The sequence below is a fragment of the Paraburkholderia hiiakae genome (assembly GCF_904848665.1).
GTDB lineage: Bacteria > Pseudomonadota > Gammaproteobacteria > Burkholderiales > Burkholderiaceae > Paraburkholderia > Paraburkholderia hiiakae.
The window spans coordinates 229,993-287,663 of sequence record NZ_CAJHCQ010000008.1; the positions used below are offsets into that span (position 1 = coordinate 229,993).

The 57,671-nt window shown below is 64.7% G+C and carries 51 protein-coding genes (2 of these 51 only partly in view); 12 read left to right on the plus strand and 39 right to left on the minus strand.

The genetic code is table 11. The features are described from left to right. A protein-coding gene (locus JMY28_RS17690; RefSeq protein ID WP_201697204.1) for a UDP-2,3-diacylglucosamine diphosphatase crosses the window boundary here: on the plus strand, positions 1-18 show its 3' end. The gene continues 780 nt to the left of window position 1, outside the view; only the last 18 of its 798 coding nucleotides appear in the window; its start codon lies off the left edge, out of view; the stop codon is at positions 16-18. Positions 19-54: 36 nt separating this feature from the next. Here the strand turns inward: JMY28_RS17690 and cysE are convergent, their stop codons facing one another. Continuing rightward, positions 55-879 (minus strand): serine O-acetyltransferase, encoded by an 825-nt coding sequence (cysE, locus tag JMY28_RS17695; RefSeq protein WP_201697205.1) that lies wholly within the window; start codon positions 877-879, stop codon positions 55-57. 220 nt (positions 880-1,099) lie between these two features. Continuing rightward, positions 1,100-1,921 carry an RNA methyltransferase gene (locus JMY28_RS17700; protein ID WP_236596915.1) on the minus strand — a complete coding sequence of 274 codons (822 nt, stop codon included), beginning with the start codon at positions 1,919-1,921 and terminating at the stop codon, positions 1,100-1,102. A gap of 512 nt (positions 1,922-2,433) precedes the next feature. Here JMY28_RS17700 and JMY28_RS17705 point away from each other — a divergent pair. The 4 genes from JMY28_RS17705 (at position 2,434) to JMY28_RS17720 (ending at position 8,898) form a co-directional block, all read left to right on the plus strand. Then, complete coding sequence (locus JMY28_RS17705) at positions 2,434-3,234, plus strand: inositol monophosphatase family protein (protein ID WP_201697207.1); 801 nt, start codon at positions 2,434-2,436, stop codon at positions 3,232-3,234. A 155-nt stretch (positions 3,235-3,389) separates the two neighbouring features. Then, positions 3,390-4,688: a lysophospholipid transporter LplT gene (gene lplT, locus JMY28_RS17710; protein ID WP_201697208.1), complete on the plus strand. Its 1,299-nt coding sequence runs from the start codon at positions 3,390-3,392 to the stop codon at positions 4,686-4,688. Positions 4,689-4,796: 108 nt separating this feature from the next. After that, entirely contained in the window at positions 4,797-7,484 is a 2,688-nt protein-coding gene (gene mutS / locus JMY28_RS17715) for a DNA mismatch repair protein MutS (protein ID WP_201697209.1), read from the plus strand. Positions 7,485-7,584: 100 nt separating this feature from the next. Beyond that, a complete protein-coding gene (locus JMY28_RS17720) occupies positions 7,585-8,898 on the plus strand; it encodes a hypothetical protein (protein ID WP_201697210.1) in 1,314 nt (437 codons plus the stop codon). A 7-nt stretch (positions 8,899-8,905) separates the two neighbouring features. On the opposite strand, the gene JMY28_RS17725 is transcribed toward JMY28_RS17720, so the two are convergent. Next, positions 8,906-9,451: an FKBP-type peptidyl-prolyl cis-trans isomerase gene (locus JMY28_RS17725; RefSeq protein ID WP_201697211.1), complete on the minus strand. Its 546-nt coding sequence runs from the start codon at positions 9,449-9,451 to the stop codon at positions 8,906-8,908. Between the two features lie 32 nt (positions 9,452-9,483). On the opposite strand from JMY28_RS17725, the gene JMY28_RS17730 reads away from it, so the two are divergent. After that, positions 9,484-10,716: a ribosomal protein uL16 3-hydroxylase gene (locus tag JMY28_RS17730; RefSeq protein ID WP_201697212.1), complete on the plus strand. Its 1,233-nt coding sequence runs from the start codon at positions 9,484-9,486 to the stop codon at positions 10,714-10,716. A gap of 232 nt (positions 10,717-10,948) precedes the next feature. Continuing rightward, on the plus strand, positions 10,949-11,224 hold the full coding sequence (locus JMY28_RS17735; protein WP_081771656.1) for a hypothetical protein: 276 nt from the start codon (positions 10,949-10,951) through the stop codon (positions 11,222-11,224). Positions 11,225-11,391: 167 nt separating this feature from the next. Here JMY28_RS17735 and JMY28_RS17740 read toward each other — a convergent pair whose 3' ends face one another. The 3 genes from JMY28_RS17740 to JMY28_RS38945 form a co-directional block, all read right to left on the minus strand. Then, positions 11,392-13,662, minus strand: a complete 2,271-nt coding sequence (locus JMY28_RS17740; RefSeq protein WP_236596907.1) for an ATP-dependent DNA helicase — start codon at positions 13,660-13,662, stop codon at positions 11,392-11,394. A 76-nt stretch (positions 13,663-13,738) separates the two neighbouring features. Next, positions 13,739-13,972: a DUF465 domain-containing protein gene (locus tag JMY28_RS17745; protein WP_028204122.1), complete on the minus strand. Its 234-nt coding sequence runs from the start codon at positions 13,970-13,972 to the stop codon at positions 13,739-13,741. A gap of 78 nt (positions 13,973-14,050) precedes the next feature. Continuing rightward, positions 14,051-15,058 carry a colicin transporter gene (locus tag JMY28_RS38945; RefSeq protein ID WP_407945513.1) on the minus strand — a complete coding sequence of 336 codons (1,008 nt, stop codon included), beginning with the start codon at positions 15,056-15,058 and terminating at the stop codon, positions 14,051-14,053. A gap of 179 nt (positions 15,059-15,237) precedes the next feature. Here JMY28_RS38945 and JMY28_RS17755 point away from each other — a divergent pair, with 179 nt between their 5' ends. Next, entirely contained in the window at positions 15,238-17,589 is a 2,352-nt protein-coding gene (locus JMY28_RS17755) for a Tex family protein (RefSeq protein WP_201697214.1), read from the plus strand. Between the two features lie 101 nt (positions 17,590-17,690). Here JMY28_RS17755 and JMY28_RS17760 read toward each other — a convergent pair whose 3' ends face one another. The 17 genes from JMY28_RS17760 to ndk form a co-directional block, all read right to left on the minus strand. Further along, a complete protein-coding gene (locus JMY28_RS17760) occupies positions 17,691-19,577 on the minus strand; it encodes a potassium transporter Kup (RefSeq protein WP_201697215.1) in 1,887 nt (628 codons plus the stop codon). Positions 19,578-19,836: 259 nt separating this feature from the next. Continuing rightward, positions 19,837-20,406 carry a phosphoribosyltransferase gene (locus JMY28_RS17765; RefSeq protein ID WP_201697216.1) on the minus strand — a complete coding sequence of 190 codons (570 nt, stop codon included), beginning with the start codon at positions 20,404-20,406 and terminating at the stop codon, positions 19,837-19,839. A gap of 23 nt (positions 20,407-20,429) precedes the next feature. Further along, entirely contained in the window at positions 20,430-21,776 is a 1,347-nt protein-coding gene (locus tag JMY28_RS17770) for an adenylosuccinate synthase (protein ID WP_201697217.1), read from the minus strand. A gap of 179 nt (positions 21,777-21,955) precedes the next feature. Beyond that, complete coding sequence (locus JMY28_RS17775; protein WP_201697218.1) at positions 21,956-23,107, minus strand: ATP phosphoribosyltransferase regulatory subunit; 1,152 nt, start codon at positions 23,105-23,107, stop codon at positions 21,956-21,958. Positions 23,108-23,228: 121 nt separating this feature from the next. Further along, on the minus strand, positions 23,229-23,420 hold the full coding sequence (locus tag JMY28_RS17780; protein WP_028210024.1) for a DUF2065 domain-containing protein: 192 nt from the start codon (positions 23,418-23,420) through the stop codon (positions 23,229-23,231). Positions 23,421-23,467: 47 nt separating this feature from the next. Next, entirely contained in the window at positions 23,468-24,382 is a 915-nt protein-coding gene (gene hflC, locus JMY28_RS17785; RefSeq protein WP_201697219.1) for a protease modulator HflC, read from the minus strand. Positions 24,383-24,395: 13 nt separating this feature from the next. Next, positions 24,396-25,877: an FtsH protease activity modulator HflK gene (hflK, locus tag JMY28_RS17790; RefSeq protein WP_201697220.1), complete on the minus strand. Its 1,482-nt coding sequence runs from the start codon at positions 25,875-25,877 to the stop codon at positions 24,396-24,398. A 98-nt stretch (positions 25,878-25,975) separates the two neighbouring features. Further along, positions 25,976-27,160, minus strand: a complete 1,185-nt coding sequence (gene hflX, locus JMY28_RS17795) for a GTPase HflX (RefSeq protein WP_236596908.1) — start codon at positions 27,158-27,160, stop codon at positions 25,976-25,978. A gap of 59 nt (positions 27,161-27,219) precedes the next feature. Beyond that, positions 27,220-27,456 carry an RNA chaperone Hfq gene (gene hfq / locus JMY28_RS17800; protein ID WP_027793540.1) on the minus strand — a complete coding sequence of 79 codons (237 nt, stop codon included), beginning with the start codon at positions 27,454-27,456 and terminating at the stop codon, positions 27,220-27,222. Between the two features lie 162 nt (positions 27,457-27,618). Continuing rightward, positions 27,619-28,956 carry a ribosome biogenesis GTPase Der gene (der, locus tag JMY28_RS17805; RefSeq protein ID WP_201697221.1) on the minus strand — a complete coding sequence of 446 codons (1,338 nt, stop codon included), beginning with the start codon at positions 28,954-28,956 and terminating at the stop codon, positions 27,619-27,621. Between the two features lie 433 nt (positions 28,957-29,389). Beyond that, the gene (gene bamB / locus JMY28_RS17810; RefSeq protein WP_201697222.1) at positions 29,390-30,535 is read right to left on the minus strand and encodes an outer membrane protein assembly factor BamB; all 1,146 of its coding nucleotides are present in this window, start codon (positions 30,533-30,535) and stop codon (positions 29,390-29,392) included. Between the two features lie 87 nt (positions 30,536-30,622). Continuing rightward, positions 30,623-31,252, minus strand: coding sequence for a YfgM family protein (locus tag JMY28_RS17815; protein ID WP_201697223.1), 630 nt, complete (start codon positions 31,250-31,252; stop codon positions 30,623-30,625). Positions 31,253-31,331: 79 nt separating this feature from the next. Further along, positions 31,332-32,669 carry a histidine--tRNA ligase gene (hisS, locus tag JMY28_RS17820; protein WP_201697224.1) on the minus strand — a complete coding sequence of 446 codons (1,338 nt, stop codon included), beginning with the start codon at positions 32,667-32,669 and terminating at the stop codon, positions 31,332-31,334. A gap of 75 nt (positions 32,670-32,744) precedes the next feature. Further along, positions 32,745-34,052: a flavodoxin-dependent (E)-4-hydroxy-3-methylbut-2-enyl-diphosphate synthase gene (gene ispG / locus JMY28_RS17825; RefSeq protein ID WP_201697287.1), complete on the minus strand. Its 1,308-nt coding sequence runs from the start codon at positions 34,050-34,052 to the stop codon at positions 32,745-32,747. Positions 34,053-34,177: 125 nt separating this feature from the next. Beyond that, positions 34,178-35,383, minus strand: coding sequence for a helix-turn-helix domain-containing protein (locus JMY28_RS17830; protein ID WP_201697225.1), 1,206 nt, complete (start codon positions 35,381-35,383; stop codon positions 34,178-34,180). Between the two features lie 201 nt (positions 35,384-35,584). Further along, entirely contained in the window at positions 35,585-36,748 is a 1,164-nt protein-coding gene (rlmN, locus tag JMY28_RS17835; RefSeq protein WP_201697226.1) for a 23S rRNA (adenine(2503)-C(2))-methyltransferase RlmN, read from the minus strand. Between the two features lie 147 nt (positions 36,749-36,895). After that, the gene (gene ndk / locus JMY28_RS17840) at positions 36,896-37,321 is read right to left on the minus strand and encodes a nucleoside-diphosphate kinase (protein WP_201697227.1); all 426 of its coding nucleotides are present in this window, start codon (positions 37,319-37,321) and stop codon (positions 36,896-36,898) included. A gap of 314 nt (positions 37,322-37,635) precedes the next feature. On the opposite strand from ndk, the gene JMY28_RS17845 reads away from it, so the two are divergent. Continuing rightward, positions 37,636-38,334, plus strand: coding sequence for a Bax inhibitor-1/YccA family protein (locus JMY28_RS17845; RefSeq protein WP_133181408.1), 699 nt, complete (start codon positions 37,636-37,638; stop codon positions 38,332-38,334). A 122-nt stretch (positions 38,335-38,456) separates the two neighbouring features. On the opposite strand, the gene JMY28_RS17850 is transcribed toward JMY28_RS17845, so the two are convergent. From JMY28_RS17850 to JMY28_RS17895, 10 genes are all read right to left on the minus strand, one after another. Beyond that, positions 38,457-39,233 carry an MBL fold metallo-hydrolase gene (locus tag JMY28_RS17850; protein WP_201697228.1) on the minus strand — a complete coding sequence of 259 codons (777 nt, stop codon included), beginning with the start codon at positions 39,231-39,233 and terminating at the stop codon, positions 38,457-38,459. Positions 39,234-39,244: 11 nt separating this feature from the next. Beyond that, complete coding sequence (gene bamC, locus JMY28_RS17855) at positions 39,245-40,384, minus strand: outer membrane protein assembly factor BamC (protein WP_201697229.1); 1,140 nt, start codon at positions 40,382-40,384, stop codon at positions 39,245-39,247. A 136-nt stretch (positions 40,385-40,520) separates the two neighbouring features. Next, the gene (gene dapA, locus JMY28_RS17860; protein ID WP_201697230.1) at positions 40,521-41,426 is read right to left on the minus strand and encodes a 4-hydroxy-tetrahydrodipicolinate synthase; all 906 of its coding nucleotides are present in this window, start codon (positions 41,424-41,426) and stop codon (positions 40,521-40,523) included. A gap of 44 nt (positions 41,427-41,470) precedes the next feature. Next, positions 41,471-42,103 (minus strand): class I SAM-dependent methyltransferase, encoded by a 633-nt coding sequence (locus JMY28_RS17865; RefSeq protein ID WP_201697231.1) that lies wholly within the window; start codon positions 42,101-42,103, stop codon positions 41,471-41,473. An 8-nt stretch (positions 42,104-42,111) separates the two neighbouring features. Then, positions 42,112-43,314, minus strand: coding sequence for a tryptophan--tRNA ligase (locus JMY28_RS17870; protein WP_201697232.1), 1,203 nt, complete (start codon positions 43,312-43,314; stop codon positions 42,112-42,114). Between the two features lie 4 nt (positions 43,315-43,318). Next, positions 43,319-43,984, minus strand: coding sequence for a site-2 protease family protein (locus tag JMY28_RS17875; protein WP_201697233.1), 666 nt, complete (start codon positions 43,982-43,984; stop codon positions 43,319-43,321). 61 nt (positions 43,985-44,045) lie between these two features. Continuing rightward, a complete protein-coding gene (locus tag JMY28_RS17880; protein ID WP_201697234.1) occupies positions 44,046-44,684 on the minus strand; it encodes an L-threonylcarbamoyladenylate synthase in 639 nt (212 codons plus the stop codon). Positions 44,685-44,861: 177 nt separating this feature from the next. Next, positions 44,862-45,692: a 3',5'-nucleoside bisphosphate phosphatase gene (locus JMY28_RS17885; RefSeq protein WP_201697235.1), complete on the minus strand. Its 831-nt coding sequence runs from the start codon at positions 45,690-45,692 to the stop codon at positions 44,862-44,864. Between the two features lie 108 nt (positions 45,693-45,800). Further along, the gene (locus JMY28_RS17890; RefSeq protein WP_201697236.1) at positions 45,801-46,694 is read right to left on the minus strand and encodes an alpha/beta fold hydrolase; all 894 of its coding nucleotides are present in this window, start codon (positions 46,692-46,694) and stop codon (positions 45,801-45,803) included. Between the two features lie 63 nt (positions 46,695-46,757). Beyond that, entirely contained in the window at positions 46,758-47,684 is a 927-nt protein-coding gene (locus tag JMY28_RS17895; protein WP_201697237.1) for a ferritin-like domain-containing protein, read from the minus strand. 188 nt (positions 47,685-47,872) lie between these two features. On the opposite strand from JMY28_RS17895, the gene JMY28_RS17900 reads away from it, so the two are divergent. The 3 genes from JMY28_RS17900 to JMY28_RS17910 all read left to right on the plus strand — a co-directional run bounded on the left by JMY28_RS17900 (position 47,873) and on the right by JMY28_RS17910 (position 49,997). Next, entirely contained in the window at positions 47,873-48,397 is a 525-nt protein-coding gene (locus JMY28_RS17900; protein WP_201697238.1) for a gamma carbonic anhydrase family protein, read from the plus strand. Between the two features lie 66 nt (positions 48,398-48,463). After that, entirely contained in the window at positions 48,464-49,426 is a 963-nt protein-coding gene (gene hslO, locus JMY28_RS17905; RefSeq protein ID WP_201697239.1) for an Hsp33 family molecular chaperone HslO, read from the plus strand. 169 nt (positions 49,427-49,595) lie between these two features. Then, entirely contained in the window at positions 49,596-49,997 is a 402-nt protein-coding gene (locus tag JMY28_RS17910) for a hypothetical protein (RefSeq protein WP_236596909.1), read from the plus strand. A 96-nt stretch (positions 49,998-50,093) separates the two neighbouring features. Here JMY28_RS17910 and ftsB read toward each other — a convergent pair whose 3' ends face one another. The 6 genes from ftsB to JMY28_RS17940 all read right to left on the minus strand — a co-directional run. Then, the gene (gene ftsB / locus JMY28_RS17915; protein ID WP_201697240.1) at positions 50,094-50,516 is read right to left on the minus strand and encodes a cell division protein FtsB; all 423 of its coding nucleotides are present in this window, start codon (positions 50,514-50,516) and stop codon (positions 50,094-50,096) included. 101 nt (positions 50,517-50,617) lie between these two features. Next, the gene (eno, locus tag JMY28_RS17920) at positions 50,618-51,901 is read right to left on the minus strand and encodes a phosphopyruvate hydratase (RefSeq protein ID WP_103703989.1); all 1,284 of its coding nucleotides are present in this window, start codon (positions 51,899-51,901) and stop codon (positions 50,618-50,620) included. 333 nt (positions 51,902-52,234) lie between these two features. Then, entirely contained in the window at positions 52,235-53,089 is an 855-nt protein-coding gene (gene kdsA, locus JMY28_RS17925; protein WP_201697241.1) for a 3-deoxy-8-phosphooctulonate synthase, read from the minus strand. Beyond that, positions 53,086-54,747: a CTP synthase gene (locus JMY28_RS17930; RefSeq protein WP_201697242.1), complete on the minus strand. Its 1,662-nt coding sequence runs from the start codon at positions 54,745-54,747 to the stop codon at positions 53,086-53,088. The genes kdsA and JMY28_RS17930 overlap by 4 nt, the downstream gene beginning before the upstream one ends. A 139-nt stretch (positions 54,748-54,886) precedes the next feature. Further along, positions 54,887-55,690 carry an alpha/beta fold hydrolase gene (locus JMY28_RS17935; RefSeq protein ID WP_201697243.1) on the minus strand — a complete coding sequence of 268 codons (804 nt, stop codon included), beginning with the start codon at positions 55,688-55,690 and terminating at the stop codon, positions 54,887-54,889. Between the two features lie 75 nt (positions 55,691-55,765). Beyond that, positions 55,766-57,671, minus strand: partial view of a ComEC/Rec2 family competence protein gene (locus JMY28_RS17940; RefSeq protein WP_201697244.1) — the 3' portion only. The gene runs 728 nt beyond the window's last position; only the last 1,906 of its 2,634 coding nucleotides appear in the window; the start codon falls outside the window, past its right edge; it ends in the stop codon at positions 55,766-55,768.

The following is a 57,671-nucleotide window of genomic DNA, read 5'->3' on the forward strand; positions in this document are numbered from 1 at the left end:
GTCTTGCCGCTGGACTGAGGCACGCCCCTTTTAGCACCTTGGTCGCGCCGCGCGTCAAACGCGCGCAGGCGCCTTCTCTTCTTCGCGGCTCGCCGCCTCGGCTTGCGGACCGCCGCATTCCAGCCCCGCCGACAGACGCCGCAATTCGGCGAGTGCCGCATCGGCGCCATGCAGCGCCTCGAGACGCGCGCCGAGCCGCTCGAGCGCAACGACGACGGCATCGACGCGCTGCGTCTGCGTGGCCGCGTGGTCGATCAGGCCGTGAATCGCGAGCGAAACCGGGTCGTCCGCATTAGGCGTGATGCCATATGCGCAGAAGCCCTCGCGCGCCGAAGCCGGCATGACCTGCACCGTCACGGTCTTCGCGGGCGCGACAACGCGCGCGGGATTGCCAACCGCCGTCGCACCTTCCGGCACCGGCTTCACGACGACGGCGTTCGAGCCGATCTTCGCCCCAGCGCCCACCGTGAAACCGCCGAGCACCTTCGCGCCCGCACCAACGATCACGCCCGGACCCAGCGTCGGATGGCGCTTGGCGCCACGCGTGAGCGAAGTGCCGCCGAGCGTCACGCCCTGGTAGATGGTGCAGTCGTCGCCGACCTCGGCCGTCTCGCCGATCACGACGCCCATGCCATGATCGATGAACACACGTCTGCCGATGGTCGCGCCCGGATGGATCTCGATGCCCGTAAGAAAACGCGCGATCTGCGAAACGTAACGCGCGAGCCAGCGGCGCTTCGCGCGCCAGCACGCGTGCGCCAAGCGATGCAGCACGAGCGCATGCAGACCCGGATAACAGGTCAGGACCTCCCACGCACTGCGGGCGGCGGGATCGCGCTCGCGGATCGTGGCAATGTCTTCGCGAAGTCTCTTGAACATGGCAGTCACGCAAAAAAACGTGTGAAACATGGGGAATGGCGGCCGCACGCCGCCGCAGCGTGCGCGCAAGTGGCGCAGCGGCTATTCCAGCCGCGCGCATTTGCTTATGAATTTTTAGCCGGTTTCCAGCCGATTGTAGGCGCAAAGCCGATTTGAGGTCGGAAGTCCCCGTCGGCGGCAAGGTCGGACGCCGGCGCGCACGCGGCGTCCGCACAGCGGATCAACGGCTCTCGCCTTTGCCCTTGAGCATAAGAATGTGCTTGGCGATGCCGCGCACGATGTTGACCTCCTCGCGCTCGAGCCCTGAGCGGGCAAAGAGCCGCCGCAGGCGCGACATCAGCTTCTTCGGATTGGCGGGGTCGAGAAACTCGAGCGCGATGAGCGCGTTCTCGAGGTGCACATACATGCGCTCGATGTCGTCGCTTGTCGCAAGCGGCGATCCAGTCGAAGGCTGGGACGCCCCGCCCGCACCGCCTGCCACCGGCAACGCCGCGGCAGGCGCGCTCTCGCCGAGGTACGCGAGGCGCAGTTCGTAGGAGAGCACCTGAACCGCCTGGGCGAGATTGAGCGAGCTATAGGCGGGGTTGGCCGGAATGTGCGCAAGCGCGCTGCAGCGCTCGACGTCGTCGTTCGAGAGGCCCGTGCGCTCGTTGCCGAACACAAGCGCGATGTCGCCGCCGTGCGCCACCTGACGGCAGGCATCCTGCACGGCCTGACGTGGCGCCGCGGGCGGCGGCCCATACTCGCGCGTGCGCGCCGTGAGCGCGAGCGACCATTGCACGCCCGCCAGCGCGTCGGCGAGCGTTGGCACGATGTGGGCGGCCGCGAGCACGTCGTCGGCCCCGCTCGCCATCGCGACGGCTTCCGGGTCGCAGTGAACCTGCGGCACGCGCGGCGCCACCAGCACGAGGCGGGAGAATCCCATGGTCTTGAGCGCGCGCGCCGCCGCGCCGACATTGCCGGGGTGGCTCGGCTCGACGAGCACGAAGCGGGTGGACGTGAAGCCGCCGCGAAGCGGTTCGTGAGCGTCGCCGGAAGCCAGCGCCGTTGAGTGGGAATCAGGTGAATCGGGGTGCGCCAAGATGGTTCTCTAACCGCGAAAAGGAGATTGAAATGTCTATGTTAGCGCGCCTCGCGCCGCGGCGATGGCCGCTTACGCGGTTCGTGCCGCGCAAGGCCGCCCGACGTCACGTTTGCGCAGGCACGCAGACTGGCCGAACGTCATATCCAGAGAAATCCCGATATCCTGCCCGAGAGAAACCATAGAAATGCCGATACTCGGGTAAAATGGCGGTTTCGCGCGCGTCGGGCACATCGCGCAGCCGTGTGGCTGCCCGCCAGGCGCTCGGCAAACTGCTGGCAAACTGCTGGCAAATTGCCGGCAAGCAGCGCCGCCGCGCACCGCTCTTATCCAATTCGTCTCCGTTGACGGGACAGGTTCCGCAGGTCCGATCGTGGCCCGCGCCCTGTCCAATCGTTAGACGCTTTTATCTTTTGCACCACCGGCGCGCATCAAGCTTTCGCGCGAGCGCCGGACAACAAGGATCCTGGCTCATGCATCCCATGCTCAACATCGCTGTCAAGGCCGCGCGCCGCGCCGGACAGATCATCAACCGCGCGTCGCTCGACCTCGATCTCGTGCAGGTCGCGAAGAAGCAGCACAACGATTTCGTCACGGAAGTCGACAAGGCGGCCGAAGCCGCCATCATCGAAACGCTCAAGATGGCCTACCCCGACCACGCCATCCTCGCTGAGGAATCGGGCCAGTCGGAGAACGAATCCGAGTACCAGTGGATCATCGATCCGCTCGACGGCACCACCAACTTCATCCACGGCTTCCAGTACTACTGCGTCTCGATCGCGCTCGCGCATAAGGGCATTGTCACGCAGGCCGTCATCTATGATCCGACGCGCAACGATCTCTTCACCGCCTCGCGCGGCCGTGGCGCGTTCCTGAACGACCGCCGCATCCGCGTGGGCCGCCGCGACCGTCTCGCCGACGGCCTGATCGGCACCGGCTTCCCGTTCCGCGAAAAGAACGGCCTCGACAGCTATTGCGAACTGTTCGCCGAAATGACCAACGCGTGCGCCGGCCTGCGCCGCCCGGGCGCGGCCGCGCTCGATCTGGCCAACGTCGCCGCCGGCCGTATGGACGGCTTCTTCGAGCAGGGTCTCAATCCCTGGGACGTCGCCGCGGGTGGCCTGCTCGTAACGGAAGCCGGCGGTCTGATCGGCAACTACACGGGCGACTCGGACTTCCTGCACGTGGGCGAAGTCGTCGCGGGCAACCCGAAGATCTACGCGCAAATGGTGCCGATCCTCTCGAAATACACGCGCGTCAACAAGGCAGCGTAAGCGCCCATGCGCGTCGCGGTGCACGCCTTGTTCCACCGCGACGCGTGCAGAGCGCGCGCCAGGTCAGGTCTCGCCCACGCATGCGCATCGAGCGGCTTCGGCCGCTTTTTTGTTTCGCCGGTCGCCCTGCTGCAAGAGGACCACGCACGCATCCGATGAAAAAAGGCTTCTACACGATCATCGCCGCGCAGTTCGTGTCGTCGCTCGCCGACAACGCGCTCCTCATCGCGGCGATCGCGCTGCTCACCGTGATTGCTTCGCCCGCCTGGGTGACGCCGCTCCTGCAGATCTTCTTCACGATCTCCTACGTACTGCTCGCGCCTTTCGTCGGCGCATTCGCCGATGCCCTGCAAAAGCGCCACGTGATGTTCGTCTCGAACGCGCTCAAGGCGTGCGGCTGCCTGCTGATGATCGCGGGCGCGCATCCGATGATCGCGTATGGCGTGGTCGGCTTCGGCGCGGCCGCGTACTCGCCTGCAAAGTATGGAATCCTGACGGAATTGCTGCCGGCCGAAAAGCTCATCGCCGCCAATGCATGGCTCGAATCGGCCACGGTGCTTTCCACCATCGTCGGCACGATGATGGGCGGCGCGCTCGTTTCGACCTATGCGGAGCGTTTCGTCACGCGCCATCCGATGCCGCTCATCCATTCGGCCGCCGACCTCGCGATGCTCGCCGTGATGATCACGTATGTGTTCGCCGCGATGATCAACATCGGCATTCCCGACACGCTCGCGCGCTATGAAAACCGGCTCAGGGAGCCGGCGCGGCTCATGGGCGATTTCGCGCATAGTTTCAACGTGCTCTGGACCGACAAGCTCGCGCAGATCGCGCTCTGGGTCACGACCCTGATGTGGGGCGCGGCGGTCACGCTGCAACTGCTCGTGCTCAAGTGGGCCGACACGAATCTCGGACTCACGCTCTCGAAAGCCGCCGTGATGCAGGGCGTGACGGGACTCGGCATCGCGCTCGGCGCGGGCGCGGCAGCCGCGTGGGTGTCGTTGCGCGCCTCGCTGCGCGTGCTGCCCGTGGGCGTGCTGTGCGGCGCGGTGGCGATCGGCATGGCGTTTTACAGCAAGGGCCTTTTTCCACAAGGCGTTGGCGTGCGCTTCGGTGCGTTCATCGTGCCCTTCTATCTGCTTTTCGCGTATCCGCTGATGGTGCTGCTCGGCGTGCTCGCCGGTTTTTTCATCGTGCCGATGAACGCCCTGCTCCAGCATCGCGGCGCGACGCTGCTTTCGGCGGGCCACTCGATCGCGGTGCAGAATTTCAACCAGAATCTCGCGGTACTGCTCATGCTCGGCGCGTATGCGGTGCTGCTCACCGCGAAGGTGCCCGTGCAGTGGATCATCGTCGTGTTCGGCGTGTTCGTTTCCACGATGATCTGGCTCGCCATGCGGCACAGTGCGGCAAACACGCGCACGGTGGACCTGCAGGCGCTAGTCGACGAATGATGGGAGCGACTGCGGGAGCACCTGTGATGGCGCTAGCCGAAAGGCTGGCTTTACATGCAATCGGCGCGCGTTAAACTCACGCCCTGAACCCCTAGCAAGACACCGAGGATGGCTACACACACCGCCGGCGCAGCCGATATCGCGCAACACACACCCATGATGCAGCAGTACCTGCGCATCAAGGCCGACCATCCGGGCACGCTCGTGTTCTACCGCATGGGCGACTTCTACGAGCTCTTCTTCGAAGACGCCGAGAAGGCCGCGCGCCTGCTCGACCTCACGCTCACGCAGCGCGGCGCGTCGGCGGGCAATCCGATCAAGATGGCGGGCGTGCCGCATCACGCGGTCGAGCAATATCTCGCCAAGCTCGTGAAGCTGGGCGAGTCGGTGGCGATCTGCGAGCAGATCGGCGACCCGGCCACGTCGAAGGGCCCGGTCGAGCGCAAGGTCGTGCGCGTGGTGACGCCTGGCACGCTGACAGACGCCGCCCTGCTCTCCGACAAGAACGACGTCTACCTGATGGCAGTTTGCCCCGGCCACAACCGCCGCGGCGTGACCGTCAACGTCGGGCTCGCGTGGCTCAATCTCGCCAGCGGCGCGCTGCGCCTCGCGGAAGTCGCGCCGGAACAGGTCGCCACGGCGTTCGAGCGCATTCGGCCCGCGGAAATTCTCGTCGCGGAAATGCCTGCGGAAACCGCCGCCTGGGCACCGCCCGCCGGAACGGGCGCGCTCACGCGGGTGCCCGCCTGGCACTTCGACGTCAGCTCGGGCAAGCAGCGGCTGTGCGATCAACTCGACGTGGCGAGCCTCGACGGCTTTGGCGCGCAAACGCTCACGAGCGCGTGCGGCGCGGCGGGCGCACTGCTGCTCTATGCGGCGGCCACCCAGGGCCAGCAACTGCACCACGTGCGCAGCCTGAAGGTCGAAGCCGAATCGGAATACATCGGGCTCGATCCGGCCACGCGCCGCAACCTCGAACTCACGGAAACGCTTCGCGGCACCGAATCGCCCACGCTCTGCTCGCTGCTCGACACGTGCAGTACCGCCATGGGCAGCCGCTTGCTGCGTCACTGGCTCCATCACCCGCCGCGCGATGCCGCGATCGCACAAATGCGCCAGCAGGCCATCGGCGCGCTGCTCGAGGCGCCGCCGCAAGCAAGCGTCGATACGCTGCGCAGCGGCTTGCGCCAGATCGCTGACGTCGAGCGCATCACCGGGCGGCTCGCGCTGCTTTCCGCGCGCCCCCGCGATCTGTCGAGCCTGCGCGATACCTTCGCCGCGCTGCCCGCGCTGCGCGAACAGGTCGCAGCCGCAAGCGGCGCGGCCACATCGCTCGCGCACATCGCCGAGGCGCTCGAACCGCCCGCGGAGTGCGCGGCGCTCCTGCAGCGCGCGGTCGCGCCGGAACCGGCCGCCATGGTGCGCGACGGCGGCGTAATCGCGCGCGGCTACGACGCGGACCTCGACGAACTGCGCGACATCTCCGAGAACTGCGGCCAGTTCCTGCTCGAGCTCGAAGCACGCGAGCGCACGCGCACCGGCATCGGTAACCTGCGCGTCGAGTACAACAAGGTGCATGGCTTCTATATCGAGGTCACACGCGGCCAGACCGACAAGGTTCCCGACGACTATCGCCGACGTCAAACGCTCAAGAACGCCGAGCGCTACATCACGCCGGAACTCAAGACTTTCGAGGACAAAGCGCTCTCGGCGCAGGAACGCGCGCTTTCGCGCGAAAAGGCGCTCTACGACGCGCTGCTGCAATCGCTGCTGCCGTTCATTCCCGATTGCCAGCGCGTGGCCGCCGCGCTCGCTGAACTCGACCTGCTGGCCGCGTTCGCCGAACGCGCCCGCGCGCTCGACTGGAATGCGCCCACGTTCACGCAAGCGCCCGGCATCGAGATCGAGCAAGGCCGACATCCCGTGGTCGAAGCACAGGTCGAGCAGTTCATCGCCAACGACTGCCTGCTTTCTGCCGAGCGCAAGCTGCTGCTCATCACTGGCCCGAACATGGGCGGTAAATCGACGTTCATGCGGCAGACCGCGCTCATCGCGCTGCTCGCCTACGTGGGCAGTTACGTACCGGCCAGGCACGCACGCTTCGGGCCGATCGACCGCATCTTCACGCGCATCGGCGCCGCCGACGACCTCGCGGGCGGCCGCTCAACCTTCATGGTCGAGATGACCGAAGCCGCTGCCATTCTCAACGACGCCACGCCGCAAAGCCTCGTGCTGATGGACGAGATCGGGCGCGGCACGTCGACGTTCGACGGCCTCGCGCTCGCGTGGGCCATCGCGCGGCATTTGCTCGCGCACAACGGTTGCCATACGCTCTTCGCCACGCATTATTTCGAGCTCACGCAACTGCCGGCGGAATTCGCACAGGCGGCGAACGTGCATCTTTCAGCCGTGGAGCACGGTCACGGCATCGTCTTCCTGCATGCGGTGCAGGAAGGGCCGGCGAACCAGAGCTACGGCCTGCAAGTCGCGCAGCTCGCGGGTGTGCCGACCGCCGTGATCCGCGCCGCGCGCAAGCATCTCGTGCATCTGGAGCAGCAATCGGCGGGACAGCCCACGCCGCAGCTCGACCTGTTCGCGGCGCCCGCCACTGACTACGATGACGAAGCACCGTTCGTGGAGGATCGCGCCGCGCCGGCCGTGGAGGCAGATCTGGGCGCGTCGCTCGTCGCACAGCGGCTGCGCGAACTCGATCCGAACGAACTGCGCCCGCGCGACGCGCTCGACCTGTTGTACGAACTGCATGAGTTGGCCACAGCGCCGGACGCCAAACGTTGAGCGTCGCCTCGCGACGCCGCCGCGGCCACCGCAACCGCCGGGCCGCGGCAGTCCCCGTTCGCGCTATCTGAAAATTATGCGACGTGCGTCATGCGCGTTGATGCTGGCGTCGTCGCTGGGTTCGCCGCTCGCGGCGTTCGCACAGTCGCCGCGCTATGCCTTCGCGGTCGTGGCGAACGCGCTCACCTCGCAGCCCGAGGAAGCGTCGGCGCAGCGGCTCATCGACGCCATCGGGCGCGATCCGCAAATCGCCTTCATCGTCTACGACGGCAATCTCAAAGGCGCACACGAAACCTGTGCCGACCATCTCTACGAGCGGCGTCACGATATTCTCGATGCGTCACGTGCGCCGCTCGTGTTTGTGCCCGGGGAACGCGACTGGGTCACCTGCGGCATGAGCGGCACGGGGGCCTACGATCCCGCTGAGCGACTCGATTTCCTGCGTCAGAACTTCTTCTCCGAACCGAACGCGTTCGGCCAAACCCCCTTGACACTCACGCGCGAGAGCGAAAGTTCGCGCTTCCGGCCGTATCGTGAAAACGTGCGCTGGCAACTCGGCGACACCGTGTTCATCGGGCTGAACGTGCCGGATGGGAACAATCACTATCTCAATGCAGGCGGGCGCAATGGCGAGTTCGAAGACCGCGTGATCGCCAACGGCTTCTGGCTCGAACATGCGGCCGAGTATGCGAAGCGCCGCAACGCGCGCGCAATCGTCATCTTCATGCAGGGCAACGCGATGCCCGAGCATTACGAGCGGCCCGACCGCTTCGCGTGGCTGCGCTTTCACCGGGCCCCGCGTGACGGCTATCTCGAGTTGCGCCGCAGCCTCGTGAAGCTCGCCGAGATTTTCCGTGGCCAGATCATCATCGTGAATGCGGACGATTCGAAGCTCGCGCACGGCTTCACGATCGATCAGCCGCTGCGAAACGACAAGGGAGCAAGGATAGAGAACGTCACGCGCATCGCGTTCTCCCTGCGCGATCCGCTTACGCAGTGGCTGCAGGTGGATGCCGACACGGCGCGCCGTACGCCGCTGCGCGTGAGCGTGCGCGATGTCCCGAAACATCTGCCGCTGCTGCCCGCACCGTCGTCGAACCAGCCAGGCGTCGGACCGTCGCCCGCGATGCCGGAAATGCCCGAAGTGTCGTCGATGCCGGATGTGACCGAAATTCCCGGCATGCCGCAATCGCCCGACGTTGCGCCGGTGACGCCGGGCGCATCGGGAGCCGCCGTGCCGCGAGGCTTGCCGCCCGCTGAAAACGGCGTGCCAATGCCAGCGTGGCCCGCGCAGGGCGGCCAGAATGGACTAAACGGTATGAATGGGCAGAAAGGCCCGGAAGGTGGGAATAGCGGGGGCGGCGACCCGCTGCAGCCACCCGGCGCACCGGCGTCGGGCGGCTTCGCGCATTGATCAGCGATTAGTGCAGGGTGGGTTTCGAGGCGCCTTCGTCGCCGTCGTCTTCTTCGTCTTCGTCGATGACTTCGAGGCCATCCGCGCCATGCGCGTGCTCGTGTTCGATTTCGTCTTCGGTGGCTACGCGCACTTCCTTGACCGTGAGCGCGAAACGCAGCGCCATGCCCGCAAGGGGATGGTTGCCGTCGAGCACGACCTTGTCTTCCGCGACGTCCGTGACCGTATAGACGAGCGTGTCGAGATCTTCGTCGCCTTCTTCAGGCGTGCCTTCGAACTGCATGCCGACTTCGAGCGGCTCAGGAAAGCGGTTGCGCGGCTCGATCTTCACGAGATCGGGATCGTATTCCCCGAAGGCATCCTGCGGCTCAAGCTGGACCTGGGTCTCGAAGCCCGGCTCCTGGCCGTCCAGCACTTCCTCGATCTTGGGGAACGTGCCATCATAGCCGCCGTGCAGATAGACCATCGGCTCGTCGCTTTCCTCAATCAGATTGCCCTGCGCATCCGATAGCTTGTAAGCGACCGACACGACGGTGTCCTTTGCAATTTTCATTCGTTCCTCCAGATTACAGACCACATTATACGATGCCGAAGCGGTCCCCAGACCACCCGGTGGACGCGCGCACGCAGCGCGCCTCCCTCCCCCTGGCATGCCCCGCGCCCGATGTTGCCACGCCGCTTCTGGGCGGCCTGACTCCGGCGCAGTTCATGCGCAAATACTGGCAGAAAAAGCCCCTCTTGATCCGCCAGGCGATTCCCGAGATCGAAGCGCCACTCTCGCGCGACGAACTCTTCGCGCTCGCAGACAGCGACGATGTCGAGTCGCGTCTCATCACACATTTTCGCCGCCGCTGGGCGCTCGAACACGGTCCTTTCTCGCCGGACGAACTGCCCACGCCGAAGACCCGCCAGTGGACGCTGCTCGTACAAGGCGCCGACCTGCACGACGACCGCGCGCGCGCCCTCCTCGAGCGCTTTCGTTTCGCACCCGATGCGCGGCTCGACGACCTCATGATCTCGTACGCATCGGACGGCGGCGGCGTGGGCCCGCACTTCGATTCGTATGATGTCTTCCTGCTGCAGGTTCACGGCAAGCGCCGCTGGCGCATTGGCGCGCAGCGCGACCTGTCGCTGCAGGAAGGTTTGCCGCTCAAGATTCTCGCGAACTTCGAACCTGAAGAAGAGTGGGTGCTGGAACCAGGCGACATGCTGTACCTGCCGCCGCATATCGCGCACGACGGCATCGCCGAGGGCGAATGCATGACGTGTTCGATCGGCTTTCGTTCTCCTTCCACGAATGAATTGACGAGCCAGTTTCTTTACTGGCTCGCCGAGCGCGGCGCAAATGACGACAACGGCAAGCCCGCGCTCTACCGCGACCCCCACCAGCCGGCCGTGGCGCGTCCCGCACAGCTTCCCCCGGCACTCGTAGAGCGTGTTGGCGGCGTGCTTGCTAAAGTGCGCTGGAACGACGCCGATGTCTCCTCGTTCGTCGGCTCCTGGCTGTCCGAACCGAAAGCTAATGTGGTGTTCGACGCCCCCGAAAAACCGCTCGACGAAGCCCGTTTCGTTGCGCGCGCGGCAAAAGATGGGATAACACTCGACCGCAGGACAATCCTGCTTTACGATTCGCGGTCGTATTACCTGAACGGGGAACAGTACTTGCTCAAAGAGGCAAGAAAGTGGCTGCCGGCACTGGCCGACAGGCGCTCTATGGACGGGAAACGCTTTGTAACACTCTCACACGATTCGTGTGTGACAGCGTTGCTACACGAGTGGTATCGTGCGGGCTGGATTCGGACCGGGGTGCTTGCCTAAGCGCTTCGGACTGTTATACCGTACTAAAATAGTGCTTGTATGAGAAAGACAACGTATTGTCCCCGGATTTGTCGACGGTCGATACGAAAGTGCCTATAATTTCCGGCCAGGCCGTAGGGAAGATTCACGCTCTTGCAGTGCGTCTCCACCAGCGGCTCAGGTCGGTGTTGGGGCACATTTACCGGTATTATTTTGCGCTGTTGCTTACCTTTAACCATAAAAGGACGTGATCATGAAGAAATCCCTCCTCGTAGCATCCCTGCTGGCAGCTGTTGCACTGGCTGCGTGCAACAAGAGCAGCGACCAAGCTGCTGCGCCGGCTAGCGATGCTGCTGCTGCTTCGGCACCGGCTGCTGCTGCTTCGGATTCCGCAGCTGCTGCTTCGGGCGCTGCTGCTGCTGCGAGCGACGCTGCTGCTTCGGCTACCGCCGCTGCTTCGGACGCTGGCGCTGCTGCTTCGGACGCAGGCGCTTCGGCTCCGGCTGCTGCTTCGGGCGCAAGCCAGTAAGTTGCGTTCGCGCGACGCTCACCGGAGGCCTCGGTCTCGGTGGGCATCGCAGCGAACCGTCGTACGGTCTGGTGCTTGCGCCAAACGCGCGTCAGACATACGGCGGGCAAGCAAAAAAGCCACGAACTCGCGTTCGTGGCTTTTTTGTTATGCGCTGCGCATGAGGCTTAACCTGCCTCGCCCTGCTCCCCTGCCTCCTCGTTTTTCTCTTCGAAGAACGCCTGCACCACTTCGATCTCCCGCGTCCGCTTGAACGGCGGAAGACTTTGCCAGATGCGTCGACCGTACGGCTTGTCGACGAGACGGGTGTCGCAAATCATCAACACGCCGCGGTCGGTTTCCGCGCGAATCAGCCGCCCCGCGCCCTGCTTGAGCGTAATCACCGCCTGCGGGAGCTGGTGGACCGCGAACGGGCTCAGACCTTTCTTCGCCAGCGCGTCGAGGCGCGCCGCCAGTACCGGATCGTCGGGCGGGGCGAACGGCAACTTGTCGATGACCACCAGCGAGAGCGCATCGCCGCGCACGTCCACACCTTCCCAGAAGCTCTGGCTGCCCACGAGAATCGCATTGCCATAGGCGCGAAAACGCTCGAGCAGCTCCGTGCGGCTCGCGTCGCCCTGCACGAGTAGCGGCGTATTCCAGCCGCGCGCCTCGATCGTGTCGCGCAGCTTCTGGGCGATGCGGTCGACGGCACGCAACGTCGTGCATAGCATGAAGACACCGCCGCCCGACGCCTCGATCGCCGGCAACGCCGCATCGAACACGGCGTCGGTGAACTGCGGCGACGACGGCTGCGGCATGTTGCGCGGCACGTAAAGCAGACCTTGCGTGGGGTAGTCGAACGGGCTCGGCAACGTCATCGAGCGGCGCGAACTCAAGCCCATCTGCGCCGCGTAATGCGTGAAGTCGCCGCGTACAGAAAGCGTCGCCGATGTGAAGACCCACGTGCGCGGCACCCCGGCGCGCTGCTTCGCGAAGATCGGCGCCACGGAGAGCGGGGTTTCGTGCAACTGCACCGTGTGCGAGAATACCTCGACCCAGCGGACTTTCTCGTCCGCGTCGTCCGCAGCGTGAGCGCTTTCGTCTTGCCCATCCGCATCGGCTTTGCGTGTTTCGTGCGCTGACGCGCCGCTCTGCGGGACAGTCCAGCCCGCGAGGACGCCCTGGAGTTCGCGCGCGCGGCGCAAGCAAGCTCCGATCGATTCGGCGCGCTCGGCCTGACCCGCGAGCGCCGTCGCAAGTGCGCTCAGTTCGGTCTGCAGCGCGTCGAGCGCGTCGAAGAGCGGATGATCCTCGGGCAACTGCGTGATCGACAGCCGCAGCGAATCTTCCTTGAACGCAAGCCTCACGTCGCGCGCGGCGCGCTCCAGCGCCGCACCGAGCTTGACCCACTCCACGGCGTCGCGCGCATGGCTCAGACCTTCGGCCACGCAATCGCGCGCGAGTTCGAGGAACTGCGCAGTCGAGAGCGTTTCGCCGAAAAAGAGCGTAGCCGTTTCGGGCAGCTGGTGCGCTTCGTCGAAGATGATCGTATTCGCGCTCGGCAGCAGTTCGGCCATGCCGGTGTCGCGCAGCATGATGTCGGCGAAGAACAGGTGGTGATTCACCACCACGATATCGGCCTGCTGCGCCTCGCGGCGCGCCTGCATCACGAAGCAGTCCTTGTAATGCGGACACTCCTGGCCAAGACAGTTGTCGCGCGTCGATGTGACCATCGACCACACGGCCGCCGTCTCGGGCACGCTCGCGAGCTCGGCCTTGTCGCCCGAGCGCGTGATCTTCGCGAAGCGCACGATTTCCTGCAGATACGCGGTTTCCTGGCGCGACGGCAGCCGGCCGTTGTCAGCCGTGCGCTGCAGGTAGTAGTGGCACAGATAGTTGGCGCGGCCCTTGAGCATCGCGACGCTCACGGGCACCGCGAGGGCGTCGCGCACCGTGGGGATGTCGCGCGCGAAGAGCTGGTCTTGCAGATGCTTCGTGCCCGTCGAGACGACCACCTTACCGCCCCACAGCATGGCCGGCACGAGGTACGCATAGGTCTTGCCGGTGCCCGTGCCCGCCTCGACGATCAGCGTGTTGTCGCCGTTCTCGGCGGCGGCGTGCGCCGCTTCCTCGGCGCGCGGCTGCGCCGGCGCGCCGCGCTCGACCCGCCGCGCCGGGCGCGACTGGAGTTCGAACATCGCGGGTTCGGGTTGGGATTGCGCGGCGGCTTCCATCGCGGCCGCGACCGCGCGCGCCATTTCGATCTGTGCCGCGCGCGGGCGATAGCCGTCGATTTCGCGAGCAAGCAAGCCGTCGGCCGCGAAGAGCTCCTCGAGTTCGGCGGAGCGGCGAGCGCTCAACATGGGTGCAGCGGGTGTTTGCGTCGCACGCGCGTCGGCCTCCGGCGCGCCGACTTCGCGCGCGGGCCGGGAACGGGAAACGGTCGTTGAATTCAAGGCAAGCGGTTCCTGCTCGGTCCAGAAGGGCGCGACCCGCCGACTGCCGCGCCCCGGCGCCTGCCAGGACCCGGGATCAGGCGTGCCCGTCCGAAGTCTTCGTTGAATCGGGGTCCAGCTGCAGTTGCAGCAGGAGGATGTTGTCCTTGACCTTGAGCTTGCGCTTCTTCAGCCTCTGCAGTTCGAGATCGTCATAGTCCGGGGTATCGGACATCCTGTCTATCAGGCGGTCCAGATCGCCATGTTCCGATTCCAGTTGCAGAATGCGGTCACGAAGGACCTCGGTCTTGACTTCACGATGCTCGCGCATGCTCGCCTCCTCGACATATGCGGCGCGCGCTTGCGAAGGACGACGCGCCTGAGGTTGCAGTCCGGCTGAAAAAGCGTGCTACTGGTCCTGCTGTTCTTCCTGCTGCTGCTTTTGCTGTTGCTGCTGCTGTTCGTCTTGTTGCTGCTTTTGCTGCGCCTTCTCGGCCGCCTGTTTCTGACGCTCTTCGACATCGGCCTTATGCTTCGCCGCGTCTTCCTGCTTCTGCTGGTAGCGCTGCGCCTTGTCGGCGCGCTCCTGAGCCTTTTGTTCGCCCTGGCGGCGCGCTTCTTCCAGCTGGTTCTGGTACTGCTTCTGATCGTACGCCGCCTGGTTCGCGTCGCGCTGCGACTGCTCGCCCTGGCGCTGCGCCTGGGCCAGTGCATGCTGCCGCTGCTTTTCCTGATACGCCTGCTCGTTCGCCGCACGCTGTGGCGCCTCGGCCTGGCGCTGCGCCTGATCGAGCGCGTGTTGCTGCTGCTTCTGTTCGTACGCCTGTGCACTTGCCGCTTCGTTGGCGGCGCGCTGCGGCGCATTGGCTTCGTCCTGCGCGCGCTGCAATGCGGCCTGCTGGTCGCGCTGCTGCGCATGCGCGGCGCGTTTTTCTTCGTCGAGCGCCAGTTGCTCGCGGCGGATATCCGCCTGCACGACACGCATCTTGTCGCGCGCCTTGCCGATGCAATGATTCACGAAAAACGTGCTGTAGCAGTTGTGCTGCGCGACTGCATACTGATAGTCGTTCTCCGCGCTACGACGGTCCAGCACCTGTTGCCGCGCGTCGAAATCGCTCTGCTGCGACGCCGGCGTGCCAGCGACCCCAGCCGCATCAGACGCTGCGAGCGGCGCGTTGCCCGAAGCCGCCGGCTGCATCACCGGCGCTGTTGCCGCACCTTGCTGCTGCAGCGGCCCCGATACCCCAACCGCCTGCGCGAGGGCCGGAACGCTCGCACCAAGGCTCAACGCGACAGCACAAATTGCCCCAAGAGCGGGGAACCGCCGAGTGACGCCAACAGGCGCGCGAAACAGGGCAAGGGGCAAATCGGGGGAGAAGCGGAAGGTCGTCAACGTCTTCTGTGGGCAGCGGAACATGGCTGAAATTCTAACACCGCCCGGGTTGAGCGCTCGGCCATTTATGGCAAAATGCCCGGCTCCACCGGCCGGCGGGCGCACCCGGCAACGTGCCTTTTTGCACACGGGGCGCTCCGGGCGCTCGAGCCCGCACCGGCCGCCGGACCGCAAACCGATCCTCGCAGGAATATCCAGACCCTATGACGGAAACCGTAGCACTCAAGATCGTCCAGCGTATCGCCACTGAACTGAGCGTGCAGCCGCGCCAGGTCGCAGCCGCCGTGCAGCTTCTCGACGAAGGCTCGACCGTTCCGTTCATCGCCCGTTACCGCAAGGAAGTCACGGGCAATCTCGACGATACGCAACTGCGTACGCTCGAAGAGCGCCTGCTCTATTTGCGCGAACTCGAAGACCGCCGCGCGACGATCCTCGCGAGCATCGAGGAACAAGGCAAGCTCACCGATGAGCTGCGTACCGCCATCGAAGCCGCCGACAGCAAGCAGGTCCTCGAAGACCTCTATCTGCCCTACAAGCCCAAGCGCCGCACGCGCGCGCAGATCGCACGCGAAGCCGGCCTGCAGCCGCTCGCCGACGCGCTGCTCGCGAACCCGCTGCTCGACCCGCAAGCGGAAGCCGCAAAGTACGTGGACGCCGAGAAGGCCGTCGCGGACGTGAAAGCCGCGCTCGACGGCGCGCGCGACATCCTCTCCGAGCAGTTCGGCGAAACGGCCGAACTGCTGGGCAAGCTGCGCGACTGGCTGTTCAACCAGGGCGTGGTGATGTCGAGCGTTGTCGACGGCAAGGAAAACGAGGAAGGCGAGAAGTTCCGCGACTACTACGACTACTCCGAGACCATCAAGACCGTGCCGTCGCATCGTGCGCTCGCGCTGTTCCGCGGCCGCAACGCCGGCGTGCTAATGGTCAAGCTCGGCCTGGGCGGTGAACAGGACGCACAAGTGCCGCATCCGGGCGAAGGGATGATCGCGCGCCACTTCGGCATTGCGAATCAGAACCGTCCGGCTGACAAATGGCTCTCCGACGTGTGCCGCTGGTGCTGGCGCGTGAAAGTGCAGCCGCATATTGAAAACGAGCTGCTCACGAACCTGCGTGAGCAGGCCGAAAACGAAGCGATCCGCGTGTTCGCGCGCAATCTCAAGGATCTGCTGCTTGCGGCGCCCGCCGGCCCCAAGGCCGTGATCGGCCTCGATCCGGGCCTGCGCACGGGCGTGAAGGTCGCCGTGGTCGACCGCACAGGCAAGCTGCTCGCCACCGACACGATCTACCCGCACGAGCCGCGCCGCGACTGGGACGGCTCGCTCGCGAAGCTCGCGCGCATCGCCGCGCAGACGCAAGCGGAACTCATCAGCATCGGCAACGGCACGGCTTCGCGTGAAACCGACAAGCTCGCGAGCGAGCTGATCTCGAAGCATCCCGAACTCAAGCTGCAGAAGATCGTGGTCTCCGAAGCCGGGGCGTCGGTTTATTCGGCATCCGAACTGGCTGCGAAGGAATTCCCCGAACTCGACGTTTCGCTGCGCGGCGCCGTCTCGATCGCGCGCCGCCTGCAGGACCCGCTCGCCGAACTCGTGAAGATCGAGCCGAAGGCGATTGGGGTGGGCCAGTACCAGCACGACGTGAACCAGCGCGAACTCGCGCGCTCGCTCGACGCTGTCGTCGAGGACTGCGTGAACGCCGTGGGCGTCGATGCGAACACGGCTTCGATCGCCCTGCTCGCTCGCGTGTCGGGCCTGAACCCGACCCTTGCGCGCAATATCGTCGATTACCGCGATGCGAACGGCCCCTTCCCTTCGCGCGAGCATCTGAAAAAAGTGCCGCGTCTTGGCGACAAGACGTTCGAGCAAGCCGCGGGCTTCCTGCGCATCAACGGCGGCGACAATCCGCTCGATCGCTCGTCGGTGCACCCGGAAGCGTACCCCGTCGTCGAGCGCATGCTTGCGAAGATCAAGCGCACGATCGGCGATGTGCTCGGCAGCCGCGAAGCGCTTTCGGGCCTCGCGCCCACCGAGTTCGTGGATGAACGTTTCGGTCTGCCGACGGTGCGCGACATCCTGAGCGAACTGGAGAAGCCGGGCCGTGATCCGCGCCCCGAGTTTAAGACGGCGACGTTCCGCGATGGCGTCGAGAAAGTGTCCGACCTCGTGCCGGGCATGCTGCTCGAAGGCGTGGTGACGAACGTGGCAGCGTTCGGCGCGTTCATCGATGTGGGCGTGCATCAGGACGGACTCGTGCACGTCTCGGCCATGTCGACGAAGTTCATCAAGGACCCGCACGAAGTCGTCAAGGCCGGCCAGGTCGTGAAGGTAAAGGTGCTCGACGTCGACGTGAAGCGTCAGCGCATCGCCCTCACGATGCGTCTGGACGACGACCCCGCGAGTGCGAGCGCCTCGCGCAGTGGCGGCGGCGCGGGCCAGTCGGGCAATCGCGATAACCGCGGCGGCGGCAATCGCGATAATCGCGGCGCCCAGCGTTCGCGCGATGCGGAACCGGCCGGCGCGATGGCGGCGGCATTCGCGAAGCTCAAGCAACGCTGATGTCCGAATGACGCAAACGTGGATCGCAACGGCTCACGTTGCGTGCGCAACAAAAAAGGCACCCTTGGGTGCCTTTTTTATTACTGATCGAAACAACGCAATCAGATTTCGATCTTCGTTCCGAGTTCGACCACGCGGTTTGCAGGAATACTGAAGAAGTCGGTGGGCTTCGCGGCGTTCTGATGCATCCACGCGAACACACGCTCGCGGAAGATCGACATCCCCGGCAGTTGCGTCGGCACGACCGTCTCGCGCGCGATGAAGAACGATGTATCCATCATCTCGAAGGTCATGTTGTGCGTATGCGCAATGTCTTCGAGCACCGCCTGTACATCGGGCGTTTCGTTGAAGCCGTAATCGGCCTTCGCGAGATAGAGCCCGCCCCCCACATCCTTCACCGTCACGCGTTCGGCGTCCGCCACATACGGAATGTCGCGGATCACGAACGTGAGGAAAATCGTGCGCTCGTGCAACACCTTGTTGTGCTTGAGGTTGTGGAGCAGGCTAACCGGCACGAGCGCCTCGCTGCCCGTGAGGTAGATGGCGGTGCCCGAAACACGATGCGGCGGGTGCGCGAGCAGCCCTTGCAGGAAGGGCATGAGCGGAATACCGTCGGCGGCCGTGCGGTCCTTCACGATCATGCGACCCTTGAACCAGGTCATCAACAGGAAGAACAGCAGCGCGCCGATACCGAGCGGCAGCCAGCCACCCTCCTCGACCTTCAGCAGGTTCGCGCCAAAGAAGCCCAGATCGACGGCGAGCAGCACCGCGATGATGCAGGCGACGAGCGCCTTGTTCCACTTCCACACCTTCGTCATCACGACGGCGACGAGCACCGTGGTGATCACCATCGTCGCGGTCACAGCGATACCGTATGCGGCGGCCAGATTGTCCGAACTCTTGAAGGCGACCACGATACACAGAATGATGAAGAGCAGCATCCAGTTCACGACCGGCACGTAGATCTGGCCGATGGCGAGGTCCGACGTGTGCAGAACCTTCATGCGCGGCACGTAGCCAAGCAGGATGGCCTGACTCGTGAGCGAGTACGCACCCGAGATCACAGCCTGCGAGGCGATCACGGTCGCGACCGTCGAGAGCACGACGAGCGGCAACAAGGCCCATTCAGGCGCGAGCAGGAAGAACGGATTCTCGATCGCACGATGATCCTGCATGAGCAGCGCGCCCTGGCCGAAGTAGTTGAGCACGAGCGAGGGCATCACGAGCGTGTACCAGGCGCAGCGAATCGGCTTCGCGCCGAAGTGGCCCATGTCGGCGTAGAGCGCTTCCGCGCCGGTCAGCACCAGCACCACCGAGCCGAGCACCACGTAGGCCTGCAGCATATGCGCGCCCATGAAGCTGACCGCGTAATACGGACTGAGCGCCGCGATCACGCCAGGCGCCTGCACGATGCGCGAAACGCCGAGCACACCGATCGTGATGAACCAGAGCACCATGATCGGGCCGAACAGGCGGCCGACCAGCGCGGTACCGTGCCGCTGGATCCAGAACAGCAGGATCAGGATCACCATCGTGAACGGCAGCACCAGGTGCGAGAGCTTGGGCGCGGCGATTTCGAGGCCTTCCACCGCCGACATGACCGAGATCGCCGGCGTGATGACCGCATCGCCATAGAACATGCACGCGCCGAAGATGCCGAGTGCCGTGAGCAACGCAGCCGACCTGCTCTTGCGGCTGAACGAGCGCATGGCGAGCGCCATGAGCGCGAGCACGCCGCCCTCGCCGTTGTTGTCGGCGCGCATCACAAGAAGGACGTATTTGACGCTCACGACAATCACGATCGCCCAGAACAGCAACGAAATGACGCCGAGAATGGAAGTGTCGTTGAGCGGAATGCCGTGTGACGGGCTGAACGCCTCTTTCAGCGAATACAGCGGGCTCGTGCCGATGTCGCCGAACACCACGCCGATGGCCGCTACGGCGAGAGTAGGTAGCGGCTGCTTGGCCACGTGTGTGCTAGTTGTCATATACGCGGTAATCCGTTGCGAGGCGGAAAAAACGAGCGCTATTCTAAACCGGGCGGCGGCGGAAACCGAGCGGTCGTCGCGGCACTGCGACACCCCGCTGTCCCCGCGCAGTTTAGCACCGGCCCCAGATGCCGTCTGCCCGCCTGCGCCAACGCTCAGGAACGTGGGCGATGCGCATAAAAAAACGGAGCCATGAAGGCTCCGTCTCTGGATCTGGCCGCTGCGTGTCCGAAGACCCCGGTGGCGGCACAACCCCTACTTACTTCTGCGCGTCTTGCGCTTGCTGCAGACCACGCTTGATCCACGCACCGAGATTGTGCGGGCGCACCGTATCCCACTCTTCGAACGGCTGGTGGATCCACGGATTGGTCGGCAGATGCTGGACGAAATAGTCCGGCGTCACCTTCGAGCAGCCCTTGTACCAGAGCACCGCCGAGCGCACGCCGGTCACGGCCGGGTAACGCTCCTTGAGGTGTTCCTGCACGCGTGCGAGCGTGACGCCCGAATCGACGAGATCGTCGACGAGCAGCACGTTGCCTTCCAGGTGACCCCGCGTCATCGTGATGTACTGCGCGATGTCGAGCTCGCCCTGCTCCGTGCCCGCGGCTTCACGGTACGAGCTGGTTGCGAGAATCGCCAGAGGCAGATCGTAGATGCGCGAGAGCTGGTCGCCCACGCGCAGACCGCCGCGCGCGAGACACAGGATCTGGTCGAACTTCCAGCGCGACTCGTGCACCTTGAGCGCGAGCAGTTCGATCAGCCGGTGATACTCATCCCAGCCAACCCACAGGTTCTTTTCGTCGTTGCGCGGGTCCATCATTTGAATCATTTTTGCTTCTGCCTTCTTCCTACTTAGACCTTGAACGGGTGACGCAGCAGGATCGTTTCGTCGCGATCCGGGCCGGTCGAAACCATGTCGATCGGCACACCGGCGACTTCCTGCACGCGTGTGAGATACGCCTGCGCGCTCTTGGGCAGCGCGTCGAACTGCGTAATGCCGATGGTGCTTTCGTTCCAGCCTTCAAACGTTTCGTAGACCGGCTCGCACGCGGCCACTTGCGTGGCGCCGCGCGGCAGAATGTCCACATCCTTGCCGTCGACCTTGTAGCCGACACAGAGCTTCACTTCGTCGAGACCGTCGAGCACGTCGAGCTTCGTGATGCACAGACCCGTCACGCCGTTGATCTGGATTGAGCGGCGCAGCGCAGCGGCGTCAAGCCAGCCGGTGCGGCGCGGACGGCCCGTGACCGAACCGAATTCCTTGCCGACCTTCGCGAGCGTGAGGCCCACTTCTTCCTGACGACTCGCGTTGTCGGCGTCGTACAGTTCGCTCGGGAACGGGCCCGAACCGACGCGCGTGCAGTACGCCTTGGTGATGCCGAGCACGTAGTTGAGCTTTTGCGGACCGACGCCCGCGCCTGCCGAAGCCGCACCCGCGACGCAGTTGCTCGACGTGACGAACGGATAGGTGCCGTGGTCGATGTCGAGCAGCGTGCCTTGCGCGCCTTCGAACAGCAGATTGCCGCCTTCGTGGTTCACGTCATACAGACGACGCGAAACGTCCGTGACCATCGGCTTCAGGCGATCGGCGTACGAGAGCATCGTGTCGAGCGTTTGCTGATAGTCGACGGCCGGCGCGCCCAGGTACTGCGTGAGCACGAAGTTGTGGTAGTCGAGGTTCTCGCGCAGGCGCTCGGCGAAGGTTTCCGGCTCGAACAGGTCCTGCACGCGCAGACCGCGGCGTGCCACCTTGTCTTCGTAGGCCGGACCGATGCCGCGACCCGTCGTACCGATTTTCGCGGCGCCGCGCTTGGCTTCGCGCGCCTGGTCGATGGCGATGTGGTACGGCAGGATGAGGGTGGTGGCTTCGGAGATGTAGAGGCGCTTCTGGACGTCGATGCCCGCTTCTTCGAGCTCGCCGATTTCCTTGAAGAGCGCTTCAGGCGAAAGCACCACGCCGTTGCCGATGTAGCAGGCGACGCCGGCGCGCATGATGCCCGACGGGATCAGTCGGAGAATGGTCTTCTTGCCGCCGATGATGAGCGTATGGCCGGCGTTGTGACCGCCCTGGAAACGCACCACGCCTTGCGCGTGGTCCGTCAGCCAGTCGACGATCTTGCCCTTGCCCTCATCGCCCCATTGGGTGCCCACGACGACGACATTGCGCCCCGAGGTTACATTCACTGCGCTGGCAGACATGGTGTTTCGTTAGCTGGTTAAAAACGTATTCTACCTGGGTTCAGCGGCAAGGCCGCCTTTTTTTCCCCAGATTCGCGGAATTTCCTTTTGCACTCAACGGCATGCGCAATGCGAAGCTTTCTTTGGCACGCTTGCGTGGCTGCTTCGCGAGCAGCACATATGGCGGCTCGCGTGCGGTATCAGGCGTGCTTTTCGACGACCCAGACACCGTCGCGCTCGATGAGCACGCGGTCGCAGGCGAACTCGTCCATGTCGTGTTCGTGGCCCGGCAGCGCCTGGATCACGACCTCGCCGGCATCGCGCAGCGCGGCGACAGCGGCGCGCAGCGCCTCGTCATGGCGCCACGGCGCGAGGATCGCGCTGCTGCGCGCTTCGACTGGGGAAATACGCGCCACTTCGCGCAAATCGAGCGAGAAGCCCGTTGCCGCGCGGGCGCGGCCGTAGGCCTCACCCACCTTGTCGTAACGGCCGCCACGGGCCACGGCGTTCGGCACGCCGTCCACGTAGGCGGAGAACATCACGCCGCTGTGGTACGCGTAGCCGCCGAGATCCGCGAGGTCGATCATCAGCTCCGCACCCTCGATCTCGCGCATGAGGAACGCGAGATCGTCGAGCGCACGGGCAATGCCCGGCAGCGTCGGCAGACGCGTGCGCGCCTCGTCGATCACGCTCGCGTCGCCGTAGAGCGACGGCAGCGCGCGGAGGGCGTCGCGCGAGGCCGCTTCGAGGTTCTGCGTGAGTTCCGCGAGGCGCGGCACGTCCTTGCCAGCGAGCGCTTCATACAAAGCATCGCCAAGTGCAGCCGCAGCCGGGTCCGCCTCGAAGATCGCCGCGAGCACGCCTGCGTGCGAGAGGTCGAGGCGCACCTTCGCAAGGCCCGCGAGACGCAGCGCATCGAGCATCAGCTGCTGGATTTCGAGGTCGGCTTCGAGGCCCGCGTGACCGTAGATTTCCGCGCCTGTCTGGATCTGTTCGCGCGTGGCGTGCAGGCCGCGCGGGAGCGTGTGCAGCACGTTGCCCGCATAACACAGGCGCGTCACGCCCTGGCGGTTCAAGAGGTGCGCGTCGATGCGCGCGACCTGCGGTGTCATGTCGGCGCGCAACCCGAGCGTGCGGCCCGAGAGCTGATCGACGAGCTTGAACGTGCGCAGGTTCAGGTCGCGCCCACTGCCCACGAGCAGCGACTCGAGATACTCGAGCAACGGCGGCATGACCATTTCGTAGCCATAGGCGCGGAAGCGGTCCAGCAGGCGGCGGCGCAGCTCTTCGATCTTGCGCGCTTCGGACGGCAGCACGTCCGCAATATTCTCGGGGAGTAGCCAGGTCGACATCGGTTGAGTCCTACCACAATGAGGGCCGCGCGCGGCGAAACGCCACGCGGCCCGATAATTCGGAATCCGTCAAAAACGCGGGTCGCACACCGCATCTGAAGACAGTGGCGGCACGAGGCCGTCAGGTCGCCAACATCAGCAGTACGAGGCCGAGCCCCATCACGATGAGCCCGCCGATCCTGATGTGATGCGGCGGCCGTTCCGCGATTTTACGGAATGTGTCGCGCCACGCCGTCGGAAAGACGAACGGGAACATGCCCTCGATAATCAGCATCAGCGCGATCGCGAGCAAGAGGGAGCCAGCTATGTCCATGCGAAGGAAGACGCCGCGCAGTGCGCGGCGCGTGTGTCTCGTTTTGTCTAGTGTTTGCGCGGGGTGGCGGAAGCCGGAGCGTCATTTCCGCCATTCGCGCCGCCGTTCGGACCACGCATGAAGCGGAAGAAGTCGCTCGACGAATCGACCACGATGACGTCGCCGGGCCGGAAGCTCTCACGGTACGCGAGCATGCTCTGATAGAACCGGTAGAAGTCCGGGTCGCGCCCGAACGCCTCGGCGGCAATCGCGGCAGCCTTGCCGTCACCCTCGCCCTTGATCGCTTGCGCCTGGGCATAGGCGTCGGCCAGCACGCCCTGCTGCTTGCGCTCCGCGTCGTCCTTGATCTGCTGCGCCTCGGCAGCGCCCTTCTCGCGAATCTCGGCCGCAGCCTGCTCGCGCGCGGCGCTCATGCGCTTGAACACCGTCTGCGCCAGCTCCGGAGGGTAATCGACGCGCGTGAGTTCGATCGCGATCACGTCGATGCCGAGCGGCGCCGCGGTTTGCCTGAGCGCGTCGCGCGCGCCGTTGGCGATGGCTTCCTGCTGCGCCAGCGCCTCGGTGAGCGTGACTTTCGAGAACGCGTCGCCGAGCGCGTCGCGCGACAGCGAAGCGAGACGGTCGGAAAGCGTCTGCGCATCGCCCTTCGTGGCCGCGAAAAGCTTGAGCGGATCGGAAATGCGATAACGCACGACCGGGTTCACCAGCAGCTCGGTCTTGTCCGACGTCGTGTAACGGTCGGCATCGGGCGCGTCGAACGCCTGGATGCGCGTGTCGATGAACGTAACAGTCTGGAACGGCGGCGGCAGCTTCACGTGCAGCCCAGGACCGGCGAGCGTGGCGTTGGCCCCACCCGACGAGGAAATGATGGCGACGTGGCGCGGATCGACCATGAAGACGGCCGACGACGCAACCAACACGACAACCACGACGGCAACGACGAGCGCAATGATCTTGTTCATAGTGGCGCTCCCCTTATTGCACGTCGCTTTCGCGGCCGCGCGAGCGGAACGCATCGCGCGAACGGAAGGCGTCGCTCGCGGCGGCTGCCGCGTCGCTAGCCGTGGTTGCGGGAGCTGCGCCCTGCTGCTGTACGCCCTGTAGTGCGCCTTGCTGCTGTACGCCTGGTTGCGCGCCTTGCTGTGAGTCGCTGCTGGCTGCCGGAGCGGAAGTCGCATTGGCGTCCGAAGCCGCGCCGGCCGTTGCCGCACCGGCACCAGTGCCCGAAGCCGCAGCCGCGCCCGTTGCGCCTGCCGCCACGGCGGCGCGCTGACGTGTCGTGTCAACGAGCTTGTCGAGTGGCAGGTAAATCACGTTGTTACCCGACTTGCTGTCGACGAACACTTTCGTCGCATTCGAATAGATGTGCTGCATCGTCTCGAGATACATGCGCTCGCGAATCACAGCCGGCGCCTTCGCATATTGTTCGTAGACCTGCGTGAACCGTTGCGCGTCGCCCTGCGCCTGCGAAACCACGCGTTCACTGTACGCCTTGGCTTCATCGATGAGACGCGCCGCGTCGGTCTGTGCGCGCGGCAGCAACTGGTCGGCATAGGCCTGCGCGTCGCGCTTCGCGCGGTCGCGGTCCTGGCGCGCCTTGGCTTCGTCGTCGAGTGCCGCCTGCACCTGATCGGGCGCCGAGACGCTCTGGATCGCCACGCCAGTCACGCCAAGGCCCGTCTTGTACTCGTCGAGCGCGTGCTGGATCGTGTCGGCAAGCTGGGCGCGAATCGGCTCACGGTCAGCGTAAAGCATGTCGTTCGTGCTGCGCGCGCCCACCACGGTGCGCACCGCCGCCTGCGCGGCCTGCGTGACAGTGAGGTCGGGATCGACGCTGCGGAACAGGTAGTCGGTTGGCTGCTTGACCTGGTACTGCACGGTAAAGCGCACGTTGAGTATGTCGCCGTCGTGCGTGATAACCGCGGCGTCCTTCACATTTGCAGGACGCACAAGGTTACTGCGACCGATCTCGACGGTGCGGATCTGGCCGACATTGACGATTTCATGCGTCTGGAACGGATACGGCATGCGCCAGTGCACGCCCTGACCCACCGTGTGGCGATACTGGCCGAACTGCAGCACGACGCCGGCCTGCCCTTCCTGAACGACGAACACACCGCTTCCCACGTAGATCGCAATGAGCACGCCGAGCACGATGCCCACGCCGATACGCGCGCCATGGCCATTGTCCGGGCGCGGCCCGAAGCCGCCCGGACCCTTGCCCTTGCGGCCGAAGAAAGCGGACACGCGGCGGTTGAAGTCGCGCCACATTTCGTCGAGATCCGGCGGACCATCGCCCTTGTCGCCGTTGCCACCCTTGTTGCCGTTATTGCCCGGCGGGCGCCGCCCGTCGTCAGAACGCTGGCCATTGCCGTCGCCTCGACCCCAACGCGGGTCGTTCAGCGAGAAAATGGCGCGTGCGCGCTGCCAGCCAGTCCGCTTGTTGTAATCGTTCACCTGTGTTCGTTCACCAGAGTAGACAGCGGGTCAATTGCGTGCGGATTCCATCGGAGCCGCGGGGCCGGCCTTGTGTGCAAGACAATGCCGGACGCGCTTCAGCGCTCGTGTTCGGGTTCCCAGCGAGGTTCTTCCTGCACCGCGCTCCGGTCTGCGGCCAGGGACTGCGACGCATCGGCAAGCGGCTCGGCAGTCGCGATTTCGGCGATGGCGGAGCGCAGCGCATCCAGTCCGACACCCGTGCGTGCGCTCAAAAAGACGCGCGAAATATTACCATATTCATCACGCTCGACCGTTCCGCCGCGGGCCGCCAGTTCTGGCACGGCGTCGATCTTGTTGAAGACCAGCACCTGGCGGATCGTGTCCGCGCCGATATCGTGCAGCACCTTATTCACCTGGTCGATCTGGTCGAGGCGCACGGCGCTCGACGCATCCACCACGTGCAGCAGCAGGTCGGCCTGAACCGTTTCCTGCAGCGTCGCGCGAAACGCAGCGACGAGCTGGTGAGGCAGTTCGCGGATGAACCCCACGGTATCGGACAGCACGATCTGGCCCACTTCGTCACCGAGCCAGACGCGCCGCGAGGTCGTGTCGAGCGTCGCGAACAGCTGGTCGGCGGCGTAGGCCTGCGCCTTCGTGAGCGCATTGAAGAGCGTGGACTTCCCGGCATTCGTGTAGCCCACGAGCGACACCGACATCGTGCGGTTGCGCTCGCGCTGACGCCGCTGCGTGCCGTGCTGGCGACGCAGTTTCGCAAGCTTGCCCTGCAACATCTTGATGCGCTCACCGATCAACCGGCGGTCGGTTTCGAGCTGTGTTTCGCCTGGGCCGCGCAGGCCGATACCGCCCTTCTGGCGCTCAAGGTGAGTCCAGGCGCGCACGAGGCGTGTGGCGAGGTATTGCAGCTGCGCGAGTTCGACCTGCAGCTTGCCTTCATGGCTGCGTGCGCGCTGGGCGAAGATGTCGAGGATGAGGCTCGTGCGATCCACCACGCGACGATTGAGCGCGCGCTCCAGGTTCCGTTGCTGGGCGGGCGACAGCGCGTGATTGAAGATGACGATTTCGATGTCGTTCGCTTCACACGCGAGACGCAGTTCCTCGGCCTTGCCGCTGCCGATGAACATGGCGGCGTCGGGGCTGGAGCGTCGCCCGGTGAGCGTGACAGCGGGAGTGGCGCCCGCGCTTTTGGCGAGCAGGCTGAGTTCTTCGAGACTGGCTTCGAAGTCGGTCTTGCCGAAGTCGATGCCGACGAGTGCGGCGTTGATCAAATTAGAGGATGTCAAAATGAAAGCGGCCGGACCAGAGCAGCCTGCGAGGCGCCCCGGACCGACCGCGTCATGGGTCAGGACGCTTCCGTATCCGGGTGGAAGTTCACCGGGCGGGCCGGAACCACCGTGGAGATGGCGTGCTTGTAAACCATTTGCGTAACCGTATTACGGAGCAACACGACGTACTGGTCGAAAGATTCGATGTTCCCTTGAAGCTTGATGCCGTTGACCAGATAGATCGAAACAGGCACGTGCTCCTTGCGCAGCGCGTTCAGAAACGGGTCTTGTAACAATTGCCCTTTGTTGCTCATAGCAAACTCCGTATTTTTTTGCAGGTTTAACTTATATTGGGGTGAAGAAAAAGAAATCCACCACCAATCGCTACACTATAGCTGATTCTCGTTCCCCCGCGCGGTTCCGGGCGGTTCGGCCAGGCGGCCTTTGCGGGGTAGCGAACGCTATTCAGCAACAGCCTAGTTTTTCTCGGTATAGGGATTCGTCGAGGAGCGAAACTCTATGCGCAATGGAGTGCCGGTAAGCGAGAAAGTTTCCCGGAAGCGGTTCTCCAGATAGCGCTTGTAGGTTTCCGTTACGGCGTCGAGTGCATTGCCGTGAATAACGATAATGGGCGGGTTCTGTCCCCCCTGGTGTGCATAGCGCAGCTTCGGACGCACCGGGCCGCGACGGCGCGGCTGCTGGAACTCCACGGCTTCGATAAGCGCGCGCGTGAGTTTAGGCGTGGGCAACTTCGCCATGGCGGCGGCATAGGCGTCGTCCACCGAGCGCATCAGCGGTCCGATGCCGAACTTCTCCGTCGCCGAGATGAAGCGCATTTCCGCGAAGTCGAGGAACTTCAGCTTGCGCTGCAAGTGGTGCTTGGTGCGATCGCGCGCGTGGTCGTCCATACCGTCCCACTTGTTCACGCCGACCACCAGCGCACGGCCCTGTTCCACCACAAAGCCCGCGATATGCGCGTCCTGGTCCGAGATTTCCTGCTGCGCATCGAGCAGCAAAATCACCACGTTGGCGTCGGCGATCGACTGCAGCGTCTTCACCACCGAGAACTTCTCGATCGCTTCGAACACCTTGCCGCGGCGGCGCAGACCTGCCGTGTCGATCAACGTGTACTTCTTGCCGTTGCGCTCGAAATCCACGTAGATCGAATCGCGCGTCGTGCCCGGCATGTCAAACGCGATCACGCGGTCTTCGCCGATCAGCGTATTGACGAGCGTCGACTTGCCCACGTTCGGGCGGCCGACGATCGCGATCTTGATGCCGTGCTTCGCGGCGTCCTCTTCGCTTTCCTCGGGCTGGTCGGCGTACGCCTTTTCAAGCGCCTCGTTGATCATTTCCGTCACGCCGTCGCCGTGCGCCGCGGAAATCGCGCGCGGGTCGCCGAGACCGAGTTCATAGAAGTCGGCAGCAACCGCGCTGTACTTCATGCCCTCGGCCTTGTTCACGACGAGGAAGATCGGCCGGCCGGTCTTGCGCAGGTAATCGGCGATGTGCTTGTCCTGGGGCGCAAGACCATTGCGGCCGTCGCAAATGAACACGACGATATCGGACTCCTCCACAGCCTGGCGCGTCTGGCGCGCCATCTCGTGCAGGATGCCGTCCTTGGCCACCGGCTCGAAGCCGCCGGTGTCGACCACGAGATACGGGCGATCGCCCGTGCGCCCTTCACCGTAGTGACGGTCGCGCGTGAGGCCAGGCAGGTCGGCAACCAGCGCATCGCGCGAACGCGTGAGCCGGTTGAACAGCGTGGATTTCCCCACATTGGGGCGCCCGACGAGGGCGATTACGGGTTTCATCTGATCTTTTCTACAGTAATGCGCAGCGCCGGAGAATCCGGCGCGCTGCGCGGCAAACCCTGCGCCTGCGGGGCTGCATCAGTTGCAAATTATCACGAAATTCACGAGCCGGGCCGCGGCCCGCAGCCGAAAGCGCAACGCGACCGGGGCTGGACGCCGCGCAACCGCCAGGCGGCGGTAACGGTGAACGGCGGGGTCGTGCGCGCCACCGTCCTAAAATGCGCATGGCCGGCTTGAGCCGGCCCGCGGGTGAGGCATCGGAACCTGCCGGCTCCGGCGCCTTGTGCATCTGCATGCATCAGAGCGCCGCACGTGAGGCGCCACCAACTACTTTTGCCTACAGTGCGCGTGCTTGCCTTGTACACCGGCCGCGCGGGCCGGCATGATGCGCATCTGCGGCGCGTCCTGAAGGAGCCGCCGCAGCCGACGCAGCTTAATGCGGACGCAGACCGTACAGGTCGCCGTCCTTCGTCTGCACGACCAGCGTGTTGCCCGCGAGCACCGGCGCGGCCGTGATCGGGCTGCCGTCGGTCTTCACGCGCGAGACGAAGCTGCCGTCGTCGAGCGAGAGGAAATGCACGTAGCCCTGATAGTCGCCGAGCACGACCGCATGGCCCAGCAATGCGGGCACGCTCACGTCGCGGCTCTTGAGTTTCTCGTTCGTCCAGGTCGGCTCGCCCGTCGAAACGCTGAACGCCTTCACGACCGACCAGTCGTCGCCGCCCACTACCGTGGATTCATCCTGAGCGATACCGCTCGTGCTCGAGAACGCCTTTTGCCACATCGGACGCCCCGAATTGGCATCGAAGCAGCCAAGCTGACCCTGGAACGTGACCGCGCAGGTCGTAGCGCCTACCAGCGTGGGCGGACCGCTAACGTCATTGATGCGCTCGACTTCGGTCACGCCCTTCGGGTACGAGACCGGCGTTTCCCAGAAGGCGTCGCCGCTTTGCAGGTTGATCGCCGCGAACGAGCCACCCGGGAAGCCGGCCAGCACGGCCTGGTCGCCCGCGAACGTCATGCCCGCCGACACGCGCAGATTCAGCGGCACGGCGCGGTTGCGGTAGATCCACTTCTGCTCGCCCGTCTGGCCGTTGAACGCGACGATCTGCCCATCGATTGTGCGCACGATCACGAGGCCGTTGCCGACGAGCGGCGGCGAGATGATCTCGCCCGGCGCCTTGGCCTGCCACGAGAGCTTGCCGTTCGAGTCGAGCACGTAGACATCGCCCTTCAGGCCGCCGACAGCCGTGAGATTACCGTCGCTACCCACGCCCGCCGAGAGGTCGTCCTTGAGCTTGGTGCGCCAGATGTCCTTGCCCGAAGCGGCGTCGATCTTCGCGACAGAGCCATTCTCGCCCGCTGCGTAGACGGCGTCGCCCACGGCGACCGGCGCGAACAGATAGCGGCCGGCCTTGCCGACACTCGACGTCCACACCTGCTGGACATCCAGCGCCGGCTTGAATTCGGTCAGCGGCACCGGCACGCGGCGCACGTCTTTCGTCGATGAGCAGGCTGCGAGAGCCAGGACGGTCATCGCGAGAGCGACGGGCACAACGGTTCGTTTCAGCAGATTCATCGGTGAACGACGCATGAATGAAGTTGGTTTGAATGGTTTCGCAATGCTGCGCGCACGCGGGGCACGCTTCGCAACTCGGCCGGCAACTTAACCGCCGAGCGCATCCAGCTTGAACTGGATCAGCTGGCGCTCGGAAGCGTCGCTCTTCGGCAGGCTGTCGAGGGCCAGTTTGTAGGCCGCGCGCGCGTCGTCGCGCTTGCCGGCCGCAGCCAGCAGATCGCCGCGACCGTCGGCCACAATGCCCTTGAACGGACCCGAATCGGGTTGCGGAATCAGCGCGAGGCCCTGATCGTAGGCCTTTTCGTCGAGCAGGAGCGAAGCGAGACGCAGCTTTGCGACCTGGCGAAATTCGTCGTCCTTCGCGTGGTCGGAGGCCCATTGCAGCTGCGCTTTCGCGCCCGCGGTGTCACCCGACATATAGAGTGCCTTGGCCACGCCAAGCGCCGTCATCTGCGCGTACGCCGTGCCGCCGAAGCGATCTTCCATATCGGACGCCACGCGCGTGAGCATGGCCTTGTCGCTGCTGTTCGCGGCCTGCTGCACCTGGTCATACAGCACAGCGGCTTCGGCCGCCTGGCGGCGCTGCCAGAAGTTCCAGCCGTTCCACGCAGCGAGCGCGAGCAGAACGATCAGCACGACCCACGTAGCGGCGTTACCCCACTGCCCCCACCATGCCTTGAAGCTCTCGATCGATTCCTGTTCGTCGTGGTAACTCATCGCGTAGCGATTCCTCGTTTATTCTGAAGCCTGTTTTCGAATGCGCAGCGAACTGGGCAACCCCCGTGGGGCGGCCCCATTAATCGTCGCCGTCTTCGGCGGATGCAACCATCGCATTGATCAGATATTCGGTCAAGTCCTCAAGCGCTACCGTTTGTTGCTCGCTGCGGGCCTCTGCGGCGGTGCCGCGCAGCGCCTTCACACCGGCCTCGCCCTTGGCCACTTCGTCCTCGCCGAGCACCACGGCAAAAGCCGCGCCGCTCGCATCCGCACGCTTCATCTGCGACTTGAAGCTAGCGTTCTGACCGTCGGCACTGCAATGCAAAATAACGTCGAGGCCCGTGTCGCGCAGACGCTCTGCCACGATGAACGCCTTCTCGCGAGCGGCGTCGCCCTGGTGGACAACGTAGACATCGCAACCTTCTTCTTCCGGCACGAGGTCTTCCTCCTTGAGCAATTCGAGAATGCGCTCGATGCCCATGGCCCAGCCGCACGCTGCCGTCGGCTTGCCGCCCAGTTGCTCGATCAACGGATCGTAACGGCCGCCCGCCGCGACCGTACCCTGCGCGCCGAGCTTGTCGGTCACCCACTCGAACACGGTCAGATTGTAGTAATCGAGACCGCGCACGAGCCGCGGGTTGATCTTGAACGGAATGTTGTTCGACTTGAGAATGCGCTGCAGCCCATCGAAGTGCGCGCGCGAATCCTCGCCGAGGAAGTCGATCAGCTTCGGCGCCTTGTCCGCGATCTCCTGCAGCGCGGGATTCTTCGTGTCGAGCACACGCAACGGGTTCGTGTAGAGACGGCGCTTGCCGTCTTCGTCAAGCAGATCGACGTGCTGCTCAAGATACTTGATGAGCTCGACGCGATGCGCCGCACGCTCTTCGGCCACGCCGAGCGAGTTGATCTCGAGCTTGATGCCGGTGAGGCCGAGATCGTCCCAGAGGCGCTGGCACATCAGGATGATTTCTGCGTCCGCATCGGGGCCCGCGAAACCGAGCGCCTCGACGCCCACCTGATGGAACTGGCGATAGCGGCCGCGCTGCGGACGCTCGTGACGGAACATCGGGCCGATATACCACAGGCGCTTCGGACCGTCGTAGAGCATGTTGTGCTCGATCGACGCACGCACGGCCGCGGCCGTGCCTTCCGGGCGCAGCGTGAGGTTCTCGCCGTTGAGCGCGTCGGTGAAGCTGTACATCTCTTTCTCGACGATGTCGGTCACTTCGCCGATGCCGCGCGTAAAGAGCTGCGTATGCTCGACGATCGGCGTGCGGATATTTTGATAGCCGTACGAACGAAGCAGCGATTTCACCGTGGTTTCGAAGAATTCCCACAGCCCTGCCTCCTGCGGCAGGATGTCGTTCATGCCCTTCACGCCCGTGAGCTTTTCGGGCTTGCGCTTTTGTTCAGTCATTGCGTTGCGTATTGGCTTTATTCGGTTGTGCGTATCGAGACTGCAAGCGAACTACAAGCGGATCGACCGCCTGGCTCACTGCGTCGCTTCGGCCTTGCCGTACTTGCGCGCGACGTAGTCGCTCACGATCTGCTGGAATTCTTCGGCGATGCGCTCGCCGCGCAGCGTCTTCACCTTCTCGCCGTCGATAAAGACCGGGGCCGCGGGGTTCTCGCCGGAGCCCGGCAGACTGATGCCGATGTTCGCGTGCTTCGACTCACCCGGGCCGTTCACGATGCAGCCCATCACGGCGACGTTCATCGTCTCGACGCCAGGATACTCGTCGCGCCAAAGCGGCATCTGCGCACGCAGATAGCTCTGGATCTGCGAAGCCAGTTCCTGGAACAGCGTGCTGGTCGTGCGGCCGCAGCCGGGGCAAGCGATGACCATCGGCGTGAACGAGCGCAGGCCCATGGTCTGCAGGATCTCCTGGCCGACCACGACTTCGCCCGTGCGCGCGCCGCCCGGTTCCGGCGTCAGCGAGATGCGGATCGTGTCGCCAATACCCTGCTGGAGCAGCACGGAAAGCGCCGCCGTCGAAGCGACGATGCCCTTCGAGCCCATGCCCGCTTCCGTGAGCCCCAGGTGCAGCGCGAAGTCACAGCGCTGGGCGAGTTCCTGGTAGACGGCGATCAGGTCCTGCACGCCGCTCACCTTGCACGAGAGGATGATCTTGTCGCGGCCAAGGCCGAGTTCGACTGCGCGTTCCGCCGAGCCGATGGCAGACTGAATGAGCGCTTCGTACATGACGCTTTGCGCTTCCCACGGTTCCTTGCGCGCGCCGTTCTCGTCCATCATGCGCGCGAGCAGGTCCTGGTCGAGGCTGCCCCAGTTCACGCCGATACGCACCGGCTTGTCGTACTTGATGGCCGCTTCGATCATCTGCGCGTACTGCGTGTCGCGCTTCGCGCCCTGGCCCACGTTGCCCGGGTTGATACGGTACTTCGAGAGCGACTCCGCGCAAGCGGGATAGTCGCGCAGCAGCAGGTGGCCGTTGTAGTGGAAGTCGCCGACGAGCGGCACCATCACGCCCATGCGGTCGAGCTGCTCGCGGATATGAGGCACGGCCGCCGCGGCTTCCGGCGTGTTGACCGTGATACGCACGAGTTCCGAGCCCGCCTGCGCGAGTTCCTTGATCTGGATCGCGGTGCCGATGGGATCCGCGGTGTCGGTGTTGGTCATCGACTGCACGCGCACCGGCGCGTCGCCGCCGATCGTCACCAGCTGGCCGCCCCAGCGCACATGCACGGCGTGCGACTTGCGGCGCGGCGCGTGGCCGCCGAGGACCGGCTCGGTCGAGCAGATCTGACTGTTGCTGGTCGAGGATTGCGTTTCGCTTTGCATCGAAAAACCCATTTACGCCTCACGCGCGCTTTTCGCCGATTAGTCGGCGACGGCACTGCGTGAATTGAAAAAGCGTCGCGGCCGGCAATGAGACTTGCCCGGCCGCGACGCATGCCATGTCTTGATCAGGGCAGCACGAAGCGCGCAACGTTGCCGCGCGCCGACGCGTACTTCGACGTGTCGACCGGTTGGCCGTCGATGGTCATCGACTCGATGCCGGCCTTGTTGCCCACTGTGACCTTGAGCGGCTCGGTGCCGGTGATCTCACGCGCGTCGCTGCCGTGAATCATGCCCGAGAAAACTTCCTTGCCATCCTTCTGGCGCACGTTGACCCAGGTGTCCTGCGTCACGCGAATCGCAAACGTCGAGGTGTCCGCGCCATTGTCGGCGGCCGCGTTCTGGGCTGCCGCGGCGGCCGGTACGCTCGCCGCCTGGGCGCGCGCAGCGCTTGCCGCGTTGGCAACGGCAGCAGCCGGCGCTGCGCTTGCAGCGGCGGGCTTCGCGGCCTGGGGTGCGGGCTGCGTTGCCGGCTGTGTCGCGGGCTGTGTCGCTTGAGGTGCCGGTTGCGCAGCCTGTGGCGCCGCTTGCGGTGCGCTCGCCGCCGCACCTTGATCGGGCGCGGCATTGGCGTTGTCGCCCGCGTCGTTTGCGTCGCCGGCTTGCGGGGTAGCGGACTGGTCAGCGCCCTCGACGGTCGAAGCACCTGCGCTACCGGTCGCAACGCCCTGCGTCACCGTGGGCGACGACGCGCCCGGTTGCACGCTGGCGCCGTTTGCCATCGCCTTCAGGCGAGCAAACCACGCCGACGATTCGCCGCTGTTCGTGTGCCACATGGAAAGTGCGAGCACCGCGACCACGATGATCGCCACGCCCCACAGCCACGAGGCGCGGCGGCGCGGCGCGCGCGCACCACTGCCGCCGAGCGAGAGCGACACGCGGCCGCGCGGCAGATCGGAGCCTGCCGAAGCGGGCATCGACAGATCCGGCTGCGCAATGCCGCGCTCGCGGCGCAGCGCCTGCGTGAACGGCGCCGGATCGGCGCCGAGCAGCTTCGCGTAGGCGCGCACCACGCCCAACGCGAACGTCGTGTCCGGCAGATGGCTGATGTCGCCTGCTTCGAGTTCGCGCAGCTTCGATACCGCTACTTTCAGGCGCGCCGAGACATCTTCGATCGCCCAACCCTTGGCCTCGCGCAGCTGCGCAAGACGCGCGCCGGCCGCGGCCAGCGTGTCGGGCACTGCCTGCACCGGCGAGGGCGTCGCGCCCGGCGCCGAACGACCTGCGTTGCTGTCAGTTCCGTCTGTCCCGAAAGGGTGCTGCGGCTCGCTCATCCCAAAGTCCTTGCGTCGATTCTTTTCAATACTGGAACCGGTGGGGCGCGTCGCGCCCCGCCTCTACCCGATTCGCAGACCGTTTATAACAAAATGCGCGGCAAGTGTGCCGCTTCCGATCGCTTCTGCAACGTTTCTTTTACTACTGCCTACGACCGCGCGTTTCCCCCGCACGCCGCCGTGGGCCCTCCTCATGCCGACTCAGTGCTGAACCGGCCGTACTTCGATGATCTTGCCCGTGCTCCGGCCCATACGCTCAGCAAGGCGCGTGCGGTCCTTCACTTCGCCGGCGAGCTGGCCGCAGGCCGCGTCGATGTCGTCGCCGCGCGTCTTGCGCACGGTCGTGACGACGCCCGCATCCATCAGGATCTGCGCGAAGCGCTTGATCTGGTCCGATTTCGAGCGCAGCAAGCCCGACTCGGGGAACGGATTAAACGGGATCAGATTGAACTTGCACGGCACGTCCCGCGTAACGGCGAGCAATTCTCGCGCGTGCTTTTCGGTGTCGTTGACGCCGTCGAGCATGCAGTACTCGAACGTGATGAAGTCGCGCGGCGCGACTTCCAGGTAACGCTGGCAAGCCGCCATCAACTCACGCAGTGGGTACTTGCGGTTGAGCGGCACGAGTTCGTCGCGCAGTGTGTCGTTCGGTGCATGCAAGGAGACGGCGAGCGCCACGGGGAGCTCGGCCCCGAGACGATCCATCATCGGCACGACGCCCGAGGTGGACAGCGTGACACGCCGGCGCGACAGGCCGTAGGCGTTGTCGTCGAGCATCAGGCGCATGGCTGGCACGACCGCGTCGTAGTTCAGAAGCGGCTCGCCCATGCCCATCATCACCACGTTCGTGATGACGCGTTCGCCCTTGCCGTCACCGCCGGTCGCCCGCCCGCCTGCCTCACCGAGTAGCGAGGCACGCAAGGCGAACTCCGCCATGCGCAGCTGGCCGATGATCTCGGCGGTGGTGAGATTGCGTGAAAAACCTTGCTTGCCGGTTGAACAGAACCGGCAATTGACTGCGCATCCCGCCTGCGAGGACACGCACAGCGTGCCACGGTTGTCTTCGGGGATGAACACAGTTTCGACCGCGTTGCCGTTGCCGACGTCCACGAGCCATTTGCGCGTGCCGTCGGAGGAAACGTTGTCGCTGATGATGTCGGGCATGCCGATGGTGGCGCGCCCTTTGAGCTTCTCGCGCAGCGATTTGGCGAGATCCGTCATACCGTCGAAGTCGGCGGCGTTGTATTGATGGATCCAGCGCTGAAGCTGTTTGGCGCGAAACGGCTTCTCGCCCAAGCTCTCGCAATAGGCGACCAGCCCTTGGGCGTCGAGATCGAGAAGGTTGACGGTGGAACTGCTCGTCATGTCGAATCCTGCCATTTCAGTGCGAGAGCGCGCTCACCGCCCGTATCGCCCAGCTGCCTGCGCACTTGCGCGGCATCGGGAACTGGACGGTGAGCGTCATCGCCGTTCGCGACCCTATGCTACTACTGCAATCTGCTCGCGCTGTACTTAGCGCGAGTAGACGTTGACTTGCGGGAAGAAGAACGCGATTTCCACGGCAGCCGTTTCAGCGGCGTCCGAGCCGTGCACGGCGTTCGCGTCGATGCTGTCGGCGAAGTCGGCGCGGATCGTGCCCTTGTCGGCCTTCTTCGGGTCAGTTGCACCCATCAGTTCGCGGTTCTTCAGGATGGCGTTCTCGCCTTCCAGCGCTTGCACCATCACCGGGCCCGAGACCATGAAGTCCACGAGGTCCTTGAAGAAGGGACGCGCTGCGTGAACAGCATAGAACTTCTCGGCGTCAGCGCGCGAGAGGTGAACCATGCGAGCGGCAATGATCTTCAGACCAGCGTTTTCGAAGCGGCTGTAGATCTGGCCGATCACATTCTTTGCCACTGCGTCCGGCTTGATAATCGACAGGGTGCGTTCGATCGCCATAAAAGCTCCAAAAAATTAAGAGGTTACAGATTCAAATGAATCCGCAATTGTAGCATGTTCCCATGTATGATTGCGATTGAACCCTCATAGCCCGGCAAACCGGCGCAAATGAGCGCGAACCGGGCACAAGTCAGGCACAAACACCGCGCTGCCGTACCTTTCAGAAAGGCTTAAGATTGGCGGCATACGCTGTACAAAGATAACGGAAACTGTGTGGCAACCCGTTGAAACTCTGGGTCGGCACACTTATCTTATGGGGGAGCGGACCGCGCACCTGCACGCCCTCACCCACGCGTCTCACGCAAGGAGAAAGCATGAACGAGTATCCCTATAACTTCGGCCGCGGCGGCAGCGTCACCTCGGCGGAGACCCGCAACCGCGTACTGCGCAACACCTATTGGCTGCTCGCGCTGTCGATGGTGCCGACGGTGCTCGGCGCGTGGGTGGGCGTCGCGACCGGCTTCTCGCTTTTTGCGGCCACCAGCCCGGCCATGAGCCTGCTCGCATTCTTCGCGATCGCCTTCGGCTTCATGTTCGCCATCGAGCGCACCAAAAATAGCTCGGTAGGCGTGGTGGTGCTGCTCGGCTTCACGTTCTTCATGGGCCTGATGCTCTCGCGTCTGCTGTCGTTCATCCTCGGCTTCTCGAACGGCCCGCAGCTCATCATGCTCGCATTCGGGGGCACCGGCATCATTTTCACCGCCATGGCCACCATTGCCACGGTCAGCAAGCGCGACTTCTCGGGCCTCGGCAAGTGGCTCTTCATGGGCGTGATCGTGATCCTGCTGGCCGGCGTCGCGAACATGTTCCTGCAACTGCCCGCGCTGATGCTCACGGTTTCGGTGCTCGCCATCGCGATCTTCTCGGCCTACATGCTGTTCGACGTGCAGCGCGTCGTGAACGGCGGCGAGACGAACTACATTTCGGCGACGCTTGCGATCTATCTGGACCTGTATAACGTGTTCACAAATCTGCTCGCCATCCTCGGCATCTTCGGCGGCAATCGCAACTAAAGCGCAATCAAACCTTGGTGGGCCGGATCGACAGACCCCGGCCCCACCAGGCAAAAAGCCCATGACTCACGTCATGGGCTTTTTTTCGTCTATTCGTTAGCTGTCGGGCGGCCACGCGGAACCTAGAGCGCAATCCAGTCAAAACCCTCGGCTTGCGAAGCGACCCCAATTTCCGTCGAGGCGTTTCCGAGAACCGCGGCCATCGCCGCCCGCGCGAGTTCGGGTGTGTTGTTCTGCTGGCTCAGGTGCGCGGCGATCAAATGCCGCAGCTTCGCGCGATCGAGCCCGGCGAGGATGCTGCCGGCCGCCTCGTTGTTCAGATGACCATGCGACCCGCCGATACGCGCCTTGAGCGAGGCCGGATAGCGGCTCGTCGCAAGCATCTCGAGGTCGTGGTTGCATTCGAGCACGAGTGCGTCGCAACCGCTCAGCACGCTGCTGATATGCGACGTCGATTCCCCAACGTCGGTCAGCACGCCTAGCCGGCTCGCGCCGTCGCTGAACACGAACTGCAGCGGCTCGCGGGCGTCGTGCGGCACCGTGTAGGGCAACACACCGAGTTCGCCGATTTCGACCGTTTCGTCGCCCCACAACACATTGAGTTCGACGCCTGCGGCATCGTCGGCGCCCACGGCCTGCGCCGTGCCCCAACTCATGTAAAGCGGAATCGACCAGCGGCGCGCAAGCGTGAGCGCGCTGCCGATATGGTCGGAGTGTTCGTGGGTGATGAGAATCGCGGTGAGCGAATCGGCGGCCAGCCCCGCGCGGGCGAGGCGCCGCTCGACTTCCTTCGCTGAGAATCCGCAGTCGAGCAGCACGCGCGTGGGCGTCGTGCCGCTGCCTGCTTCTACGACCAGTGCGTTGCCCTCGCTGCCGCTGCCGAGGCTCGCAAATCGCATATCAGCGCACGTCAGTTCAGCTGCGCGTGGAGCGCGGAGACGATACGTTGCGCGTCCGACGAGGTGTCGATGCGGCCGGTCTGGTCGACCACGGCAACCTGGGTCGAATTGCCCGTCGAGCGAACCGCCACGACGTATTCCGGCCCTTGATCCTTCGAGGCCTTCTTCGGATTGTAGAAAAGCTTGCCCAACAACCCGTCGCCCTTGAGTTCCTGCATCGAGTCGGCGTAACGCACGAAGTAGAGACCCTTCTCGCGGTCGCGGTTATCGACCGTGAAGTTCGTGCGGTCGAGCGCCAGGCCCACACGCAGCCACGCGGTGTCGAACGCTTCGGGCAGATCGAGCGTCGTGCCGTCAGGACCGGCGGCGATCTTGACGCCCGCCGTCGACGGACGCGCATCGGTCAGCAGTTGCTTGGACTGCGCGTCGGTCAGGCCGAACTTCTGCATGATCTTCGCGAGGAACGCGGCTTCGAGCGCCGGGTCGCGCGGGCGCTCCACCCACTTCGACCCCGTCTTGTCCTGTCCCGTCAGCACTTCTTCCATCGCGTTATGCGTGACGGAAATATCGGTTTGACCGTCCGGGCCGCGCGAAACCAGCACGCGGAAGCGGTCGCGCGTGCCCGACGAGTACGCGAAGTCGATCACGCGGCCGATCGTGCGGCGGAACCAGTCGTCCGGAATGTTGGCGCGGTTTTCCGCCCAGTCGGTCGTCATGATGCCCGTGGACGGCGAGTCGGTCGTCAGCGTGAAGCCATTTTCCGTCCAGAACTCCTGCAACTGCGGCCAGACGTCGTCCGGCGAACGGCCGTCCACCACGAGCCAGCGGCGGTCGCCGTCGCGCTCCACGTGCATGCCGAACGGATCCTGCGCATCCGGCACGCCGAGCGTGGCGTTGCCGGCCGGCGTGACCGTGCGCTGAGCGGCGCCGCCAAGCGTGACCGTGGGCGGCGGCGCGACGTACTTCTGGTCGTTCGGCGCCGACGACAGATCCTGCGGCACATTCAGCGGCGGCGCGGTCGGCGTGTCCTTGTAGTTGACGCGATCGGACGCGAACATGTCGTTCAGCGACTCGCAGCCTGCGAGCGAGCCAAAGGCAAGCGCCAGCACCGCCATGCGGGTTGCGTGGAGGGAAAAAGCGGAACGTTTCATGTGGGCCTTCGTGATACGGGAACGCTAAGCCTTGCTCTGCGAGACGGTAGATCCGAGGTCGGTCCGAGGTCTTTCAGTGATTGGGCGGTTGGGCCGTGGCGGCGTCGGTTGAAAAATCGGCGACTGGCTGATCGAATCAGCCAGTCAGGCCGGCTTCGCGCAGCGCGGCGCGCACTACGTCGTGGTAGCGCGCGTCGAGCGGCGTGAGCGGCAGTCGGATGCCGCCTTCGATGCGGCCGAGTTCCTGCAGCGCCCACTTCACCGGAATCGGATTCGATTCGATGAACAGGTTCTTGTGAAGCGACAACAGCTTCATGTGGATCGTGCGCGCCGTCTTCACGTCGCCGGCAAGCGCGGCCTTGCACAGGTCGCTCATCTGGCGCGGTGCAACGTTCGCGGTCACCGAAATATTGCCGTGGCCGCCGAGCAGCATCAGCGCGATCGCCGTGGGATCGTCGCCGCTGAAAATCTTGAAGCCGTTCGGCGCATGCTTGATGAGGTGCGCTGCGCGGTCGATGTTACCCGTCGCTTCCTTCACCGCGATGATGCCCGGCACTTCGGCCAGACGCAGGATGGTCTCGTTCGCCATGTCCGCGACCGTACGGCCCGGCACATTGTAGAGAATGACCGGCAGGTCCACGTCCTCCGCGATCTTCGCGAAGTGACGGTACATGCCTTCTTGAGTCGGCTTGTTGTAATAGGGCACGACCTGGAGCGACGCCTGAGCGCCGACTTCCTTTGCGTGCTTCGTGAGTTCGATGGCTTCGGCGGTGGAATTGCCGCCGGCGCCCGCGATGATCGGCATACGGCCAGCGGCGTGCTCGACCGCCGTCCTGATCATCAGGATGTGCTCTTCGACGTCAAGCGTGGCGGACTCCCCGCTCGTACCGACGACGACGAGGCCATCCGTCCCCTCTTGCACGTGCCAGTCGATCAGTTTGCGGAATGCCGGCAGGTCGAGACTGCCGTCCTCGTGCATGGGGGTGACGATCGCGGGAATGCTGCCTTGCAGCGTAATGCCGTCCTGAGTGCCGTTAGCCATGAAACGCCAGAAAAATGAGTCGGTTAAACCGCGATTGTAGCGGATTAGCCGGTCAGATCGTAACGCGTTACGGGTAGGCCCTGGTTCTCAGGTACATTACCGGCTCTTTCGGGGGACACTGAGGTCGTTTTTTCCCGCACTGCGCAGATGCGCTGAATATACGCCTCACGCGGCTGCGAAAGAAAACCGTCCTGATAGGCGATTACCCGCAGCGCGGGCATACAGACCGCCAGCAACTCGCCCGGAGCGAGCAGGAAAGCGGGGTTCGATGGCTTGCCGACCGTTTCGTTGCCCTGCGCGAAGGTTTCGTAGATCAGCACGCCGCCGGGCGCCAGCGCCTCAAGGAGACGGGCCATCAGCGGGCGGTGGAGGTAGTTCGTGACAACCACGGCGGCAAAGCGGGCATCCGCCGCGAGCGGCCAGGGCGCGCCTTCGAGGTCGCACTCTAATGTCGCGACGCCCGCCACATCATGCAGCGTGGCGAGCGCGGCGGCGTCGCGATCGAGCGCCATGACCGGGTGACCGCGACTCGCGAGCCATCGCGTGTGCCGGCCCGCGCCGCAGGCCACGTCGAGCACGTCGCCACCGGGTGCGATGAGGTGCGCCCAGCGGCGCACCCAGCGCGAAGGCTCGGAAAGCCCGTGGGCCGGCGAACCGGCTGCAGGCGTCGACGTCATCAGCTCGATCAGGTGTACGAGAGGCCCATGGCCTCGCGCACGTCGCGCATCGTCTCGTTGGCGAACTTGCGCGCCTTGTCGCAGCCGTCCGCGACGATCGCACGCAGCAGCGACGGGTCGTCCATGTACTTCTGCGCACGCTCGAGCATAGGCTGCTGCTCGCGCAGAATGCCTTCGATCACCGGCTGCTTGCACTCCAGGCAACCGATGCCAGCCGTACGGCAACCCTTCTGCACCCAGTCATGCGTCTGCTCGTCCGTGTAGACCTGGTGCAGCTGCCACACCGGGCACTTGTCCGGATCGCCCGGATCGGTACGGCGCACGCGTGCAGGGTCGGTCGGCATGGTCCGGACCTTCTTCGTGATCGATTCGGCGTCTTCGCGCAGGCCGATGGTGTTGCCGTACGACTTCGACATCTTCTGGCCGTCGAGGCCCGGCATGCGCGAAGCTTCCGTGAGCAGCACCTGCGGCTCCGGCAGGATGATCTTGCGCGAGCCTTCGAGGTAGCCGAAGAGACGCTCGCGATCGCTCATCGAGAGGCTTTGTGACTCCGAAAGCATCGCGCGGGCTTGTTCGAGCGCCTCTTCGTTGCCTTCCTGCTGATAGGCGTTGCGCAGCTCGTGGTAGAGCTTCGAGCGCTTGCCGCCCAACTTCTTTGCCGCTTCGTTGGCCTTCTCTTCGAAGCCCGGCTCGCGACCGTACATGTAGTTGAAGCGGCGCGCCATTTCGCGCGCCATTTCGACGTGCGGCACCTGGTCCTCGCCCACCGGCACGAGCGACGCGCGGTACAGCAGGATGTCGGCGGCCATGAGCACCGGGTAGCCGAGGAAGCCGTAGGTACCGAGGTCCTTGTCCCGCAGCTTCTCGATCTGTTCCTTGTAGGTCGGCACGCGCTCGAGCCAGGACAGCGGCGTGCTCATGCCGAGCAACAGTGCGAGTTCGGCGTGCTCGGGCACGCGGCTCTGGATGAAGAGCGTGGCCTGGTTCGGGTCGATGCCCGAGGCGAGCCAGTCGATCAGTACGTCCCAGACGTTCTTCTCGATGACATCCGGCGTTTCATAGTGCGTGGTGAGCGCATGCCAGTCGACCACGCAGAAGAAGCACGGATACTCGGACTGCAAGCGCACCCAGTTTTTCAGCACGCCGTGATAGTGGCCGAGGTGCAGCGACCCGGTGGGCCGCATGCCGGAGAAGATACGGTCTGGGAACATGATGTTATGAAAAGAGCGACACAAGAGGGGTAAGGATGGCAGTGACCGCGTCGTAACCTAGACTTACGAGCGGGCGCAGCCAGAATCGCGTGAAGATGCCACTCACGAGCAACCCCATCACGATGATGAAACCATAAGGCTCGATACGGGCGAGCGCAATGCTCGCGCGCGTGGGCAAAAGCGCCCCGAGCACGCGGCCGCCGTCGAGCGGCGGCAGCGGAAAGAGGTTGAGCACGCCAAGCACGAGATTCACGCCCACACCTGCGGCGGCCATGCGCGTGAAGAACGGCTCGTCCACGCCGAGCACCGCGAGACCCACGCCGAACACGCCCCATACGATGGCCTGCACGAAGTTGCACAGCGGCCCGGCCGCCGCGACCCACAGCGTGCCCCAGCGCGGATTGCGCAGATTGCTGAAGGCGATCGGCACGGGCTTCGCGTAACCGAACACGAACGCGCCATTCGTCAGGAAATACAGCACGAGCGGCATCGCGATTGTGCCGATCGGATCGATGTGGCGCATCGGATTGAACGAGACGCGACCGAGCACGTACGCGGTGTTGTCGCCGAGCATGCGCGCGACGTAACCGTGCGCCGCTTCGTGCAGCGTGATCGCGAAGATGACCGGCAAGGCGTAGACGACGATCGTCTGAATCAGATTGGATTCCATGGCGGGCTATTGTATCAATGCGTCAATGCGCTCTGGCCGCGTTCACGCCGCGCAACTTTCTTCACGCCTCTTCCTCTTCGATGCCGAACGGCGCCAGCGCGCCGCGCCCCGGCCGCACGAGCACGGGTTCTTCACCCGTGAGATCGATCACAGTGGACGGCTCGCAGGGACACGCCCCGCCGTCGATCACGAGATCGACCTGTTTTTCGAGGCGCTCGCGAATCTCTTCGGGGTCGTTGAGCGGCGCGGTGTCGGGCGGCAGGATCAGCGTAGTGGCAAGCAGCGGCTCGCCCAGTTCTTCGAGAATTGCAAGCGGAATCGGATGCCCGGGCACGCGCAGGCCGATCGTCTTGCGCGACGGATGCGACAGACGCCGCGGCACTTCCTTCGTCGCGACCAGCACGAATACGTACGGCCCCGGCGTCACCGACTTGATGAGCCGGTACTGACGGTTGTCCACCATGGCGAAGTTCGCGAGTTCGGACAGGTCCCGCACCATCAGCGAGAGCAACGCCTTTTCGTCGAGCCCGCGGATGCGGCGCAAACGCTCGGCCGCCTGCTTGTCGTCGATGCGGGCGGCGAGCGCGTAGCTCGAGTCAGTGGGCAGCGCGATCACACCGCCGTCGCGGATGATCTCCACCGCCTGCTTCACGAGGCGCGGCTGCGGGTTTTCTGGGTGAAGCCGAAAGAACTGGGACATGGCAGTAATCAGCTGACGAATGGCGATGAAAAACAGCGGGACGGTGCGCGAAAACGGCAGGCGACTGCACGTAGTACCACAAAGCGACGACAAAGCGGGATTGATCGGCGCGAAATGTCTGGCAGAACCGCCTTGCAGCACAGGGATGCAGTTAGCGGGCCACGCGCCGTGCGCCGCCTACAGCCATCGCTCCCAAACAGGCTTGAGATCGGAAGGCAACGGCGGCAGCGTACCCGGCTCGATCGCATCGGGCCCGGGTGCATGAAAGTCCGAACCGCGCGACGCTTCGAAACCGAAGCGCCTCGCAACGGCCGCGTACTCGCCGTACTGGTCGGGCGTATGGCTGCCGGTGACGACTTCGATGGCCTTGCCGCCCAGATCGATGAATTCGCCGAAGAGCGTGTCGAATTCGAGCTGGGTGTAAGCATAGCGGCCCGGATGCGCGATGATCGCCTCGCCGCCGGCCGCCTTGATCCACGATACGGCGTCGGCGAGCTTCGCCCAGCGGTGCGCGATGTACCCGGGCTTGCCGTCACCGAGCCAGCGCGAAAACGCGTCCTGGGTGTTCTGCGCACGGCCGCTTTCGACGAGAAAGCGCGCGAAGTGGGTACGCGAGATCAAATCGGGATTCGAGACAAACTGGAGCGCGCCTTCGTACGCGTCGGGAATGCCGAGTTCATCGAGCCGCTCGCCAATCGCTTCGGCGCGCGCCGCACGGCCGTCGCGCGTGCGCGCGAGTCCATCGACGAGCGCCGCGCACTCCGTATCGACATGCAAACCAACGATGTGCACCGTGCGCGACGCCCAGGTCACCGAAATCTCGACGCCGCTCAAATAGCGTATGCCGAGCGCTTCGGCCGCCTTGCGCGCTTCGTGCTGGCCGCCGAGCACGTCATGGTCGGTGAGCGCCCACAGGTTCACGCCACCCGCTTTCGCCAGCTGCGCAACGGCAGCGGGGGCCAGTTGGCCGTCGGAGACAGTGGAGTGACAGTGGAGATCGGCGTTCATTGGATGTGGGCAAAGGATGAACGCTCATTTTACTGCAACGCAGTGAAGTCGTCGGGCGGCGACTGGAACGTCGTCGCCGCCCGAACGAACGCTCGATGTGCCAGGCGCTCAGGCGCAGAAAGCCTCGATCAGGCGCGCGACCTCTTCGGGCTGGTCGTGGTGCACCATGTGCCCCGCCCCGTCGACGATCCGTTCGCGCCAGTCGGGAAACGCCTCGAAGCGCTTCTTGAATTCGTCGATGGGGACCGCCCCCGCGATCCGCGCGAGCGTTTCAGAGCCGGCCGCTTCGACGTGCAGCACCCGCGCGCTCACCTGCGACCAGATCGCCATTACCTCGTCGAGCTGGTACAACAGCGGCCCGCGCATCTTGTGCGCTGGATCGCCGAGCAGCACGTAGCCGCCTTCGCCGTCCGGCTTCGACCAGTGCTCCGCGAGAAAGCGTGCGCGCGGTGCGATCAGCCGCGGGTTCGTCTTCACGAGCCGCGCGGCCACCTCGTCGAGCGATGCGTAGGTGCGCAATTGCGGCGGCGTACGGACCTCGTCGAGCCACTCGCGGATGCGACCCGGCGCCTGTTTGGGTGACGGCGCCGGCAGGCCGAAGCCTTCCAGATCGACCACGCGCCGCACGCGCTCGGGCCGCACGCCCGCATAGAGGCACACGATGTTCGCACCGAGGCTGTGCCCGACGAGATCCACCTGGCCCTCGGGCGCGTAGTGCGCGAGCAGTGCATCGAGATCGGCAAGGTAGTCGGGGAACCAGTAGTTGCTGCCCTGCCCCTGCGCGACGGGCCAGTCTGAGAGACCGAAGCCGCGCAGGTCGGGCGCGATCACTTGCCAGTCGCCGCCGCGTGCATCGAGCGCATCGACGACGAACTGGAATGACGCCGCCACGTCCATCCAGCCGTGCAGCATGAAAAGCACAGGCGCGCCCTCTGCACCCCAGCGGCGCACATGCAGCCGGATGCCATTGACATCGACGAATTCAGAACGGGATTGATTCATTTGCACTGCCGCAACAAAAAGAATGGTCGTTCGATTATATAGGCGATGGGCGCCTGCGGCGGTTCATTCGTTCGAGTGACGTTCCGTCGACTTCTTCGCGGCGGCCTGATCCGTCGCGTCCTGTGCCGCCAGCGTATCCAGCTCGGCCTCGTCGAAGCCCGCCGAGCGGCGCGCTTCGAAGTTGAACGGCCCGCGCATGCGCGGCGCGTGGTACTGCTCGGCGAGCGCGAGCCACGCCGCGTGCGGGTCGAGACCGCGCGACTCGCACAGGTAACGGAACCAATGGTTGCCGATGCGCACGTGCCCCACTTCGTCGCGCAGGATGATGTCGAGGATCGCGGCCGATTCGTCGTCGCCGGCCTGCTTCAGGCGCGCGCGAATGGGCGGCGAGGCATCGAGCCCGCGCGCTTCCAGCACGCGCGGCACGAGCGCCATGCGCGCGAGCACGTCGGCGCTCGTGCGCTCGCACATCTCCCACAGGCCGTTGTGCGCGGGGAAGTCGCCGTACACGTGACCATAGTCGGCGAGGCGCGCGCGCAGCAGGGAGAAGTGATACGCCTCTTCCGCCGCGACCTTGAGCCAGTCGGCGTAGAAGGCGTCGGGCATGGCGGGGAAGCGCCACACCGCGTCGAGTGCGAGATTGATCGCGTTGAATTCGATGTGGGCCAGCGCGTGCAGCAGCACCACCCGGCCCTGCGGCGTGCTCATGCTGCGGCGTTGCAGTTCGCGCGGTTCGACGAGCGGCGGGTCGGCGGGCCGGCCGGGCAAGCCGGCCGGCGTCGGAATGCCGAGTTGCGGCTCCCAGCGGGGCGCGCTGGCCTGGGCCTGACTTTGCGCATGCAGCGCGCGTACCGCGTCGGCCTTGGCGACTGGGTCACATTCGCGCAACGCGTCGAGCACCGCGACGCGCCAGCAGGTGGACGCGGCATCTGAAGGAGTCGGGACGTCAGCGCTGGTGTTCGCGTTGGCGGCGGAGAAAACGGATTTCATCGGCAGAAGAAACAGGGACCGAAAAGCGTGGAGCACACAAGCTTCGCGCGAAGCCGCCCAAACTTGCCCCAAGCGGTGCGCGCGCGCAACCGTTTACAATACGCGATTCACCTGCCTCGCGTCGTCCGCATCCATCGCGCGGCGCCAGCGAACCGGCAGCAGCCCCCAATATCAGGAGACTCGACACCGTGGCCATCTACAAGCTTGGCGAAGCCGCACCGACCATTCACGAAAGCGTGTTCGTCGCGGACAACGCAACCGTCATCGGCAAGGTCGAACTGGCCGAAGACTCGAGCGTCTGGTTTGGCGCGACGCTGCGCGGCGACAACGAGCCGATCACCGTCGGCCGGCGCAGTAACGTTCAGGAAGGCGCGGTGCTCCACACGGACCCCGGCTACCCGCTCACGCTCGAAGCGAACGTGACGGTGGGCCATCAGGCCATGCTGCATGGCTGCACCGTGAAGGAAGGCGCGCTCATCGGCATTCAGGCCGTGGTCTTGAATGGCGCGGTAATCGGCCGCAACTGTCTGGTTGGCGCGGGTGCGGTGGTCACGGAAGGCAAGGTGTTCCCCGACAACTCGCTGATTCTCGGCGCGCCGGCCAAAGTCGTGCGTGAGCTCACCGAGGCCGACATCGCCGGCCTCAAGCGCAACGCGGATGTCTACGCGCAGCGCCGCGAATATTTCAAGGCGCAGCTCGTGCGCATCGGCTGAGAGCGGCACGCTCTCGCCGTGTGCGGCGCGGACCGCGCCGCCCCGATTCAAACGAAGGAAAAGATTGTGAACGACCAGTTGCAAAAATTCATGTTCAGCGCCGCCCCGGTGCGCGGCGAGATCGTCTCGCTGAGCAACACGTGGCAGGAAGTGCTCAAGCGCCGCCAGTATCCGACGCCGGTGCGCACCGTGCTCGGCGAGATGATGGCGGCGTGCGCGCTGCTTTCGGCGAATCTCAAGTTCGACGGCACGCTGATCATGCAGATCTTCGGCGACGGCCCCGTGAAGATGCTGGTCGTCCAGTGCGGCTCGGATCTGACGATGCGCGCCACCGCGCGCCTCGGCGAAGACTTCACGGGCGAAAACGCCCTGCCGCTCGGCGAAGAACTCACGTTCGCCGACCTCGTGAATCCGGACGGCCAGGGCCGCTGCGTGATCACGCTCGATCCCGCGAAAAAGCAGCCGGGCCAGCAGCCCTATCAGGGCATCGTGCCGCTGAACGGCGAAGACGGCCCGCTCAAGTCGATCGCCTCCGTGCTCGAGCATTACATGCATCACTCGGAACAGCTCGACTCGCGCCTGTGGCTCGCCGCGAACGACGACCGCGCGGTCGGCATGCTGCTCCAGAAACTGCCGGGCGACGGCGGCATCGTGCCGCATCAGGGCGAGCACGACCTCGATACCTGGGAGCGTGTCTGCACGCTCGGCGGCACGCTCACACGCGACGAAATGCTCAAGGAGGACGGCGAGACAGTGTTTCGCCGCCTCTTCTGGCAGGAGAACGTGCGTCACTTCGAACCGCTTGCGCCGCGCTTCCAGTGCTCGTGCTCGCGCGAGAAGGTGGGCGCGATGCTCAAGATGCTGGGCCGCGAGGAAGTCGACGGCGTGATCGAGGAACGCGGTCATGTCGAGATTCATTGCGACTACTGCAATCAGCGCTATGAGTTCGACCCGGTGGACGTCGCGCAACTTTTTGCCGTGACGGGGCTCTCAGAAAGCGTGAGCCCCGCTGCGGAGCGTCGCCATTAAGGTGAACTGAAGCGCACCAGGGCGCACTGAGTCGATAACGCCTATGCGGCGCAACGCGTGTTGCGCCGCCACCCTCTACAGAGGCGGGTAGACAGGCGCGGGAACCGAATCGAAACGCGGACCCGCCGTCATCTCAAATTATTTAGGCGTCCGATAGATGGAGAGAAGCATGATCAAGAACAAACGCTTCGCACTTCCGTTGCGCGACCGCATGACGCGCGTGAGCGCATTACTCGTACTCGCGACACTCGGCGCAACCGTTGCGTCGACGGGCGGCTGCATGATGGACCCGCCCGGCCCATCGCCGATCTACAGCCGACTGCCCGCGGCGCAGTCAGGCCTTCCCGCGACCGCGCCAGTGCTCACGCCTGACGAAAAAGCGCGCTACGACGCGATCGACCGCCAGGTACTCGCCGAACAAGACAACGCCATGGCCGCGGAAGCTGCCGCACAAGCCTGGTCACACGCCTACGCGCCACCCGTCACGGTCTACGGCAGCTACTACAGTGGCGGTTGGGGCCACGGCTGGGGCACGGGTATTGGCTACGGTTATCCGGGTTGGGGCTGGTAATCACACGGTTTCCCAACGCGAACGAGTAAACGAAAAAAGGCGCGGCTCGATGCCGCGCCTTTTTGCTTGCCACGCTGCCCAGCACATGCGGCGCGATTAGCCCGCCTTCTTCGCTTCCTTCCCGTGCCCGTGCTTCTTCTCAGGGACACGCGAAACGGGGTTCGGCACCACCCTGACCGGCGCCGCCGACATCTCGCCGCGCGTCGAAGTATTCGACGAACCGTTCGGCGTAACCGGCGGCGTCTGGTTCGGCGAGACGAACTGCACGAACACCTCGCTGTCCTTCACCATGCCCATTTCGTAGCGCGCGCGCTCTTCGACAGCAGCCGTGCCGTTCTGCAGATCCTGCACTTCGCCCGCAATGCGTTCGTTGCGCAGTTTCTCGTCGTCGTTCTGCTTTTGCTGCTGCGCGAGCTGTTGTTGCAGTTCGTGCACACGCAGCCAGCCACCATGGCCCCACCAGAGCGGATACTGGATCAGCACGAGCAGGATGATCAGAACGACAGTGACAAGCCGCATGAAAGGTGCCGGATAAATACACGCCGCCCTGCGCTATACGCAGGGCGGCGGAGAGAGATGACGAAGGGTGACAGCAAGGCTGCTGCCGGCGCAGGTTCCGCTTAACGCAGGTTATAGAACGCCGACTTGCCCGGGTAGCTGGCGATATCACCGAGATCTTCCTCGATGCGCAGCAACTGGTTGTACTTCGAGATGCGATCGCTACGCGAGAGCGAACCGGTCTTGATCTGACCCGCGTTCAGGCCGACAGCGATGTCAGCGATCGTGGAGTCTTCGGTTTCGCCCGAACGGTGCGAGATCACGGCCGTGTAGCCCGCGCGCTTGGCCATTTCGATCGCTGCGAAGGTTTCCGTCAGCGTGCCGATCTGGTTGATCTTGATGAGGATCGAGTTGGCGATACCCTTGTCGATGCCTTCCTTCAGGATGCGCGTGTTGGTGACGAACAGGTCGTCGCCCACGAGTTGGACCTTCTTGCCGAGCTTGTCGGTCAGCAGCTTCCAGCCGGCCCAGTCGCTTTCATGCATGCCGTCTTCGATCGAGACGATCGGGAACTTGTCGGCAAGCGTTGCCAGGTAGTCGGCAAACTCGGCCGACGACAGTTGCAGGCCTTCGCCCGCGAGCTGGTACTTGCCGTCGTGGTAGAACTCGCTCGCCGCGCAGTCGAGCGCGAGCAGCACGTCTTCACCGGCGCGGTAGCCAGCCTTTTCGATGGCTTGCAGGATGGTCGAGAGGCATTCGTCGTTGCTGCCGAAGTTCGGTGCGAAGCCGCCTTCGTCGCCCACCGCCGTGCTCATGCCGCGATCCGAGAGGATCTTCTTGAGCGCGTGGAACACTTCCGCGCCGCAACGCAGCGCTTCACGGAAGGTCGGCTGGCTCACCGGCACAATCATGAATTCCTGAATGTCGAGGCTGTTGTTCGCGTGCGCGCCGCCGTTGACGATGTTCATCATCGGGACGGGCAGTTGCATCGCGCCCGAACCGCCGAAGTAGCGGTACAGCGGCAGGCCGGCTTCTTCAGCAGCAGCCTTCGCGACGGCCATCGACACGGCCAGCATGGCGTTTGCGCCGAGACGCGACTTGTTGTCGGTGCCGTCGAGCTCGAGCAGGGTCTTGTCGAGGAAGGCTTGTTCTGACGCGTCGAGGCCCATGATCGCCTCGGAGATTTCGGTGTTGATGTGCTCGACAGCCTTCAGCACGCCCTTGCCGTTGTAGCGGCCGGCTTCGCCGTCGCGCAGTTCGATCGCTTCGCGCGAACCGGTCGACGCGCCCGACGGCACCGCTGCGCGGCCCATCGTGCCCGATTCGAGCAGCACGTCGCATTCGACGGTGGGATTGCCGCGCGAATCCAGGATCTCGCGACCGATGATATCTACGATTGCACTCATGGTTTCCTCAGGAAATGACAGTAATTCTTGCGCGAGCTGCGCCGTCTGCTGCATCGGCCCGCGAGGCACAGTTTCTATGCTCGTTCGGGGCACACCGTCACATGGGACAGGCTGCGTGCTCGCCAGGTTCAACTTGCCGCAGCGCAACGGTCACGTTCCAATGACCGTTGCGCTGCCACGCTGCCTTGTACATCGAGCGCGGTGCTGGCTGCACTGCGCACAGCATGATGTCGTTAGATGACATTTGCTATGCGCGCGGTACTGCGCCGCGCTGCTCCTCCATCGCACCGCCCATGCAATCGAAGCGGTGCGCCGTACTACGTAAATCTCGGATCAGCTGAAGTCGTTCTCGAGGAACGGCGTGCGCTTGACCGCCTGGTCGAGCGTCACGAGGGTTTCGAGCAGGTCGGCCATGCGGTTCAGCGGCACGGCGTTCGGACCGTCGGACTTCGCTTCGGCGGGGTTCGGATGGGTCTCCATGAAGAGCCCCGCTACGCCCGTGGCCACGGCCGCGCGCGCGAGCACCGGCACGAATTCGCGCTGACCGCCCGAGCTCGTGCCCTGTCCGCCCGGCAACTGCACCGAGTGGGTCACATCCATCACGACTGGCGCACCGGTCTCGCGCATGATCGCGAGCGAGCGCATGTCCGAGACGAGGTTGTTGTAACCGAACGAAACACCGCGCTCGCAGGCGAAGAAGCGGTCTTCGGAAAGACCCGCCTCACGCGCGGCTTCGCGTGCCTTGTCGATCACATTCTTCATGTCGTGCGGCGCGAGGAACTGGCCTTTCTTGATATTGACAGGCTTGCCCGAGCGCGCGCATGCGTGGATGAAGTCGGTCTGGCGGCACAGGAACGCGGGCGTTTGCAGCACGTCCACGACCGACGCCACGGGCCCGATCTCCTCTTCCGAGTGCACGTCGGTCAGCACGGGCAGACCGAGCTGGCGCTTCACTTCGGAGAGGATGCGCAGGCCCTCGTCCATCCCGAGGCCGCGAAACGACTTGCCGCTCGAACGATTGGCCTTGTCGTAAGACGACTTGTAGATGAACGGAATGCCGAGCTTAGACGTGATTTCCTTCAGGCGGCCCGCCGTGTCGATCGTCATCTGTTCAGATTCGACGACACAGGTGCCTGCGATCAGGAAGAACGGCTTGTCGAGACCAACCTCGAAACCGCACAGATTCATGCTTTCTCCTCGGCGCGCGCCTCATGGTGCGCGACTGCCGCTTCGACATACGCCTTGAAGAGCGGATGGCCGTCACGCGGCGTGGACGTGAATTCCGGGTGGAACTGAACGCCGACGAACCACGGGTGCATGTCGCGCGGCAGTTCCATCATTTCCGGCAGATCTTCGCTGGGAGTACGGGCGCTGATGATAAGGCCGCTGGCCTCGAGCTTGGGCACGTAGCCGTTATTGACTTCATAACGGTGACGGTGACGCTCGTTCACGTCCTTGCCATAGATTTCGGATGCGAGCGTGCCGGGCTTGATCGGGCAACGCTGCGAACCGAGGCGCATGGTGCCGCCGAGGTCCGAATCTTCGGTGCGCTTTTCGACCTTGCCTTCGCGGTCGGCCCATTCGGTGATGAGCGCAACGACGCGGTCCGGCGTATCCGGATCGAATTCCGTGCTGTTCGCGTGCTTCAGACCCACCACGTCGCGTGCGAATTCGATCACGGCGAGCTGCATGCCGAGGCAGATGCCGAGGTACGGCACCTTCGCTTCGCGAGCGTATTGAATGGCCTTGATCTTGCCTTCGGTACCGCGACGGCCGAAGCCGCCCGGCACGAGGATCGCGTCGAGATGCTTGAGGCTCTCGACACCCTCTTCGTCGATCTGCTCGGAGTCGATGTACTCGATGTTCACCTTCGCCGACGTCTTGATCGACGCATGACGCAGCGCCTCGATGAGCGACTTGTACGACTCGGTCAGGTCGACGTACTTGCCGACCATGCCGATCGTGACTTCGTGCTTCGGATGCTCGAGCTTTTCGACCATTTCCGACCAGATCGACAGATCGGCGGGCTTGGCGGAGAGCTTCAGTTCGTCGCAGACGATCGAGTCGAGACCCTGATCGTGCAGCATCTGCGGAATCTTGTAGATGCTGTCCGCGTCCCACACCGAAATCACGGCGTCTTCGGGCACGTTCGAGAACATCGAGATCTTCGAGCGCTCGTCGTCGGGAATGCGACGGTCGGCACGGCACAGGAGCACGTTCGGATAGATACCGATTTCACGCAGCTTCTGCACGCTATGCTGCGTGGGCTTGGTCTTCAGTTCGCCCGCCGTGGCGATGAACGGCACCAGCGTGAGATGCACGAAGCATGCGCTGTTGCGGCCAAGGCGCAGGCTCATCTGACGCGCGGCCTCGAGGAACGGCAGCGATTCGATGTCGCCTACTGTGCCGCCTACTTCAACGATCGCGACATCCGGCTCGCCGCACGTCGCCGATGCGGCGCCGCGTTCGATGAATGCCTGGATTTCGTTCGTGATGTGCGGAATGACCTGCACGGTCTTGCCCAGATAGTCGCCGCGGCGTTCCTTGCGGATCACCGATTCGTAGATCTGGCCCGTGGTGAAGTTGTTGGCCTTGCGCATCTTCGTGGAGATGAAGCGCTCATAGTGGCCGAGGTCGAGGTCGGTTTCCGCTCCGTCTTCCGTCACGAACACTTCGCCGTGTTGAAACGGGCTCATCGTGCCGGGGTCGACGTTGATGTAGGGATCGAGCTTGAGGAGGGTGACTTTCAGACCGCGCGATTCGAGGATCGCGGCGAGGGAGGCGGCGGCAATACCCTTGCCAAGGGAGGAAACTACGCCGCCGGTGACGAAAACATATTTGGTCATCGCTGGATGCTCGCGGGAAAAACGGATTATACCTGAAAGCAAGGGCTAACCCTGAATTTTGAGCGAGCAGAAACGATGCGCGACGCGTCGGCTTGCGCTCTGCCCTGCCCCGCAAGCAACAGCGCCGGCAAGCGTGCGCTCAGGCTCCGTTTTCCATGGCGTAAAGCATGCGCTGCACCGCGCGCGCGGTCTCGATCGGACGCTCCATGGGATACAGATGACTGCCCTCGATCCATTCGAACCGCTCGCCCGCAATGCGCCGTGTTGCCGCAAGCCCGACCTGGCGGACTTCACGCGACTGCGTGCCCGCGACGAAGCTCACCGGCACGGGCGACCCGTGCACGAGCCTCGCGCCGAGCGTGTGCGGCAGCGTACGATAGATCATGTATTCGGTTTGGCGGTCGAAGGCGAGCATGCGACCACCGTCCACCGAGGTCTGAGGAATGCCGAAGTCGACATAGTCGGACAGCACACGCTCGTCCCAGCGCGCGAACGCCGCCTTCGAATGAAAATGTCGCCAGGCCTCGTCGCGGCTCGCCCAGTTCGTGCGGCGCGTGCGCGTGGCGGCGGCCGGTGAAAGACGTTCGTCGAGGCCAGTCCACTGCGAAACCCGCAGCATGCTGCTGCGCCAGCCCGCGATCACCGGCGAATCGAGCATCACGACGCCTTTGACCCACTGCGGCTTTTTCAGCGCGGCCATCAGCGAGAGATAGCCGCCGAGCGAATGGCCTACGAGCCATACGGGCTCCTCGTAGGTGCGACCAATGTCGTCGAGCAGTTGTTCGACGAGATGCGGCCAGTCACGCGTGACGGGAAAGCGCGCATCGTGCCCGATGCGCTCGATGTAGCGCAGTTCGTAGTTGTCGCCGAGTTCGGCGAAGAACGTGCGATACGTCGAGGCCGGAAAGCCGTTCGCGTGCGAGAAATGGATGACGTTTTTCAAGGGCGGCTTGTCTCTCTATTTTGTTGATCTCTTTCGTCGTTCACGCTTGCGTCCATACTTCTGTCGCCCGGCGCGTCAGTCCTGCGTTGGCGGGTCCATCCAGTAGCGCCGCTGTGTATCGCGAAAGCGCTCGACGGTGAGTGCGCCAGGTTTTGCCTCGACGCGCGCGGCGCCGTCCGCGTCGCTACGCGCGAGCACGATGTGGCGCGCCGCGTAGCGCGCGTAGACGCCCGGATACGGGTGATGAAAGCGGTTCAGATAGCCTACCTGAAATATCGCGACGAGCGGCCAGACAGAATCGAGGAACGGTTCAGTCGACGAGGTTCGGCTGCCGTGGTGCGGCACAACGAGCACCTGTGCGCGCAAGCGCACGGGGTCGCGCGCGACGAGCGTGCGCTCGACGCCCGCTTCGATGTCGGCGGCGATCAGCGCGGAAACCGGGCCCGCTTGTGTTTCGCGCGCGGCGCTCACCGCCGTTGTCACCCGGAGGACGCAGCAATGCGCGTTGGGTTTGCCCGCCAGCGGCCCGGGGTCGGGCCACAGCACCTCGAAGTCGACGCCGTCCCACCGCCAGCGCTGGCCGGCGGCGCACTGCACGGTCTGCGCGCCCTTTGCGCGCGCGCTCGCCCACAGCGGATGCGCGGGCAGGATGCCAGCCACGAATTCCCTCACCTCAACGGCATCGAGCACGGCTTGCGCGCCGCCAGAATGATCGGAATCGTCGTGGCTGATCATCAGCGCGTCGAGGCGCCCTATGCCGTGCGCCTGCAGATACGGCACGACGATCCGCTCGCCCGCCTGCGTCGATTCGGGCCCGGGGCCTGCGTCGAAAAGCAGGCGGTGACGGGCGGTTTCGATCAGCACCGACGTGCCCTGCCCGATGTCGAGCGCCGTGAGCCGGAAAGCGCCCGGCGGCGGCCCCGTGGGCGCGGGCACCAGCAGCGGCAGCCACGTGAACGGCGCGAGCCAGCGCAGCGGCCAGCCGCGTGGCGCAAGACACCAGGCGACGCCCACGGCCGCGCAAGCGAGCGGCCACCCGCCGGGTTGCGGCAATCGTAGAACCGCCCACGGCAGGCCTTCGAGGGCGCCTAGCGCCTCGGCCAACCCGTCGAGGCAGGTATGCGCTGCACGCAGCGCGAACGCATCGATCGGCGCGGGTAGCGCCGCGCTCCCAATGACCAGTGGCGTGACGAGCATGCTCACCCAGGGAATCGCAAACGCGTTGGCGAACGGTCCGATTAGCGGTATTTGCGCGAACCAGCAGGCCGTGAGCGGCGCGAGCGCCAGCGTCACGGCCCATTGCACGCGAGCACTATCGCCGAGGCGCGAGGCAATGCGCCGCATTCCCTCACGCCAGCCGCCTGGCGGAAAAGCCATGGCGGCGAGACGCCGAAGCCAACCGTCGCGTGCAGTCGGCTCTGCGGTCGGCTCAGCTCGGTCGCGCATCGGATCGGCGTCGTCGGCAGACAAGGGCTGTGGCGCGTCCCTGTGCAAGCGCGGCACGCCGCTTGCCGCGAAGAGGATCGCCCCGACCGCGCAAAACGAGAGCCAGAAGCCGGCGGCCGTCACAGCCCACGGATCGCGCAGCAGTACAAGCCCGAGCGCCCACGCCAGCACATGCGAGCGCGCGACCTCGCGCCCGGCGAATAGCGCGAGCGCCGCGACCGCCAGCATCCAGAGCGCGCGCTGCACCGGCACATTGAAGCCGGCGAGCGCGGCATAGATGCCCGCCGCGAGCAACGCGCCCGCAACGGCAACCTTCTGCGCGGGCACGAAGAGCGGCGCCTCGATACCGCGCCAGCGCGCGCGCCTCCACAATGCACCCGCGCCCCATCCCGCGAGCCCCGCAACGAACGCGAGATGCAGCCCGGAAATCGCCACCAGATGGCTCGTGCCCGTATTGCGCATGAGACGCCAGTCCGCGTCGCTGACCGCGTCCTGCGCGCCGGTCGCAAGCGCGATGACGATGCCGCGATGCGGC

What these genes read in the sequence shown, in the direction of transcription:
- rlmN (WP_201697226.1), bottom strand. Translation starts at nt 36,748, where the DNA reads ATGACGAGCAGTTCCACCGTCAACCTTCTCGATCTCGACGCCCAAGGG.
- JMY28_RS17705 (WP_201697207.1), top strand. Translation starts at nt 2,434, where the DNA reads ATGCATCCCATGCTCAACATCGCTGTCAAGGCCGCGCGCCGCGCCGGA.
- bamC (WP_201697229.1), bottom strand. Translation starts at nt 40,384, where the DNA reads ATGAAACGTTCCGCTTTTTCCCTCCACGCAACCCGCATGGCGGTGCTG.
- cysE (WP_201697205.1), bottom strand. Translation starts at nt 879, where the DNA reads ATGTTCAAGAGACTTCGCGAAGACATTGCCACGATCCGCGAGCGCGAT.
- JMY28_RS17725 (WP_201697211.1), bottom strand. Translation starts at nt 9,451, where the DNA reads ATGAAAATTGCAAAGGACACCGTCGTGTCGGTCGCTTACAAGCTATCG.
- JMY28_RS17775 (WP_201697218.1), bottom strand. Translation starts at nt 23,107, where the DNA reads ATGTCGACCTGGCTACTCCCCGAGAATATTGCGGACGTGCTGCCGTCC.
- JMY28_RS38945 (WP_407945513.1), bottom strand. Translation starts at nt 15,058, where the DNA reads ATGTTCCGCTGCCCACAGAAGACGTTGACGACCTTCCGCTTCTCCCCC.
- ispG (WP_201697287.1), bottom strand. Translation starts at nt 34,052, where the DNA reads ATGCAAAGCGAAACGCAATCCTCGACCAGCAACAGTCAGATCTGCTCG.
- JMY28_RS17760 (WP_201697215.1), bottom strand. Translation starts at nt 19,577, where the DNA reads ATGACAACTAGCACACACGTGGCCAAGCAGCCGCTACCTACTCTCGCC.
- dapA (WP_201697230.1), bottom strand. Translation starts at nt 41,426, where the DNA reads ATGGCTAACGGCACTCAGGACGGCATTACGCTGCAAGGCAGCATTCCC.
- JMY28_RS17720 (WP_201697210.1), top strand. Translation starts at nt 7,585, where the DNA reads ATGCTGGCGTCGTCGCTGGGTTCGCCGCTCGCGGCGTTCGCACAGTCG.
- JMY28_RS17745 (WP_028204122.1), bottom strand. Translation starts at nt 13,972, where the DNA reads ATGCGCGAGCATCGTGAAGTCAAGACCGAGGTCCTTCGTGACCGCATT.
- JMY28_RS17930 (WP_201697242.1), bottom strand. Translation starts at nt 54,747, where the DNA reads ATGACCAAATATGTTTTCGTCACCGGCGGCGTAGTTTCCTCCCTTGGC.
- hfq (WP_027793540.1), bottom strand. Translation starts at nt 27,456, where the DNA reads ATGAGCAACAAAGGGCAATTGTTACAAGACCCGTTTCTGAACGCGCTG.
- JMY28_RS17850 (WP_201697228.1), bottom strand. Translation starts at nt 39,233, where the DNA reads ATGCGATTTGCGAGCCTCGGCAGCGGCAGCGAGGGCAACGCACTGGTC.
- JMY28_RS17770 (WP_201697217.1), bottom strand. Translation starts at nt 21,776, where the DNA reads ATGTCTGCCAGCGCAGTGAATGTAACCTCGGGGCGCAATGTCGTCGTC.
- JMY28_RS17895 (WP_201697237.1), bottom strand. Translation starts at nt 47,684, where the DNA reads ATGAAATCCGTTTTCTCCGCCGCCAACGCGAACACCAGCGCTGACGTC.
- JMY28_RS17730 (WP_201697212.1), top strand. Translation starts at nt 9,484, where the DNA reads ATGCCGAAGCGGTCCCCAGACCACCCGGTGGACGCGCGCACGCAGCGC.
- JMY28_RS17875 (WP_201697233.1), bottom strand. Translation starts at nt 43,984, where the DNA reads ATGGAATCCAATCTGATTCAGACGATCGTCGTCTACGCCTTGCCGGTC.
- JMY28_RS17780 (WP_028210024.1), bottom strand. Translation starts at nt 23,420, where the DNA reads ATGGACATAGCTGGCTCCCTCTTGCTCGCGATCGCGCTGATGCTGATT.
- JMY28_RS17865 (WP_201697231.1), bottom strand. Translation starts at nt 42,103, where the DNA reads ATGACGTCGACGCCTGCAGCCGGTTCGCCGGCCCACGGGCTTTCCGAG.
- JMY28_RS17765 (WP_201697216.1), bottom strand. Translation starts at nt 20,406, where the DNA reads ATGATTCAAATGATGGACCCGCGCAACGACGAAAAGAACCTGTGGGTT.
- ftsB (WP_201697240.1), bottom strand. Translation starts at nt 50,516, where the DNA reads ATGCGGCTTGTCACTGTCGTTCTGATCATCCTGCTCGTGCTGATCCAG.
- JMY28_RS17830 (WP_201697225.1), bottom strand. Translation starts at nt 35,383, where the DNA reads ATGAGCGAGCCGCAGCACCCTTTCGGGACAGACGGAACTGACAGCAAC.
- JMY28_RS17870 (WP_201697232.1), bottom strand. Translation starts at nt 43,314, where the DNA reads ATGTTCCCAGACCGTATCTTCTCCGGCATGCGGCCCACCGGGTCGCTG.
- JMY28_RS17880 (WP_201697234.1), bottom strand. Translation starts at nt 44,684, where the DNA reads ATGTCCCAGTTCTTTCGGCTTCACCCAGAAAACCCGCAGCCGCGCCTC.
- bamB (WP_201697222.1), bottom strand. Translation starts at nt 30,535, where the DNA reads ATGAATCTGCTGAAACGAACCGTTGTGCCCGTCGCTCTCGCGATGACC.
- mutS (WP_201697209.1), top strand. Translation starts at nt 4,797, where the DNA reads ATGGCTACACACACCGCCGGCGCAGCCGATATCGCGCAACACACACCC.
- JMY28_RS17885 (WP_201697235.1), bottom strand. Translation starts at nt 45,692, where the DNA reads ATGAACGCCGATCTCCACTGTCACTCCACTGTCTCCGACGGCCAACTG.
- kdsA (WP_201697241.1), bottom strand. Translation starts at nt 53,089, where the DNA reads ATGAATCTGTGCGGTTTCGAGGTTGGTCTCGACAAGCCGTTCTTCCTG.
- JMY28_RS17845 (WP_133181408.1), top strand. Translation starts at nt 37,636, where the DNA reads ATGAACGAGTATCCCTATAACTTCGGCCGCGGCGGCAGCGTCACCTCG.
- der (WP_201697221.1), bottom strand. Translation starts at nt 28,956, where the DNA reads ATGAAACCCGTAATCGCCCTCGTCGGGCGCCCCAATGTGGGGAAATCC.
- ndk (WP_201697227.1), bottom strand. Translation starts at nt 37,321, where the DNA reads ATGGCGATCGAACGCACCCTGTCGATTATCAAGCCGGACGCAGTGGCA.
- JMY28_RS17735 (WP_081771656.1), top strand. Translation starts at nt 10,949, where the DNA reads ATGAAGAAATCCCTCCTCGTAGCATCCCTGCTGGCAGCTGTTGCACTG.
- lplT (WP_201697208.1), top strand. Translation starts at nt 3,390, where the DNA reads ATGAAAAAAGGCTTCTACACGATCATCGCCGCGCAGTTCGTGTCGTCG.
- JMY28_RS17910 (WP_236596909.1), top strand. Translation starts at nt 49,596, where the DNA reads ATGATCAAGAACAAACGCTTCGCACTTCCGTTGCGCGACCGCATGACG.
- hflC (WP_201697219.1), bottom strand. Translation starts at nt 24,382, where the DNA reads ATGAACAAGATCATTGCGCTCGTCGTTGCCGTCGTGGTTGTCGTGTTG.
- hisS (WP_201697224.1), bottom strand. Translation starts at nt 32,669, where the DNA reads ATGACTGAACAAAAGCGCAAGCCCGAAAAGCTCACGGGCGTGAAGGGC.
- eno (WP_103703989.1), bottom strand. Translation starts at nt 51,901, where the DNA reads ATGAGTGCAATCGTAGATATCATCGGTCGCGAGATCCTGGATTCGCGC.
- JMY28_RS17755 (WP_201697214.1), top strand. Translation starts at nt 15,238, where the DNA reads ATGACGGAAACCGTAGCACTCAAGATCGTCCAGCGTATCGCCACTGAA.
- JMY28_RS17815 (WP_201697223.1), bottom strand. Translation starts at nt 31,252, where the DNA reads ATGAGTTACCACGACGAACAGGAATCGATCGAGAGCTTCAAGGCATGG.
- JMY28_RS17890 (WP_201697236.1), bottom strand. Translation starts at nt 46,694, where the DNA reads ATGAATCAATCCCGTTCTGAATTCGTCGATGTCAATGGCATCCGGCTG.